The following is a 54,777-nucleotide window of genomic DNA, read 5'->3' as shown; positions in this document are numbered from 1 at the left end:
GCCTCTGTATTCCTCCACTTCCTGGTCAACTTCATAGTGCTGATGCAGTGGCGGATATTTGGAGTGGGCTGAGTCCGGGCTGATGGCTTCTTCCGGAACGCGCAAGGGGAGGCGGCACGGTGTTGCCGAGGTTCGCCATGCCTGGCTGACGGATTCGGACCTGCTGGAGCTCGCCGGGAACGAGGTCCTGGCGACCGATGGGCGGTGCTTCGCCTATGTCTTTCCGTGCCAGTGGGAGGACCATTGCAAGATCGGGTTCTCGGGCGATCCGCTGGGGCGCATCGCGGCGCTGCATCCGCGCTGGTTCGAGTTCTTCGCGCTGGAGCGGGGCGTGCTGGTCGAAGCCGAGTCGGTGCGCGACGCGCGCGACCTGGAACTGGCGCTGCGCGAAGGGTTTGGCGAGTACAACGCGCCGGCGCCGCTGGCGATCCGGGTCCCGGCTGGCGGCCATACCGAGTGGTTCCGCGCGTGGAGGCGGAGCTGGTCGAGCGGGTTGCGGCCCTGGCCCGTGCGGGATATCGGGTCCATCCGCTGCGCGACTGGCTGCGTGTGGCGCTGGAAGCGCGGTGCGACCGTCTCTACGAATGGACGCTGTCGCAGCTTTCGGCTGATGAGCTGGAGGATCGGCTGGACCGTACGCCGGCACAGCGGCGGGTCCGGGATGTGCTGGATGCCTGCGTGGCCCTGGACATCGAGCTGGCGCCGTTGCTGGCGCCGGTGGTGTTTGGCTGGTATCGGCGGGAGCCGTCCGGGGAGTGAAGCCCGGGATGTGGTCGTTTCCGATACGGGGCGCCCGCGGGTGAGGGTCGCCAAGCCCGGGCTGCACGGTAGCCCGGATAAGGCCGGGGGCCGCATCCGGGGCTTGGCTTCGTCGTGCGCCCGTCCCGGATGCGCGCGCTTATCCGGGCTACGGGGCGTGTTCGTCCAGGCTGGCGGGCGGCGGGGCCCTCTCCCCCGGCCCCTCTCCCGGGGGGAGAGGGGGGAATCCATCCAGGCGGGGCATCCGGGAGCCGGGAGCCGGAGGCCGGGAGCCGGGAGCCGGAGGGCGGGACGATGCCGGAAGCCTTGGATGAGCCCGGATGGTCGGGTGCGCAGGTCTAGCGCTTCGAAGCCGATTTCTTCGTGGTCCGGCGGGTGCTCTTGCGAGCTGTGGTACCGGTCGATTTCCTGGCCGTCCTGCTCGCGCTCTTCCGGGGCGCCGTCTTCCGTGCGGTCTTCTTCGTCGCCTTCCTGGCGGTGCTCTTCCTGGTGGCTTTCTTCGCCGTCCTGCCCGCGGTCTTCCTGGTCGTCCTGCTGGCGCTCTTCTTCGTGGCCTTCCGGGCCGTATTCTTCGCCGTCTTCGTCGCGGACTTGCTGGCGCTCTTGCGGGCCGTGCCGCCCGTGGACTTCCGCGCAGTCTTCTTCGCGGCCGTGCGCTTGGTGGCCTTCCTGGCAGTGGTCTTCTTCGTGGCTTTCCGCGCGGTCTTCTTCGTGGCCTTCTTCGCAGCCTTGCTGGCCGTCTTCTTCGTGGCCTTCCGGGCCGACTTGCTGGCGGTCTTCTTCGTCGCATTCCTGGCCGTCTTGCTGGCGGTCTTCTTCGTCGCCTTCCTGGCCGTCTTGCCGGCGGTCTTCTTCGTCGCCTTCCTGGCCGACTTGCCCGCCGTCTTCTTCGTCGCCTTCCTGGCCGACTTTCCTGCGGTCTTCTTCGCGGCCTTCTTCGCGCTCTTGCGGGTGGCCTTCTTCGCGGTCTTACGCCCGCTGCCGGAGCGCTTGCCGCCGCCATCCTGCTTGTTGACGGTGGCCCAGGCGATGCGCTCGGCGGCCTCGTCGCTGCGGCCCTGCTCCTTCTCGCTTTCCTCGATGTGCTCGGCCTGGCGTTGCTGCTTGTCGGTATAGCTGGACTTGTCACCCCGTGGCATCGGGCGGACTCCTGCGTTGGCACCCATCGTGCGAGTTGCAGATAAGCGAGTGCGCGGTAACGGGGTCGTGAAATCCGCGATGACGGCTGCAGGGTAAAATACGCAAGGCGTGTACATCGCGGCGCTGCGGTCGAAGCGCTGCAGGTGACATCCGGCGGCAGATTGCGCCGCTGTCCGTCCACCGCGACCGCCAATCCCGAGACTCGACAGGCCCTCCGCGGACCCATCCGCTGGCATGGGTCTTGCCTTCATCGGGCGCGCGTCCTGCTTTCCGGGAGACAGCTTCCCCCGCCGGAGGCGCGCCCCAGGAGATACGAATGACCTTGCCGTTTCACGACCGGCGCAGTTACCAGCCGGATCCGGACTTCGAACAGCTGATCGCAGGCCTCACCCCGGAGCAGCTGGCCACCGTCGAGACCATGCGCGAGTTCCACTGGGAGCTCCGCTTCGTGCGTCGTCCGCTGTTCAAGGCGCCGATCCCGGTGCTGTTCAACCGTCGCGGCGACCGCTACGTGGTCCTCCACGCCGACGGCCAGATCGACGAGAACCCGACCCTGAAGCTGCGCGACTGAGCGCGGCGGCCAGCGGGCGCGGGCGACGAACGCCCGGCCCCGGGATCAGGCGGAAAAACAGAAGGCCCCGCCAAAGCGGGGCCTTCCATCATCCAGGGACGGCGAGGCTCAGGCCTCGGCGTCTTCCCTATAGGCATCCACCGGGATGCAGGCGCAGAACACGTTCTTGTCGCCGTACACGTTGTCCACGCGCGACACCGGCGGCCAGTACTTCTGCAGCTTCAGCGACGGCAGCGGGAACGCGGCCAGCTCGCGCGGATAGGCACGGGTCCACTCGCTGGCCGAGACCTGCTGGGCGGTGTGCGGGGCGTGCTTGAGCGGGTTGTCCTCGCGGTCCAGGCGGCCGTCCTCGATCGCGCGGATCTCCTCGCGGATCTGGATCATCGCGTCGATGAAGCGGTCCAGCTCGTGCTTGGACTCGCTCTCGGTCGGCTCGACCATCAGCGTGCCGGCCACCGGGAAGCTCAGGGTCGGGGCGTGGAAGCCGAAGTCGACCAGGCGCTTGGCAATGTCCTCGGCGCTGACCCCGGTGGCCTTCTCCAGCGGACGCACGTCGAGGATGCACTCGTGCGCCACCAGGCCGTTGCGGCCGGTGTACAGGGTCTTGTAATGCGGGGCCAGCTTTCTGGAGATGTAGTTGGCGTTGAGCAGCGCGGCCTGGGTGGCCTTGCGCAGGCCGGCGGCGCCCATCATCGCGATGTACATCCAGCTGATCGGCAGGATCGAGGCGCTGCCGAAGCTGGCCGCGCTGACCATGCCGACCTTGCCGTCGCTGCCGAGCGTGCGCGGCAGGAACGGGGCCAGGTGCGCCTTGACCGCGCACGGGCCCACGCCCGGGCCGCCGCCGCCGTGCGGGATGCAGAAGGTCTTGTGCAGGTTCAGGTGGGACACGTCCGAACCCCACTTGCCCGGCTTGGCCAGGCCGACCAGCGCGTTCATGTTGGCGCCGTCGGTGTACACCTGGCCGCCATGGGCGTGGACGATCTCGCAGATCTCGACCACGTCCTCCTCGAACACGCCGTGGGTGGACGGGTAGGTCATCATGATCGCGGCCAGGTTGGCCGAGTGCTTCTCGGCCTTGGCGCGCAGGTCGTCGATGTCGATGTTGCCGTTGGCGTCGCAGCGGGTGACCACGACCTTCATGCCGGCCATCTGCGCCGACGCCGGGTTGGTGCCGTGCGCCGACTCGGGGATCAGGCAGATGTCGCGGTGCGACTCGCCGCGGCTGGCGTGGTAGGCACGGATCGCCAGCAGGCCGGAGTACTCGCCCTGGGCGCCGGAGTTCGGCTGCAGGCTGACCGCGTCGTAGCCGGTGCACTCGGCCAGCATCGCCTCCAGCTCGGTGATCAGCTGGGTGTAGCCCTGGGCCTGCTCGGCCGGCACCAGCGGATGGATCTGGCTGAACTCCGGCCAGGTGACCGGGATCATCTCGGCGGTGGCGTTGAGCTTCATGGTGCACGAGCCCAGCGGGATCATCGTGCGGTCCATGGCCAGGTCCTTGTCCGCCAGCGAGCGCATGTAGCGCAGCAGCTCGTGCTCGCTGTGGTGGGCGTTGAACACCGGGTGCTGCAGGAACGGGGTGGTGCGCAGCAGGTCCTGCGGCAGCGCGTCCGGGGTGGCCGCGTCCAGCGCGTCCACGTCGAGGGCGGCGCCGAACAGGCCGGCCAGGGCGACGACGTCGGCGCGCGTGGTGGTCTCGTCGAGGCTGATGCCGACGGCCTCGCTGTCGATCCGGCGCAGGTTGATGCCGGCCTGCTTCGCCTTGGCGTGGATCGCCTCGGCGTCCACGTCCTTGAGGTGCAGGGTGTCGAAGAAGCGGTCGCCGATGTTGACGCCGGCCGCGCGCAGCGCCGCGGCCAGGATCGCGGCCAGGCGATGGGTGCGGCGGGCGATGCGCTTGAGGCCTTCGGGGCCGTGGTACACGGCGTACATCGAGGCCATCACCGCCAGCAGCACCTGCGCGGTGCAGATGTTGGAGGTGGCCTTCTCGCGGCGGATGTGCTGCTCTCGGGTCTGCAGGGCCAGGCGGTAGGCGGGGTTGCCCTCGGTGTCGACCGACACGCCGATCAGGCGGCCCGGCATCGAGCGCTTGAACGCATCGCGGCAGGCCATGAACGCCGCGTGCGGGCCGCCGAAGCCGAACGGCACGCCGAAGCGCTGCGAGTTGCCGACCACGATGTCGGCGCCCCAGTCGCCGGGGGCGGCGATCAGGGTCAGGGCCAGCAGGTCGGTCGCCACCGCGACCAGGCCGCCGCGCGCGTGCACGGCCTCGGCGAGGGCGCGATGGTCGCCGATGTGGCCGAAGGTATCCGGGTACTGCAGCAGCACGCCGAAGCATTCGGCTTCCATCGCCTCGGCCGGGGTGCCCACGCGCAGGGTGATGCCCAGCGGCTCGGCGCGGGTGCGCAGCACCTCGAGGGTCTGCGGGTGCACGGCGTCGTGCACGAAGAAGGTGTCGGACTTGGACTTGCCGGCGCGCTTGGCCAGGGTCATGGCCTCTGCCGCGGCGGTGGCCTCGTCCAGCAGCGAGGCGTTGGCGATCTCCATGCCGGTCAGGTCGGCGCACATCTGCTGGAAGTTCACCAGCGCTTCCATGCGACCCTGCGAGATCTCCGCCTGGTACGGCGTGTAGGCGGTGTACCAGGCCGGGTTCTCGAGGATGTTGCGCAGGATGACCTTCGGCGTGTGGGTGCCGTAGTAGCCCTGGCCGATGAAGCTGCGGAACACCTGGTTCTTCAGCGCGATGGCGCGGATCTTCGCCAGCGCCTCTTCCTCGGTCAGGCTGCCGTCCAGGGCGAGCGGGTCGGCGGACTTGATGCTGGCCGGGACGATGGCGTCGGTCAGCGCTTCCAGCGAATCGAAGCCGACGGTCTTGAGCATGGCAGCGATCTCGGAATCATCGGGGCCGATGTGGCGGCCGACGAAGGCGTCGTGCTGCTCGAGTTCGCGCAGGGAAGGGGTGTTCTGGGACATGGAGGCGGTCCGGACTGGGGCAGGATGGCGCCGCGCACGAGCGCGGCAGGGTGCCCCTCTGTCCTTTTGCCTGAGAGTTTGGAAGTCGCGCGGACGAGGTCGCGGCTTCGTGCCCCTTCGGCGCCGGCGCTGCCCAAGACGGGCGGCCGGTCTCTCCAGAGTGTTTGCAACAGCGGTGGTATCGGGCCTGAGCGATTACGGGCGTTTGCGCCTTCGGCAGCCGGCCGGGGCCGGCTTCTCCCACCAGGTACAGCGCCGCCGATTATACCGGCCCGGGCGGGCATCCGCGGTGCGGCAACGGGCCCGGGCGCGCGGGCTGTTAGAGCGGGGTTGGGCTGCGTGTGCCGGTCGCGCGGGTGGCGAGACCGCCCGGGGGACGCGCGAAGGTCGTGGGGCCCGGCCGCCGGTCCGGTGGCAAGCCGGCGTTGAGGACGATTGCCTTAACATGGCCGGCCCTTTCCGCCGTCCCCCACCATGACGTCGACTTCCCCCGAGGCCCCTGCCGACGCCGCGTCCCGCGGCGACGAGGGCGCGCGCGGCGGCGTCCCGGCTGCCGGCCCGAACCTGGCCGGCCCGGCGCCGGTGCGCCCGTCCACCCGTCGCCTGGCCCTGCTGCTGGGCGGCCTGGCCATGTTCGGCCCGTTCTCGATCGACACCATCTTCCCGGCCTTCCCGCAGATGGCCGCGCAGTTCGCCGCCGACAAGCTGGCGATGCAGCAGACCATCAGCGTCTATCTGGGCGCCTATGCGCTGATGAGCATCGTCCACGGCCCGCTGTCGGACGCGCTGGGCCGCCGCCGGGTGATCCTGGGCGGGCTGGTGGTGTTCATCGCCGCCTCGGTCGGCTGCGCGCTGTCGCGCGACCTGGCCACGCTGCTGATGTTCCGCGCGCTGCAGGGCCTGTCGGCCGGCGTCGGCCTGATCGTCGGCCGCGCAGTGATCCGCGACGTGCTCCAGGGCAGCGACGCGCAGCGGCTGATGAGCCAGGTCTCGATGATCTTCGGCATCGCCCCGGCGATCGCGCCGATCGTCGGCGGCTGGCTGCTCGGCGCCGGGCGCTGGCCGCTGATCTTCTGGTTCCTGGCCGCGTTCTCGCTGATGCTGCTGGTCACCACCTCGGCGTGGCTGCCGGAGACCCATCCGCCGCAGGCGCGCATGCCGCTGCGCCCGGAGCGGCTGCTGCGCGACTACGTGGCCATCGCCCTGAACATGCGCTTCCAGCGCCTGGCCGCGGCCGGCGCGTTCGGTTTCGCCGGGCTATTCCTGTACATCGCCTCGGCGCCGGCGTTCGTGATGGACCTGCTGGGCCTGGGCGAGCGCGAGTTCGCCTGGCTGTTCATCCCGACCATCGGCGGCATGACCATCGGCGCCTTCGTCTCCGGGCGCGTGGCTGGGCGCTGGTCGCCGTCGCACCAGGTCGGGATCGGCTATGCCTGCATCGGCCTGGCCGCGCTGGGCAACGTGCTCTACAACGCGCTGGCGCCGCAGCTGTCGGTGCCGTGGGCGGTGCTGCCGATGTCGCTGGCGGCGTTCGGCGTGGCCCTGGTGTTCCCGGTGATCACCCTGGCGATCCTGGACATGTACCCGCGCCAGCGCGGTTCGGCCTCCTCGCTGCAGGCCTTCACCCAGCTGGTGCTCAACTCCGCCATCGCCGGCCTGCTGTCGCCGCTGCTGAGCCACCATGGGCTGCACCTGGCCCTGGGCATGGCCCTGTTCGCCGTGCTGGGCTGGGCGTTCTGGCGCTGGGAAGCCAGCGTCTCGCGCCGCTTCCCGCCCCCTTCGTCCTCGCCCACGCTGGAAGCGGGCGAGCAGCTCTGATCCCGAGGAATCCCCGATGTCCATCCAGTCCAAGGCCCGTCGCGACGCGCGCAAGCGCAAGGCGGAGAAGGAACGCAACCGCGCCCGCGCCGGCGCGCCGCAGATCGAACCGCATGCCGAGCTGCGCGACCGCGACGGCAACCTGCTGGCCGGCATCGTCCGCCGCGCCGGCGTGTGGGTGCTGGGCATGGACGGCCGCATCGCCGGCAGCAGCGACAGCGCCGCGCAGGTACTGATGCTGATCCGCCGCGCGCAGCGCCTGCACGACGACCAGGGCGTGCCGGTGAAACTGGTGTACTCCGACGCGCTGCGCGACGAGGCCGAACTGGAAGCGGCGGCGAACGGGCTGTCGCTGGCCGACTACGAGCGGCAGCTGGAGGAGGAGATGGCCGCGGCGAAGCCGGCGCAGGCCGAGGAAGGCGGGGAAGGGGAGGCGACGGTGCACTGATCGCGTGGCGATCGGGCGGTTGCCGGGGCCCGGCCCTCTCCCCCGGCCCCTCCCCCGGTGGGGGAGGGGCGCAAAAAGAAAGGCCCGCGAGGTGACTCGCGGGCCTTGTTGCATCAGCCGGCTGGGCGGCGTCAGCCCTGCTTGGCAGGAGCCGGCGCGGCGGCGGAGGCCGGGGCCTCCCAGCCGCACTGGCGGCCCTGGTTCTGCTGCTCCAGCCATTCCTGCAGCGGCGCGAAGTATTCGAGCACCGCGCCGCCGTCGATCTGCTCGCTCCCGGTCAGCTCCTTGAGCGTGGCCTGCCACGGCTGGCTGGCGCCGCGCGCGAGCATCGCCTGGAACTTCTTCCCGGCCTCGGGGTTGCCGTAGAACGTGCACTGGTACAGCGGGCCGGTGTGGCCGGCGGCCTCGCACAGCGACTTGTAGAACTGGAACTGCAGCAGGTGCGCGAGGAAGTAGCGCGTGTACGGGGTGTTGCCCGGCACGTGGTACTTGGCGCCCGGATCGAAGAACTCCTCGCCGCGCGCGCCGGCCGGGGCCACGCCCTGGTACCTGGCCTTCAGCTGCCACCAGGCGGCGTTGTAGTTGTCCGGGGTGATGGAGCCGTCGAACACGCCCCAGCGCCAGCGGTCGATCATCAGGCCGAACGGCAGGAACGCGACCTTGGCCAGGGCCATGCGCATCTGCTCGTTGATCAGCGCCTCCCGGGTCTGCTGCTGCGCGTTGACCAGGCCGATCGACTCCAGGTACTTCGGCGTCATCGCCAGCACGATGGTGTCGCCGATGGCTTCGTGGAAACCGTCGTTGGCGCCGTTCTGGAACAGCGGCGGTTGCGGGTTGTAGGCCAGGTCGTAATAGAGGTGGCCCAGCTCGTGGTAGAGCGTCGTGAACTCTTCCTCGTTCGGCTTGATGCACATCTTGATGCGCACGTCGCCTTCCATGTCCATGTCCCAGGCGCTGGCGTGGCAGACCACGTCGCGGTCCAGAGGCTTGATGAACTGGCTGCGTTCCCAGAAGGTCGGCGGCAGCTTGGGCATGCCCAGCGAGACATAGAAGTCCTGCGCACGCTCGGTCATCTTCTTCGCCACCGCCAGGCGCGCCTCGCGCTCGGCCTCGAAGCTGGCGCGGGCGTCCGGACTGGCGCCGCGCTTCTGCTGCGCCGCGCGCAGTTCCTGCTGGTACTGCTTCTCCAGGGCGGCGGTGATGTCCAGGTCGCCGGCGCCCGGGTAGGGCTGCAGCATGTCCCAGAGGTTGCCCCAGTCCTGCTGCCACATGTTGCCCATCAGGTGGGCCGGCAGCAGGCCGCCGGCGACCTGGCCCTTCTCCACGCCGTAGGTCTGCTGCAGCTTGTCGCGGGTGTAGCAGTGCAGCTGCTCGTACAGCGGCTTGACCTGTTCCCACAGGCGATCGGTCTCGGCGGCGAACGCGTCCGGATCCATGTCGTAGGCGCTGCGCCACATCGCGCCGGCGTTGGCGTAGCCCTGTTCGCGGGCGCCTTCGTTGACCAGTTCGACGAAGCGGGCGTAGTCGTTGCGCATCGAGGTGGCGATGGAGTGCCAGCCCTGCCAGGCGTCGAGCTGGGCGTCGTAGTCGCGGCTGGAGCGCAGCACGTCCTCGAGTTCGCCGAGCTGGCGGCACTTCTTCGCGTCGCCTTCGCCGGTGCAATAGGTGCCGGCGCCGTACGCGCCCTCCATCTTCGTGGCGATGGTGGTCAGTTCGCCGAGCTTGGCCGGGTCCTTCGGCGCCGGCATCGGCGTCTGCAGCTTCAGCAGGGCCAAGGTGCGGCGGCTGGCCTCGGACATCGGCTGGCCTTCGAACCTGGCGGCCTGCTCGATCCAGGAATTGAGCTTGGTCAGGGCGCGCTCGTTGGCCTTGGCGGCCACGCGCTGGCTGTCCTCGTTGATGTAGGTCTGCGAGAGCCACTGCGCGGAGGTCTGCTCCGGCATGTCGGCCTTGAACTCGGCGTTGATGCGGGCGACGAACTCGTCGGCGGTTTCGGTGCGGGCCTTGCCGGTGGCGCCGGTTTCACCCGGCGAGGCTTCCTTCTTGCAGGCGGACAGGGACAGCACGCCCGCGGCGATGGCGAGCGGCAGCAGGAGATGGCGGTGTTTCACGTGGGACTCCGGGTGGATTGCAGTCCCGGGAGGCTAGTGGCTCGGGCCCGGCCCCGCAACCTGGCGCGGCGCCGGGGCGGCCACGAGGCCTTGCGGGTCCTGCACGCACCCGGCGGACAGGTCCTGCGCGGGATCGTAGAGGGCGGTGCGGACCTGCATCAGGCCGAGCACGGTCGAGAACAGCTTGTCGTGGTCCGCCGGCCGGGCGGCGCGCTCGCGCAGGCATGCCAGATCGAGCTTGCGGTCGGCGGCGAAGCCTGCCGAGAACCACATCACCATCGGTACCCGGGTCTGCTGCTCGGGTGCGATCGCCCGCGGCATCCCGTGCAGGTACAGACCCTTCTCGCCCAGCGATTCGCCGTGGTCGGACAGATAGATCATCGCCGTGTCGTAGTCTTCCATGCTGTCGAGCGTGTCGACCAGACGGGCGAGCACGTGGTCGGCGTAGAGCACCGCGTTGTCGTAGCTGTTGACGATCTGTTCGCGGCTGCATCCCCCGAGGTCTGCGCTTTCGCAGGTTGGCGTGTAGCGACGGAACGCGGGTGGGTAGCGTTCGAAGTAACTGGGGCCGTGGTTGCCGAGCGGGTGCAGCACCACCACGCGGTCGCCGCGGCGGGCGCGGACCCGCTCGGGCAGGCGGTCGAGCAGGATCTCGTCCAGGCAGCGGCCGCCGGCGCACAGCGAAGGATCGGTGGCGTCGTCGAGGCGATCGGTTTCCAGGCCCTCGCACACGCCCTTGCAGCCGGACTGGTTGTCGCGCCACAGCGTCGCCACGCCCGCATGCTCGAGCACGTGCAGCAACGACTGGTGGCCGCGGATGCGTGCCTCGTCGTAGCCACGGCGGCCCCACGGCGAGAACATGCACGGCAGCGAGATCTCGGTGGCGGTCCCGCAGGACTGCACGTCGGGGAAGTTGAGCACGCCGATCCGCTGCAGTTCGGGGGTGGTCTGGCGCGCGTAACCATTCAGGCCCCAGTTCTCCGCACGCACGGTTTCGCCGACCACGATCACCAGCAGGCGCGGGCGCGCGCCTGCCGCGTGCGGTATGGCGCGCGCATCCAGGCCGATCGGGGACTTCGCCTCGTGCCGGACCGGACCGTCGCCCTGCAGGGCGCGCGGCAGTCCGACCAGAATGTTGGCCGGGGTGGCCAGGTAGCGCACCTCGCGGTGGCCGCGCAGCAGCGAGGACACGTCTTGCGGCGCGAGCAGGGCGCCGGCGGCGACTGCGGCCAGCGCCACCAGCAGGAAGCCGGCGCGACGCAGCAGCGCGCACGGCAGGCGGTACGCCCTCAACCGCACCCGCCACAGCAACCACAGCGCTGGTATCGCCAGCGCAGTCGGCCACAGCAGCGAGGCGGTGAGCAGTTCGCCGGACTCCTTGACGTCGGTAGCGAGCACGTTGCGCAGCATGTCCACGTCAAGGTAGATGTGGTAGCGGCCCATGTAATGCGCCGCCGCCAGCGCCATCGGCACGAGCACGGAGACCACGACGCGCGCGTTCCAGCGCCACGCCAGCAGTCCCAGCAGCAGCCCGTGGACTCCCGCCAGCAGCAGCAACAGCGCGACCGCGAAGCGCACGCTGCCCGGGTGCACGGCCAGCGCCTCGCGCCAGAACAGGCCGTTGCAGGCCACGACGAAGAAGAGGGTGGTCCAGGCCAGCAGCGCCTCGGTCGACATCGGCGGGCGCCAGTGCCGCCACGCGGTCCGGGCCGGCAGGACCGGGCGACGCAGGATCCAGGTGCTCACGCGTGCGGTACCCCTGCCTGGGCGCGCGCGGCGCAGGCGTGGAAGACGGCGAATAGGCCCAGCGAAACCAGCCAGCACACGGCCAGCGTGGCCACGTCATGCGAGGCGAAATGCGCGCCGCGCAGCTGCTGGGCCAGGCCGAACGCCAGGCCGGCCCCCAGCCCCACGGCCAGCCCGTGCCAGCGCCAGCGCGGCCGGCCCAGCAGGGCGGCGAAGTAGAGCGCGACCCAGGCGTACCCGGCGCTGGCGTGGCCCGCCGGGTAGCAACCACCATGCGCCGCGCCCGCGGTCGCGCCGTAGCGCGCGAGGTCCCAGGGGCAGTCGAGCGGGGATACCTGCTTGAGCAGGGACACCGTGCCGCTGCCAAGGGCGACGGCGATCAGCAGGTACAGAAGCGGCTGGCGCAGCGACGTCCGCCCGGGGCGGCGGCGTGCATGCAGGTACAGGCCGATCACGCCGAGCCAGGCCAGCGCGCTGGCTACCTTGCCGCCGCGGTGGATCACCTCGCTGGTCAGCCAGTGCCCGCGCAACGCCCAGTGACCGCCTTCGAGGTGGAACAGCAGGTCGGCCAGCCAGCGGTCGCCACCTTGCATCAGCAGGGCGCTGGCAAGCGCCGCGGCAAGCAGCGGCCAGGCCAGGTGGCCGAGCAGGAAGCCGCGGGGCAGCGGCGGAACACGGGGGCGATCGAGTGCGGGTGTGACGGACCAGGGACTCATGGGGGCGCTGCTGGAAAGGCGCGCCCATGCTGATGGCCGGGCTGTCGGAGAGTGGTCGGAACCAGGTTGCCCCGCGGTTAACCGCGGGGCCACGTTCATGCGGCCGACGGGAACGGTCGATGCCGCTGCCACTTCTGCGACCGGATTCCGGCATCCGCGGGTTTATCATGAGGCCTTCGCGACGCAGGATACCTGGCATGCGCCTGCTGGTGATCGAGGACAACCGGCAACTGGTGGCCAACCTGTTCGAATACTTCGAAGCGCGCGGCCATGTGCTCGACGTGGCTCCGGACGGCGCAACCGGCCTGCATCTGGCGACCAGCCAGGCCTACGACGCGCTGGTCGTGGACTGGATGCTGCCGCGCATGGACGGGGCGGAAGTGCTGCGCCGGCTGCGCCAGCAGCACCATTGCGAGACTCCCGCGATCATGCTGACCGCGCGCGACGAACTGCCGGACAAGATCGCCGGCTTCCGCGCCGGCGCCGACGACTACCTGACCAAGCCGTTCGACCTGCCGGAGCTGGAGATCCGCCTGGAGGCGCTGCTGCTGCGCGCGCATGGCCGCGCGCAGCGGAAGGTGCTGCAGGTGGAGGACCTGGTGCTGGACCTGTCCACGCTGGAGGCGCGCCGCGGCGGCCGCCTGCTGCACCTGTATCCGGCCTGCCGCAAGCTGCTGGAGACGCTGATGCGCGCGAGCCCGGCGGCGGTCAGCCGCGGCGAACTGGAGTATTCGCTGTGGGGCGACGAGCCACCCGAGGGCGACCTGCTGCGATCGCACGTGTACGAGCTGCGTCGCGTCGTCGACGGCCCGTTCGAACGCAAGCTGATCCAGACCCTGCCGCGGGTCGGCTATCGCCTCGCGGCCGTGGCCGGGGAGCAGATGGATGGTTGAAGCCGCGCGCCGGGCAAAGTCGCTGCGCCGGCGCATGGTGGCGTGGCTGCTGGCGTTCTCGGCGCTGATCTCGGTGCTGGTGTTCGCGGTGGGCACCCACGTCCACGAGCACGCCGAGCACGCGGCCTGGCGGGCGCTGCTTCGCTCGGAGCTGGCCGCGATCGAGGACCACAGCGCACGCGATCCTTCCTACCGCTGGCAGGATTCGGACACCCTGCGCCTGTTCCGCCTCGACGGCAGCCAGCCGGTGCCGGAGGGCCTGCACGGGCTGCACGATGGATTGCACGACAACGTCCGCCTCGACGGGCGGCTGAGCGTGGTGATGATCCGTCCAAGCCAGCGCTTCGGCCGGCTGGCACTGGCGCTCGACATCGAGGACTTCCACGAACTGGAATCCTTCGCCGAGCGTTCCGCGGTGCTGGCCGGAGCGGTTCTGATCGTGGTCGCCGGCCTGGCCGCCTGGCTGGGTGTGGGGCGCCTGGTCCGGCCCCTGGCCCTGTTCGCCGACGACATCGGCCGCCTGCGCGCCGGCGCGCAGGCGCAGCGGGTCGAAGTGCCGGCGGGTGGCAGTTCCGAGCTCTACGTGATCGCCGATGCGCTCAACGCCTACCTGAAGCGCAACGACCAGTTCGTGCAGCGCGAGCGCGTCTTCATCACCACCGCCAGCCACGAGCTGCGCACGCCGGTGGCGGTGATCGTCGGCGCCGCTGGCCTCGCCCTGGACAACCCGGAGCTGCCACCAATGGCGCGGCAGCAGTTGCAACGGGTCCTGCACACCGCCCAGGGCGTGGAGCAGCTGATCCAGCTGCTGCTGGTGCTGGCGCGGGACCCGGCGCGCCTGCCCGCGCTGTCCGAACGGATCGAGCTGGACCAGGTGCTGCGGCAGGTCGTGGACGACCATGCCCACCTGCTGGGCGACAAGCAGTTGGCCATCGAGTTCGGCGCGTTGTCGCCGTGCGTGATCCTCGCCCCGCCGGGGGTGGTGGAGGCGGCGATCGGCAACCTCCTGCGCAATGCGGTCGAGAACAGCGACCGCGGAGTGGTACGGGTGTCGCTGACGGCCGACGCGGTGGCGACGATCGAGGACCCGGGCCATGGCATGGCGCCTGAGGAAATCAGCACGATCCACGCCCGCTTGGCCCGGGTGGGAGGCGAGGGCCAGGCGCCCGGGATCGGGCTGGAGTTGATCGCGCGGCTGTGCGAGCACCTGGGCTGGAAGTTGGCGTTCGCGCCACGGCAGCCGCAAGGCACGGTGGCGACCCTCGACCTGGGCCGCTCGCGGCCACGCGAAGGCGCCTGAACCGGCGATTCGTTCCGTAGAGCGGGGCTTGCCCCGCTGCTTTTTCGCGCGGGGCTGGGACATGCGGCGTGGGAGTCGGGCAAGCCCGACTCTACGGTAGAGCGGGGCTTGCCCCGCTGCTTTTTCTCAGGCCGGCAGCAACCCGCGCTCGGCCAGCCACTGGCGGGCGTCGTCGGCGTCCTGCTCGAACCACGCCTTCGTCGAGCCGAGGCGGTACGTGTACCCCCACGCATCCATGTCGGCCATCAGGCGCTCGCTGCCGACGCCGGGCAGCTGGCCGGCGAGGACGATCTGCAGGTAGCAGGTGGCGTCCTCCTCGGGCACCGAGTCGGTGGCGTCGGTGTGGACCTGGGCGCGGCGTTCGGGCGGGAGCACGATCAGGTGGCAGGCCTCGTGCAGCATCGAATGCACCGGCGTGTCGCCGCGCACGTAGACGGTGCTGCCGATGATGCCGGCCTCCGGTTCGCCCCAGTAGCTGCCGGGAATCGGCGCGCCTGCGGGGACCTGCTCCAGCACCAGGTCATGGCGGGCCAGCAGGGCGGCGGCGTCGGCCACGGAGATGTCGTCCAGGCGGAGGACGGTGGAAGGATCGGGAGCGGTCATCGCTGCGTCAGGCACGGGTGCAGGGCGAACGTGGGAAGTCGCGGGCCACGCAGCACCACGCGATGCACGGCAGGCGCCTGCGCGTTCCTGCCGGCCAGGGAACGGGCGGGCACGCTGGCGCGTCCCCGCCGGGCCGGGTCAGTTGGCCGGGCCTTCCGGCAGGGCCACCGAGATGTCGAGCACGTCGTGTTCGCCGTCCTTGATCAGGTCGACCTTGACCGCGTCGACGTCGACGTTGACGTACTTCTTGATCACCTCCAGCAGTTCCCGCCGCAGCAGCGGCAGGTAGTCCGGGGCGCCGCGGCTGCTGCGCTCCTGGGCGATGATGATCTGCAGGCGGTTCTTGGCCGTCTCGGCGGTGTTCTTCTTGGACTTCAGGAAGTCGAACAGGCCCATGCTCAACCTCCGAACAACTTGCTGAAGAAGCCCTTCTTCTCCAGGGTGGTGAAGCGCATCGGACGATCCTCCCCGAGCAGGCGGCCGACCGCGTCGTCATAGGCCTGGCCGGCCTCGGATTCGGCTTCCAGGATCACCGGCTCGCCCTTGTTGGAGGCGTTGAGCACGTCGGTCGACTCGGGGATCACGCCCAGCGCCTTCAGGCCCAGCACCTCCTCGACGTCGGCGATGCTCAGCATCTCGCCGGTGGCCACGCGCGCCGGGCTGTAGCGGGTCAGCAGCAGGTGCGCCGGCAGCGGTTCGCCGTTCTCGGCGTGGCGGGTCTTGGAGTCGAGCAGGCCGATGATGCGGTCGGAGTCGCGCACCGAGGACACTTCCGGGTTGACCACGACCACCGCCTTGTCGGCGAAGTACATGGCCAGGAACGCGCCCTTCTCGATGCCGGCCGGCGAGTCGCAGACGATGTATTCGAAGCCGTCGGCGGCCAGGTCCTTGAGCACCTTCTCGACGCCTTCCCTGGTGAGGGCGTCCTTGTCGCGGGTCTGCGAGGCGGCCAGCACGTAGAGGTTGTCGAAGCGCTTGTCCTTGATCAGGGCCTGCTTCAGCGTGGCCTCGCCGTGGACGACGTTGACGAAGTCGTAAACCACGCGGCGCTCGCAGCCCATGATCAGGTCGAGGTTGCGCAGGCCGACGTCGAAGTCGATCACCGCGGTCTTGTGGCCGCGCTTGGCCAGGCCGATGGCGATGCTCGCGCTGGAGGTGGTCTTGCCGACGCCGCCTTTGCCGGAAGTGACTACGATGATTTCAGCCAATGGATGTCTCCTGCGTGCTGCGTGCGGGGTATGCGCGCCAGGCGTCGTCGCCGGCGCGCCGGGGGATGGTCAGTCGAGCGCGGCCAGCTTGAGCTGGCCGTTGTCCAGCCACACCTGCACGGCCTTGCCGCGCAGGGTTTCGGGGATATCGTCCAGCACCTTGTAGTGGCCGGCAATGGCCACCAGCTCGGCGTGGAATTCGCGGCAGAAGATCCGCGCCTCGGTGTTGCCCTGGGCGCCGGCGAGGGCGCGGCCGCGCAGGCTGCCGTAGACGTGGATCGAACCGTCGGAAATCACTTCGGCGCCGGCGCCGACCGTGGACAGCACGGTCAGGTCGCAGCCTTCGGCGTACAGCTGCTGGCCCGAACGCACCGCGGTCTTCTGCATGCGGCCCGGGGCGCGCGGCTTCTCCGGCGCCGGGGCGGGGCGGGCGGCCGCGCGCGCGGCGGGGGCCGGTTCGCGCGCGGGCGGCGGGGGCGGCGCGGCCGCGGCCGGTTCGCTGCGCTCGTACTGGGCGCGGAACTTGGCCAGCACCGGCAGGCCAAGGGCCTCGGCGAGGGCGTCGTTGTCGCGGGTGCCGTAGGCCAGCGCCACCGGCAGCACGCCGGCGCCGCGCAGCCCGTCGATCAGGGCACGGGCGGTATCCACTTCCGGGGTCTTCGCCAGGCCGCCGAAATCGACGATCACCGCGGCGCGGCCGAACAGCTTGGGCGCGCGCTCGACCCGCTCGCGCATCTCGCGCACGAGCTGGTCCACGTCGAGGTTGCGGATGCGCAGGTTGGCGATGCCGACCTGGCCGATCTTCAGTTCGCCCGCCTGTTCGTAGTCGTTCGCTGCCAGTGCCACGTCAGGTACCCGTCGCACGGCTGGCGCGCGGCTGGCGCTGGTGGCGGGGGCGGCCGACCCAGGGCAGGTCGGGGAGGTTGTCGCCGTAGGTCTCGCGGACCCACGGGTAGCTGCACAGTTCCTTGATCATCATGCTCGCGCGGACATCGACGTCGGGCATCAGGTTCTGCCCGGCCTCGTGGAAGCCGAAGCTGCCGTGGAACAGCAGCGCCGGGTCGGCGCCGTGGTCGAGGAAGACCTCGCAGCACAGCAGCGGGTAGCGCAGCTCGGCGTAGCTCTGCACGTCGGCATAGAACGCGCGGCCGACGCCGCCGCCGCGGCGGCGGCTGGCGACCACGATGCGGTCGATGTAGAAGAAGTGGGGGTAGCGCTCCCTGAACCAGGCGAAGTTGCTGCTGTCGTGGTCGCTGTCGCTGCCGAAGCCGACCAGGAAGCCCGCCAGGTTGCCGTCGCGTTCGGCCACGCGGAAGTACTCGGCCTCGTCGTAGAACCGGCGCAGCCTGGCCTGGTCCAGCGGGAGGATCGCCGAACCGGCGTTGTTGTTGAGCGCCAGGATCGAATCCAGCTCGTGTTCGCGCACGTCGCGGATGACGATGGACATGGGGTAAAGCCGACTCCAGTGGGGCGATGCGGGCCAGCGGCGCGGCCGTCCCGGATTATCGCACGAGGTTCCGGCCACGGGCAGGCCCGCGGCGGCCGGATTGCTTGACAAGGCCGGGGTTGTGGGCCACGTTCGCCGCATCCACAGGGGATGCGAGGCTCCCGGCCACGAGCGGGCCATGGCTTCCTGCACATGTGCGCCATGGCGCCAATGCACGAGCGTTCCGCAATGCTGGGAAGACTGAGCCACACCAATCTGCTGCGCTACGCCGGCCTGTACACCTGGGCCCTGGTGGGACTGCCGATCATCCTTAACATCTGGTTCCTGCCCCCGTCGCGCGGGGTGGACGGCAACGGCGTGCACGTGCCGATGACCGCGCTGACCTATTTCGGCTTCGGCGCCTGCTACTGGCTGGCGACCAGCTCGCTGGGCAGCGGCGGCCGCCGCGAGGTGGCCTGGCACGCGCTGCTGCTGCTGGCGATGAACGCCGCGGCCATCGGCGTGGGCTTCTATACCCAGACCGGCCTGGGCGCGGTGCTGCTGATGATCATGGCCGGGGTGCTGCCCTGGCTGGCCGGGATCCGGGTGGCGGTGCTGTGGCTGGTCGCCGCGCACGTGGCCCTGGTGCCATCGTTCATGGCCCGGGACGACTTCAATTTCTGGGAATCCCTGCTGCAGTCGCTGTTCTACGTGGGCTTCTCGGCCTTCGTGATGACCACGGCGTATGTGGCCCGCCAGCAGGCCCAGGCCCGCGACGAGCAGCGCCGGCTCAACGCCGAACTGCGCGCGACCCGCGCCCTGCTGGCCGAGAGCGCCCGGGTCAACGAGCGCACCCGCATCTCCCGCGAGCTGCACGACCTGCTCGGCCACCATCTGACCGCGCTGAGCCTGAACCTGGAAGTGGCCAGCCACATGACCGAGGGCCGGGCACAGGAGCACGTGCGCCAGGCCCATACCCTGGCCAAGCTGCTGCTGACCGACGTGCGCGAGGCGGTCAGCCAGCTGCGCGACGCCAGCGGCGGCATCGACCTGGCCGCGGCCCTGCAGCCGCTGGCCGACCACGTGCCCTCGCTGGACATCACCCTCGACGTGCAGTCGCCGCTGGCCGTGGACGACCCCGAGCGGGCCCACGTGATGCTGCGCTGCACCCAGGAAATCATCACCAACGCCGTGCGCCACGCCGGTGCCCGCCACCTCAGGATCCGGGTCTGGCGCGAGCCGGGCGCGCTGATGCTGGACGCCCAGGACGACGGCCAGGGTGCCGACGGCCTGGTCCCGGGCAACGGCCTGCGCGGGATGCGCGAACGCATCCGGCAGTGCGGCGGTACCCTCGAAATCCAGACCCGGCGCGGGGAAGGTTTCCGCCTGCGCCTGTCCATTCCCGTTACGACGCCGGTGCTGCCGGCCATCGAAGGAGCCTTGCCATGATCCGTGTCTGCCTGGTCGACGACCAGACCCTGGTCCGCCAGGGCATCCGTTCCCTGCTGGCCCTGGACGGGGGCATCGAAGTGGTCGCCGAGGCCGGCGACGGCCGCCAGGCGGTCGAGCTGATCCCGCAGGTGAAGCCGGACGTGGTGCTCATGGACATGCGCATGCCCGCGATGTCCGGCCTGGAGGCGCTGCAGGTGCTGTCGCGCCAGGACCAGCTGCCGCCGACCATCATCCTCACCACCTTCGACGACGACCAGCTGGTGCTGGCCGGGCTCAAGGCCGGGGCCAAGGGCTACCTGCTCAAGGACGTATCGCTGGAGCAGCTGGTCGGGGCCATCCGCACCGTGGCCGAGGGCGGCTCGCTGGTGCAGCCGGCGGTGACCCAGCGCCTGCTGTCGGGCCTGGAGCACATGCGCAACGATTTCGTCAGCCTGGACCGCCCGGACCCGCTGACCGACCGCGAGACCGAGATCCTGCGCCTGATGGCGTCCGGCTTCTCCAACAAGGAAATCGCCAATTCGCTGGGCGTGGCCGAAGGCACGATCAAGAACCACGTATCCAACATTCTCAGCAAACTCGGCGTGCGCGACCGCACCCGCGCGGTGCTGAAGGCCTTCGAGCTGCAGCTGGTCTGAGTCGTCGCGAAACTGAACCGCTGCCTCACGTCGCACGCGGAAACCCGCGTGGCTCAGGCGTTTTCGCGCCGCACGGCGGCCATGCGCTACCGTCTGGCGGCCACGCCCGCAAGCACCGGAACCGCCGTCGCGCGGTGGTGTCCACGGAGGACACCCGGCCGTTCCGGTTGTAAGAATTCCGTTCACCCCACGCCTCGGCGGCCTGCTTGGCTGCGCGCAGGCGGCGAAGCCTGCTAGGATTCGCGGCTCGCCTTGTCAATTTGCCGTGGATCGGCCCCGGAGACCCCCTGCATGACCCGCCTTATCGAGTTCCTGATCGCCCTGGGCATCGTGGCTGTTCTGGCCCTGGTGGTTGGCGTCGTTCTTCCCGACCATCGCCATATCTCCGAGAGCGTCGAGACCAACCGCAAGATGACCATCGTGTACGACACGGTGAACAACCTGCGCCGCTTCAAGGACTGGAACCCGCTGGTCCTGCGTGACCCGAAGGTCCAGCTCAACGTCTCCGGCGCCAGCGAAGGCGTGGGTGCGCGCCTCGACTACGCCTCGACCCAGGGCCAGATCGGCAAGGGCAGCTGGGAGATCGTCGAGAGCATCCCGAACGAGAAGGTCGTGATCAAGGTCGAGGACGAGCGCCGCGGCCACGACAAGACCGTGCAGTTCCTGCTGGAGCCGACCGGCAAGAACAACCGCAACGTCAAGATCACCCAGACCTACGACGTCGACTACGGCTGGGACCTGATCGGCCGCTACGCCGGCCTGTACGTCAGCCGCCACGTCGGCGACGACATCAAGCTGGGCCTGGGCCGCATGTCCACCATGCTGGCCGGCGTGCCGAACTTCGACTACCGCGCCGAGGGCGTGCCGCTGGTCGACCTGAAGCTGGTCGAGCTGCCGGCCGAGGACCTGCTGGTCGTCAACGCCGGCAACATCGACCGCAACAACGACGCCATCAAGCAGTCGATCAAGAACAACCTGGAGTGGATCAAGCGCACCATGGAGGCCAACAACCTCGAGGCCGCGGGTCCGGTGCGCATCATCACCACCGACTTCGGCGCCGAGAAGTACGCCTTCGACGTGGCCCTGCCGGTCCGTCGCAAGGGTTCGGCTCCGGCCGCGGCTGCGCCGGCCGAAGGCGAGGAAGGCAAGGAAGAGGCCGCGAAGGGTCCGGCCGCGCTGGTCGCCGCCGATGGCGAGCCGCTGACCGTCAAGATCCCGGAAGGCGCCCCGGTCGAATACGTCCGCACCCAGCCGCGCCGCGCCGCCTTCGGTTCCTACACCGGCTACATGGCCGAGCTGGACGCGGTCCGCAACTCGGTCCGCGCCTGGGCCCTGACCCACGGCTACGAGGTCACCGACCGTCCGTTCGAGATCTGGAAGGGTGGCGTGGACAAGTCGTTCACCGCCGAAGGTACCTACGACGTCTACTGGGCGATCAAGTAAGACCCGCGATCCGGCGCACGTCGCCGGACCGCAACCGGGATCCCCGGATCCCCGCGAAAGCGCCGCGCAAGCGGCGCTTTTTCGTTTAGGCTCGCTGCGGTCGCAAGTCGGGAGCATCCGGTCGTGGCGGAGCAGAGGGAACAGGCGGGAACGGGCAGCGCGGGCGCGTGGCTGGCGGCCGCCGGGGCGGTGCTGGCGGCGCTGGCGATCGGCCTGTCGGCGTATGCCGCGCACGGCGTGGCCGACGCGCACGCGCAAGGCAACCTGCAGACCGCCAGCCTCTACGCCTTCGGCCATGGTGCGGTGCTGGCCGTGCTCGGCGGCGGCGCGCGCGGGCTGCGCCTGGCCGCGCTGGCCGGATTGCTGGCCGGCACCTTGCTGTTCGCCGGCAGCGTGGCCGGTGGCGCGCTGCTGGGCTGGCCGACGCGGCTGGCGCCGTCCGGCGGCACCCTGCTGATGGCCAGCTGGCTGCTGCTGGCCGTGGCCGCGCTGCGGAGGCGCTGAAGATGCCGCGCCATGCCCGTGGATTCGACGTCGAGGCCGCGCACGCGCACCTGCTGCGGCGCGACCGCAAGCTCGGCGCGTGGATGAAGAAGCTGGGCCCGCTGCCGGCCGAGCCGCGCTGGCGCAAGCCGTTCGATCCGGTAGATGCGCTGGCGCGGGCGATCCTGTTCCAGCAGCTGTCGGGCAAGGCCGCCTCCACCATCGTCGGCCGGGTCGAGGCGGCGATCGGCAGCACGCGCCTGCACCACGACACCCTGGGACGGGTCGACGACGCGACCCTGCGCGCCTGCGGCGTGTCCGGCAACAAGACCCTGGCCCTGCGCGACCTGGCCGCGCGCGAAGCCCGCGGCGAGATCCCGGACCTGCGGCGCATGTCGACCATGCACGAGGACGAGATCGTCGCCGCGCTGGTGCCGATCCGCGGCATCGGCCGCTGGACGGTGGAGATGATGCTGATGTTCCGCCTCGGCCGTCCCGACGTGCTGCCGGTGGACGACCTGGGCATCCGCAAGGGCGCGCAGCTGGTCGACCGGCTCGAGGCCATGCCCACGCCGAAGGAACTGGTGGTCCGCGGCGGGAAGTGGGGGCCTTACCGCACCTACGCCAGCCTGTACCTGTGGCGCATCGCCGACTTCGCCACGGCGGCGAAGGCGCCGACCAACCGCTCGCAGGACTGAGCGCGGCTCAGCCGCGCAGCGACATCCGCAGCAGGGTGTCGTCGTGGCGCACGTGGTGGTGGTAGATCGCCGCCAGCGCGTGCAGGCCGACCAGCCAGTAGCCGGCGGTGGCGATGCCTTCGTGCCAGGCCTCCAGGGTTTCGGCCAGGCCCGGCTGGGCGCCGATCAGCAGCGGCAGCTGCAGCCCACCGATCGCCGGCGCGGTGCCTTCGGCGTTGAGCAGCAGGTAGCCGAGCACCGGCATCGCCAGCATCAGCCCGTACAGCGCCAGCGCCACGGCCCTGGCCAGCAGCAGCTGCCACAGCGGCGGCTCGGGCAGGATCGGCGGGGTCCTGCCGGCGATGCGCAGGGCCAGGCGCAGCCAGGTCAGGGCGAACACGCTGATGCCGAGGAAGTAGTGCGCGGTCTTCATCGCCGCGCGCTCGGCGCTGCCGCGCGGGAAGAGGCCACGCAGTTCCATCGTCGCGTAGACGGCGACCAGCAACAGCAGGGTCAGCCAGTGCAGGGCGATGACGCCGCGGGGATAGCGGCCGTGGGCGAGGGTGGACATGGCGGCACTCCGGCGGGGGCGGATGCAGGGAGTGTCCGCCTGTGCCGCGCGCTTGCCATTGATCCCGGTCAAGGCCGGGTCGCCGGCCGCCGTCAGCGGCTGAAGCGCCAGTGCCAGGGTTCGTAGACGATGCCGTGCGGGTTGTCGCGCGGGTAGCTCATCGCGAAGCCGTGCGCGGCGGCGTGTTCGCGCAGCCAGGCGAAGGCGGGCGTGGCCTCGAACGATTCCTCCGCCGGCGGCTCGCCCGGCGTGCCGATGTCCAGCGCGTCGCCGCCGTGGTGTTCGCTGTAGCCGGGCGCGGCGTTGACCTGCAGGATCTGCGCCACGGCCTGCCCGCGCGCCAGCTTCCGCGCGAAGATGCCCAGCTGGTAGTCGTGGCTGCGGTAGCCGGAGATCGCCTCGAGCGTCACGCCATCGGCTGCCGCCGCTGTGCGCAGCGCCTGCCAGGCGCGCGCGGCCGCCGGCCGCAGCCACAGCGGTCGACGGTAGCGGTCGAAGCCGGCCAGCAGCAGCCATTCCGGCTCGGCGACCAGGTCCAGCCCGGTGCGCGTGGCGTAGCCGTCGTCCAGGCCCAGCGCCTCCAGCCGCTCGCGCAGGCCGTGCAACGGCAGCTCGCCCGGCGGCGGGGGCGGCCCCCGGCGCGGGCCTTCCTGGGTCTCCAGCAGGTCCAGCGCCTCGTCGATACCCGGTTCGTCCGCCAGCCGCGGCACCAGCGGCATCAGTCCGGCGTCGAGCGCGGCCGCCAGGTAGCGGCCATCGCGCTTGCGCCGCAGCACGGTGCGGGCGCGCGCGAGCAGGCGGGCATCGCCGTTGTTGCGCGCGCGCAGCAACGGTGCCGGCCACAGTTCGATGGCCGCGGTGTTGAGCAGGCGGGCGTGCAGCGGAGCGAGGTTGGTGCGCATCAGGCCAGCTTAGCCACGCCCACCGTTGGCGGCCAGCTCGCGCAGGCGGGCGAGCACGGCATGCGGATCGCGTGGTTCCAGCAGCAGGTCGCGCCTGCCATTGCCCGGCAGCCACAGCTTGCGCCGGCCCTCGGCGATGGCGACGAAGGTGCGGCGGCGGTTGCGCAGCAGGAACCAGCCGCTGTGGAAGCCGGGGATCGAGAAGCCGTTGGTCTTCAGCGTCGGCTTGAGTTCGGTGTGTTCGTCCAGGTCGACCACCCGCGCCTGGTCCAGCTTCAGTTCCTGCAGCGGCACCTGGCAGCGGTAGAAGCTGGAGCGCACGTCGATGCCGGCCGCCGACAGCTGCAGCGACTGCCGCCGCATCATCCGCGCCAGCAGCCACCACAGGCCGCCGCAGAGCACGGCCAGGCCGCCGAGGGTGAGGACGATGGTCAGTGGCAGGCTGCCGGCGACCAGCTTCAGCTCGCCTTTGCCTTGCACCGCGAAGGCAAGCGCGATGGCGGTGATCGCCAGCGGCAGGACGAAACCCAGGAGGAACAGCCAGGTGCCGGCGCGCGCGCCGGCCGGGGCCAGTTGCAGGCGGGGATCGGTGGTCGGGGTCATGGCAGGTTCGCGGGTTGGAGCAGGGGGGCGATGACGTGCAGGACGATGTCAGCGCTGAAGTGGGCGAGCATCGCCATCTCCAGGCCGCGCTTCCAGTACAGCCAGCCGAAGGCGACGCCGGCGATGCCATTGAGCAGCAGGGTGCGCGCAATCACGATCGGCTCCAGGCCCCACACCTTCGCCGCGGCCGGCAGGTGGCCGGCGCCGAACAGTGCGGCGGCGAGCACGATCGCGACCCAGTACACCCAGGCCGGCGGCTGGCGCTTCGATACCCGCGCCACGATCCACACCAGCAGGGTCATCAGGAACAGGCGCAGCATCAGTTCCTCGGCGATGCCGCCGTAGAACGAGGCGAGGAAGCCGTTGAGCGCCGAAGCGCCGGCGCCGGCCTGCGCCGGTGGATGCAGCATCGGCGGCATGGCGCGGTCGACCAGCGGCGCCAGCACCAGGATGACGATGCCGGCGGCGATGCCGGCCAGCACCGCCAGCAGCGGCCGCAGTCGCGTCCAGTCCGGGCGCTGGCGCGCGACCAGCCAGGCGTGCATCAGCGGACTGCCGAGCCCGACGCGGTGGCCCATGCGCAGGCCCAGCCAGGCCATCACCGCGCAGAACAGCGCCGCCTGCGCGCCCTGCGCGGCGGCGACGATCCATAGCGGCAGCGGGATCTTCGCGAACGCCTCGGGCATCAGCTGCGCGGCGTAGGGGATCACCGCCGCGCCGGCCAAGCCGGCGAGCACGGCCCAGACGCCGGCGATCTTCAGGTCATCCAGCGCGCTGGCGGGCGCGGCCGCTCCGTTCCCCATCGTCGTGGCCATGGGCGCTCCTCAGCGCATGGCCAGCCAGAGGCCGGCGGCCAACGCCAGCAGCGACAACAGGCCCAGTGCGGGAACGACGAGGCGGGCGTGGCGCCCGCTGCGCCGCTCGATCATGCGGATCACGTGGAGCATGGCGCTTCCTCCGTCAGTCCCGGCGCTTGAAGATCGCGATCAGGGCCATCATCGGGCCGGGCGCCACGATGGTGACCAGTTCCCAGCCCAGCTGGCCCTGGCGGGCCAGGACTTCCTGCACCGCTTCCTGCTTGAAGGTACCCAGCATGGTCGGTTTGATCTCGACGACGTTGTACTGCCAGCGCGTGCTCATGCCCCGTTCTCCTTCTTCTCGCCCGGCTTGGGCAGCCGGCCAGCCTTGCGCAGCGCGTCGCGCAGCACGTATTCGATCTGCGCGTTGAGGCTGCGCAGCTCGTCGTCGGCCCAGCGCTGCGCCGCCGCCAGCACTTCGGCGTTGATCCGCAGCGGGTAGGCCTTCTTCCCGTTCATTGGCGCGTATCCCGGTCGCCGCGGCGCATGTGCATCACCAGCGACACCGCCAGCGCGTTGACCGCCACCACCATCGCAACGACCACGACGGTGGCCGCGGTATGGTCGTTGCCGGCGAAGTACAGCCCGATCGCGCCACCGAAGATCGCCAGCGAGGCCAGCGCCCAGCGCAGGGCGATGCCGCGCGCGTAGGGGCCGCGGGCATCGCGCGCGTACCAGGCGGCGATGCCCACCGCCGGCAGGCCGGTCAGCGCCAGCAGCAGGGGAGCCAGCGCCTCCATCAGTAGATCGACCCGGCGTTGAGGACCGGCTGCATGCCGCGGTCGCCGCACAGCACGACCAGCAGGTTGCTGACCATCTGCGCCTTGCGCTCCTCGTCCAGCTGCACGACTTCGTTCTTCTGCAGCTCCTCCAGCGCCATCTCGACCATGCCCACCGCGCCGGCGACGATCCGCGTGCGGGCGGCGATCACCGCGTTGGCCTGCTGCCGCTGCAGCATCGCCTGGGCGATCTCCGGCGCGTAGGCCAGGTGGCTGATGCGCGCCTCGATCACCTCGACGCCGGCCCGGCCGAGGCGCTCGGCGATCTGCACCTGCAGGTGTTCGGAGATCTCCTGCGGATGGCTGCGCAGCGCGACCTGGCCGTCGTCATGCTGGTCGTAGGGGTAGCTGGAGGCCATCGCCCGCAGCGCGGCTTCGGACTGGATGTGGACGAAGCTCTCGTAGTCGTCGACGTTGAACACCGCCTCGGCCGCGTCGACCACCTGCCACACGATCACCGCGGCGATCTCGATCGGGCTGCCGTCCAGGTCGTTGACCTTGAGCCGGCCGCTCTCGAAGTTGCGCACGCGCTGGCTGACCTTGCGCTTGGCGTAGACGGGGTTGTTCCAGCGCAGGCCGGCTTCCTTGACCGTGCCGACGTACTTGCCGAACAGGCTCAGCACGGCGGCCTGGTTGGGCTGGATCGAGTAGAGGCCGACGACCGTCAGTAGAACGAAGAGCGCCAGTAGGGCCGAGGCGGCGATCCTCAGCGCGGCGGTCTGTTCGATGCCGGTGAAGAACAGCCAGGCCGCGGCCACGGCGGCGAGCAGGACCGCAATGAGGACGGGGATACCGGGAAGGGAACGGATCGGAAGCTCTTTCATGGCGTGTCTCCTGGGTGCAAGACGAAGATATCAATTTGATATCAGTCGTCAAGTCCCCGGCTCCCCAGGCCTCTCTCCCGCCGGGAGAGGGGTTGCCGCGCCATCCCAAGGCACCTTGCTCCCATGCTCTGGCTGCGCCCTTCGCGGTGTATCCCCGAGGAGCAGAGCCGCCAGCTCCGGACGGGGCCGCCGCCCCAAGGGGGTATGGCGCATCGCGCGGTTCCGCGTCCTGCTCCAACGCGCGAGCGCAGCACATCCATGTGCTGCTTGCACCATACCCCCTTGGGACGACGTCCTCGGGCGGCGCTGAGGCCGGGGCTCCTATTGGCGGCGCGACAGAAAGCCCATTCCCCCGGGAAAGGGTTGGGGAGAGGGGAAACCCGGCCCCCTCTCCCCGAGGGAGAGAGGGGGTCACCAGGCACCTTGCGCCCTACAATGTCGGGCCCACTGCCTTGCGAAGCCCGCCATGGTCCGGATCGGAACCCCGCTGTCTCCCCATGCCACCCGCGTCCTGCTGCTCGGATCGGGCGAACTGGGCAAGGAAGTGGCGATCGAGCTGCAGCGCCTGGGCGTGGAAGTGGTCGCCGCCGACCGCTACGCCGATGCCCCGGCCATGCACGTGGCCCATCGCAGCCACGTCGTCGACATGCTCGACACCTTCGCCCTGCGCGAACTCATCGCCCTGGAGAACCCCGACCTGATCGTCCCGGAGATCGAGGCGATCCACACCGAGACCCTGGTCGAACTGGAGCGCGAACACGGCCAGCGCGTCATCCCGACCGCGCGTGCGGCGCGCCTGACCATGGACCGCGAAGGCATCCGCCGCCTCGCCGCCGAGACCCTGGGCCTGCCGACCTCGCCGTACCGCTTCGTCGATACCGAGGAGGAGTACCACGAAGCGATCGCCGCGATCGGGCTGCCGTGCGTGGTCAAGCCGGTGATGTCGTCCTCGGGCAAGGGCCAGAGCACCGTCCGGAGTACCGACGAGATCGACGCGGCCTGGGAATACGCCCAGACCGGCGGCCGCGCCGGCGCCGGCCGCTGCATCGTCGAGGGCTTCGTCGACTTCGACTACGAGATCACCCTGCTGACCGTGCGCCACGCCGGCGGCACCAGCTTCTGCGAACCGATCGGCCACCTGCAGCGCGACGGCGACTACCGCGAGAGCTGGCAGCCGCAGCCGATGTCGCCGCTGGCGCTGCAGCGCGCCCAGCAGATCGCCCGCGCCGTCACCGGCGACCTCGGCGGCTGGGGCGTGTTCGGCGTCGAGCTGTTCGTGAAGGGCGACGAGGTGTGGTTCTCGGAAGTGTCGCCGCGCCCGCACGACACCGGCCTGGTCACCCTGGTCTCGCAGGAACTGAGCGAGTTCGCCCTGCACGCGCGCGCCATCCTCGGCCTGCCGGTCGGCGCCGGCGAGGGCGGGGTGGTGCCGCAGAACGGCCCGTCGGCCTCGTGCGCGCTGCTGGCCTACGGCAACGGCGTGCCGGTGTTCTCCGGCGTGGATGCGGCGCTGCAGGCGCCGACGACGGAGCTGCGCCTGTTCGGCAAGCCGCGCGTGGAAGGCCATCGTCGCGTCGGCGTGACCCTGGCGCGGGCGGGCGACGTCGATGCCGCGCGGGCCATCGCCCGCGACGCGGCGGCGGCGATCCAGATCGACGTGGTGCCCTGACGGGGCAGCGGAAACAGCGCGGCCGCCCGGTGGCGGCCGCGAGGTTCACTTCGCTCCGGTCAGAGCGGCGCGGCGAAGCGTGCGCCGGCCAGCTGGATGCTCCACACCAGCTCGACCATCGCCAGGTTGTTGAGCAGCGGTTCGCCGGCGAGGATCAGCCAGTAGCCGGTGCCGTCGACCCAGAACGGCACGAACGACCAGTCCGGCAGCAGCATGTCCGGATCGCTGTGGAAGGAGACGCGGCGCGCGTCGTCCCAGCCGCGGCGCGCCTGGCGCTGCGCGAACGAGGAATAGTCGGCGGCCGCGGCGCTGAGCGTCTCGGCCTGTTCCTGCGCCAGGCCGGACTGGCCCAGGCAGAAGCCGCTGTCGGAGGCGAGCACCGCGCGGCGCTCGCCGGACAGCGGCGCGATCACGTGCTGGGCGAAGTCGCCCAGGCGCACGTCCGGGGCCGGCACCTCGCGGCGCAGCAGCTGTACCCACTGGCGTTCGCGCAGCTGCTCGAGCATGCGCCCGCCCTGGTCGTGGTTGCGGCGCCACGTCTCCAGGCCGGGTGCGGCCTGGTCGCGCAGCATCGCCTGCACCGCGCGCTGCATCGGCGTCGGATCCGGCGAGGAGAAGGCATGCAGCGCACCGCGCGGGGTCGGCAGGACCCACATGGCGGTGGAGAGGGTTTCGACGCTGTCGAGGGTCTGGGTCATTTCCGTGTCGTTGAACGGGGCGGGGTCTGCTTCTCACCCATCGCCGCGTGCTGTTCCAGCCAGGCGGCGACCTGTTCCCAGCGGTCGCCCACGGCGATCTCGTGGCGGCGCAGGTCGCGGCTGGCGAGCATGAAGGCGAACTTGTCCTGGCAGGAGACGCAGTGGTCGAGGAAGTCGCGCTCGATGCGCGCGGCCTGCAGCGGCTCGCCGTCGAGCAGGGCCTCCACCACCCGCGCCGCCAGGCGCCGCGAGTGGTCGGGGCTGGCGCGGCGGATCCGCGCCGGCACGCTGGCCGAAGGCTGGGCGAACACGCTCCAGCGCGTGGCCAGCGTGGTGACCTGGGTCAGCGCGTGGCCATGGGCGTTGCGGTCGAAGGCTTCGGCCACGTAGGGCGGAAGCCGCGGCGCCGCCAGGGCCAGCGCGGCCTGGCGGATCGCGGTCTCTTCCTTGGGTAGGGCCACGAACAGGTCCGCCAGCGCGCCCTGCAGCGGCTCCACGTCGCCCAGCTGCAGGGCCGTCTGCAGGCGCGCCAGGTGTGCGCTGGCGTCCTGCGGGGCGCGCAGCACCGCGCAGGTGCGGGTGCGGAACTGGCGGCGTGCGTTGAGCGAGGCGGCGGTCCCGGGCATGGTCAATCCAGCAGGGTGTCCATCAGGTCGATCATGAACTCGGCGTCTTCCTGTTCCATGGCCTCGAAGCCGTTGGCCAGGCCGAGCGCCTTGAGCACTTCCAGGTCGCCCGGGTCGGCCGGGTTCACGCCCAGCAGGGCCTCGGCCAGCTTCGGCAGGTCCTCGCTCATGCGCGGATGGGCCAGCAGCACGTGGGTGATGTCGCGCAGCTTGCTTTCCACCAGCACCTTCAGCCGTTCGCGGGTGATGCGCGCCAGCGAGTGGTAGGCCGAGGCGAGGAAGAAGCCGGCGTCGACCTGGCCGTTGAGGGTCATGCGCGCGGCGGCCTGGTAGCTGTTGGCCAGTTCCCAGCGGATGTCCTGTTCGGTGAGGTCGGCCGGTTCGAGCAGGCGCAGGCCGATCAGCTTGACGTCGCGGTTGTCGGTGAGGGCGATGCTGCAGTCCGGCTGCAGGTCCTCGACGCAGTTGAGCGGCGAGGTCGCGGCGGTGGCGATCACCATCTCGTCCGAGTGCCCGGCCGGGCGCGCGAACGGGATGTAGCCTTCGCTGCGGATCAGCGAGGTGGCATCGAAGGGGTTGGCGTAGACCAGGTCGACGCCGCCGTCGGCGAGCATGCGCGCCTGTTCGTGCGCGTCGCTGGGCATCAGCAGGTGCAGGCGCAGGCCGGAGCGGCCCTGCAGCAGGGTGCTGAGCATGTACCAGCCGGGGAAGTTCTCGGGCGCGAAGTCCGGCGCCACCAGCATGTTCAGCGTCATGCGCCCACTCCTGCGATCTCCTCCTCAAGCCACTTCCGGTAGAGCGGCACCAGTTCCTCGATGCGCTTGCGCGAAGGCTTGCGGCGCACCGAGGTGTAGCCGACGACCTCGCCGTTGCGCACGTTCGGCAGGGCGGTGGCGTAGACCCAGTAGTGGGCGCCGTCCTTGCGCAGGTTCTTGACGTAGCCGTGCCACTTGCGGCCCTGCTTGAGGGTGTCCCACAGGTCCTTGAAGGCGACCTTGGGCATGTCCGGGTGGCGCAGGATGTGGTGCGGGGCGCCGATCAGTTCCTCGCGGCTGTAGCCGCTGATCTCGACGAACGCCGCGTTGGCGTGGGTGATGATGCCGTCCAGGTCGGTCCTGGAGACGATGAGACGGCCGTCGGGGAAGGGCACCTCGCGTTCGCTCCAGTGGATGACGCGGGAAGTGCCGTCCTGGTAGATGGCTTTGGCGGAGCGGTGCGGCTCCGCCGGCGGGTTCATGTCGGGGAGCACGTGCACGGTCAGACGATCCTGCCGAGGACCTGCGCGGCCCGCTTGATGTCGAGGAAGGCCAGGCCCAGCTTCACCTCGGCCTTGGTCAGCACGGTCAGCACGGCCTCTTCGCCGGCGGCGGTCATGATCACGTAGCCGTGCTCGCCCTGGACCAGGACGCGCTCGAGGCGGCCGCGGCCCAGTTCGCGCGCGGTGCGCTCGCCGAGCGAGAGCAGCGCCGCCGACATGGCGCCGATGCGGTCTTCGTCCATGCCGTGGGGCATGACCGCATCGATCAGCAGGCCGTCGATCGAGATCAAAGCCGAGGCTTCGATGTCGGCGCTGGAGGTGTTGAGGTCCGCCAGCGTCTGATGGATCTGCTGGGCCCTTTGGTTCTGCTGGAGGGGGATCGCGTTCATGTATTCATTGCATCACGCCATCCCGAAGGGGGGATTGATTGAAATCAATCTCCCCATGCCGCTTTCCAGGACCCCCGGCGCCGTTCAGTCGGCGGCAAGCTCGACCCACACCAGGTGGTGGTCGCTGGCATCGGCGATCGCCGCGGCCGGATCGTCCGACGCCGGCCAGAACACGCCGCTGCCGCGCAGGGCGAAGCCGGTGGACGGCAGCACGTAGTCCAGGCGCATCGCGCCCGAGCGCGGGCCGAAATCGCCGGTCACGTGTGCGGGCGCGCCGCGGTGCTGCAGTCCCGCTGCCGCGTATGCGCTGGCCTTTTCCGCACCACCGGTCGAGGTCGGCGTGGGCATGCGCAGCACCCGCGGATGTTCGAGCAGGCCGAGGATGGCTTCGCTGTGGCCGTCGCCGTCGACCGGATCGTTGTTGAGGTCGCCGGCGATGACGAAGCGCGCGTCCTGGGCGAGGCCACCGCAGCGGCCGGCGTCGTCGCACAGCCACGGGCGTTCGCCCGGCGAGATGTATTCCTGCCACAGCCGGATCTCGTCGGCGTTGCGCGCGCCGTTGCGGTCCTCCGGACCGTCGAACACCGGCGGGGTCGGATGCGAGACCAGGAAGTGCACCGTGCCCAGCGGCGTGCGCACCGGCACGTCCCAGTGCGACTTGGAGGACAGGCGCAGCTGCCGCCACACCTCGTCCTTGTGCCAGGGCTGGCCGGTGGCCGGATCGACCGGGCGGCGAGCACCAGGCATGTCGGCCCAGCGCAGCAGGCGGAAGCTGCGCACCTGCGCCGCGTCGATCGGGTGCATCGACAGCACCAGCATCCCGTACTGGCCCGGGTGCAGGCCGTAGCCCCAGGCGTCGTTGCCGCGGGCGCGGCCTTCGCCGCCGACCTCGCCGTTGTTGTCCAGGTCCAGGCCGCTGGGCACGCCGGTGTTGACCTCGGCCAGGTAGCGGTACGGATAGCGCAGCGGCTCGCCGCCGCCGGCCTGCGGCTGTTCCAGGTACTGGCGCTGGAACAGGTCGGCGGCGCGGCCCTCCGGGTCGTAGTCGAACTCGTTGAGCAGGACCAGGTCCGGGCGTACCTGCTGCAGCACCGCGGCGATCTTGCGCGCGCCCTCGTCGCCGGCTTCCAGGCGGCGGACCAGGCCGCCGTCCGCGTCGTCGTACAGCGAGGTGTTGTAGGTGGCCACGCGCAGCGTCGGCGGCGCGGCCGGCCCCGGGGGGGTGGCGCAGGCGGTGGTCATCAGCAGGAGGACGGCGGGCAGGAAGCGGAAGAGGGCGTGCATGCACCGATTCTCTCACGCGCCGCCGCGCGCACGGCCGCGCTCAGGGTTCGAAGCGGCGCCAGCGGCGTCCGTCGAAGGCTTCCAGCGGGCGGAAGCGGCGCTTGTAGTCCATCTTCGCGTGGCCGTCGATCCAGTAGCCCAGGTAGAGGTGGGCCAGGCCCTCGCGCCGCGCCCATTCGATCTGGCGCAGGATCGCCAGCGTGCCCAGCCCGCGCTGCGGCAGGTCCGGTTCGTAGAAGGTGTAGACCGCCGACAGCCCGTGCGGTGCGCGGTCGGTCACCGCCACCGCCAGCAGCCGTCCCGGCGAACCGTCGCCCGGCTCGCGCATTTCCAGGAAGCGGGTGTCCGACCAGCTGCCGACCAGGAACTGGTCGAACTCGGCGGTGCCGTGCCCGTCCATGCCGCCGTCGCGGTGGCGGCTGCCGAGGTAGCGCTGGTACAGCTCGAAGTGCTCGGCGGTGCGTCGTGCCGGCACGATCCGCGATTCGATATCGGCATTGCGCGCCAGGCAGCGGCGCTGGCTGCGGTCGGCGACGAAGTCGGCCACCGGGATGCGCACGGCGATGCAGGCGCGGCAGTGCGCGCAGTGCGGCCGGTAGACCAGGTCGCCGGAGCGGCGGAAGCCCCATTCCAGCGCCTGCGGGTAGATCGCCGCCAGGCGCGGGTCGCGCGGATCCAGAACCAGGTCGCGCGCGCTGCGTTCCGGCCAGTAGCCACAGGGGTGGCCGCCGGTCTGGAACAGGCGCAGGTCGTCGGTCGGGGAGGAGTCGTTGCCCATCGGATGCGGACCGCGGCGGATGCCCGCAGCATAGCGCCGGCCGGTCGCGGACGCTGCGACGCCTTACCCGGACGCTGGCTGAACGGATCCGGCGGACGGTCAACCGGTCCGGTGCTGGGCCGTTTTCCTTCGCGTGGCCACCGGGTCACCTTGACTGGAGAACACCATGAAGAAGACCCCCTCCCTGATCGCCGCCGCCCTGCTGGCCATGACCGCCGGCGTCGCCATGGCGCAGACCACCACCCCGGCCGCCGCGCCTGCAAAGGCGGAGCGCAAGGCGCTCGATGCCAATGGCGACGGCGTGGTCGATCGCAGCGAGGCGGCCGCGTTCCCCCGCCTGGCCGCGCGTTTCGAGGAACTGGACCGCGACAAGGACGGCAAGCTGAAGGCCGGCGAGCTGCCGCGCCACGGCAAGGGCCACCACGGCCGCTTCGGCCACAACCCGAAGGGCGACGGCTACCTGGCCCTGGATACCGACAAGGACGGCCGCATCAGCAAGGCCGAGGCCGCTGCGAAGCCGCGCTTCGCCGGGCGTTTCGCCAAGCTCGACGTGAACGGCGACGGCTTCCTCGACAAGGCCGACCGCGAGCTGGCGATGAAGAAGCGCAACGACGCCTGGTTCGCCGAGGCCGATACCGACAAGGACGGCAAGCTCAGCAGGGCCGAGTTCGACGCCGCCCATGCCAAGCGCATGGCCGAGCGTGGCCAGCACCGCGCGAAGGGTGGTTCGGCGCCGAAGGCGGCCCCGGCGCAGAAGTAAGCCTGCGCTGGAGCTGCGGCTCCGCGGAGGCCTGAAGCAAGGAGGCCCGGCGATGCGTCGCCGGGCCTCTTCTTTTTTCCGTTGCCGGATGCGCGCCGCGCGCTCAGTTCTCCGGCGCGGGCGGCGGCGGGGCGATGCGGACGCGGAATTCCTCGTCGTCGTCCTCGGCTGGTGCCGGCTGCGGGGCGGCGGGCTGCTCGGTGGTGACGGGCACCGGCGCGGCCGCGGGCGCCTTGTGGCGGCCCATCCACACCAGCACCGCCACCGCGGCGATCACCAGCAGCAGGGCCAGGCGGATGCGCCAGGCCCAGCGGCTGCCGCTGTTCTCCTCGAAGCGCGAGGGCAGCGCTTCGGTCGCCACCTGCGGCAGGCCGGAGTAGGAGCGCGTGGTCGCCAGCAGGCCGGTCTGGCGCAGCAGTTCGCGCGCGCGCGGCTGGTCCTCGGGCAGGCGCACCCACACCGCCGGCTGCTGGTTCTGCGGCACCGGTTCGGAATAGCTGAACTGGCCGCGGCGGCGTCCGCGGTAGGAACGCGGCTGGCTGACGTGGACCGGGATCCCGGCCTCTTCCAGCATCTTCGCCACGCCTTCGACGGTTTCCAGGCGCTGGCTGGTGAATACCTGGCGCACGCTTATTCCTTCGCCGGCACGGCCCGCGCGGCGGCGCGGTCCGGGACGACGCGGATCAGGCCTTCCTGGGCGGTGCTGGCGACCAGCCGGCCCTGGCGGTCGAAGATCTGGCCGCGGGCCAGTCCGCGCGAGCCCTGGGTGGAGGGGCTGTCGATCGAGTACAGCAGCCACTCGTCGATGCGGAACGGGCGGTGGAACCACAGGGCGTGGTCGAGCGAGGCCATCTGCACGTTCGGGGTGTAGTAGCTGATGCCGTGCGGGAAGGTCGCGGTGCCCAGCAGGTGGAAGTCGGAGGCGTAGGCGAGCATGGCCTGGTGCATTTCCACCGGGACGTCGCCGACGCTTTCGCGCAGGCGGAACCAGACCTGCTGGTAGGGCGGGCGCTTGGGCGGGTTGAGTTCGTCGCGCGGATAGACGTGGCGGAACTCGAACGGGCCGCCGCGCGAGAGCCAGCGCTGCACCTTGGTCGGCAGCGAGGCCATCACGTCCGGCGGCACCGGCGGGGCGGGCTGGACGTCTTCCGGCTGCGGCACCTCGGGCATGCCGAGCTGGTGTTCGGCGCCGGGTTCGTCGTCCTGGAAGGAGGCGGCGCAGAAGAAGATCACCTTGCCGTGCTGGATCGCGGTGATGCGGCGCACGGAGAAGCTGCCGCCGTCGCGGGTCTGGTCGACGTCGTAGACGATCGGGTGGTCGATGTCGCCGGCGCGCAGGAAGTAGGCGTGCAGGGAGTGGACGTGGCGGCCGTTGTCCAGGGTGGCCTGGGCGGCGGCCAGGGCCTGGCCGAGCACCTGTCCGCCGAACACGTAGCGGGTGCCGATGTCGCGGCTCTGGCCGCGGAAGAGGTTGTCTTCCAGCCGCTCCAGGGTGAGCAGGTCGATCAGTTCGGAGGCCACGGGGCCGAGGGCGGGAGGCAAGGGGGGACCCGTCGTCGCTAAGGGGGAAGCCGATTATACCGGGGGGCGTTGCCCCCCCTCTCCCACGGGAGAGGGGCTGGGGGAGAGGGTCGGGAGCCGGCAAGTGCTCCCGTTCGCGGTGGCAGTCGCCTCCCGGCGTTCCCGCTTGAGCCGGATCCCCGCTCGAGGGGCAGCAACAGCAACAGCGTGGGTTGCTTCGGCTCCGGACGGAGCCGCGGCAGCACGGGGGTATGGCGCATCGCGCGGTTCCGCCATCCCTGGCTCCAACGCGCGAACGCAGCACATCCATGTGCTGCTTGCGCCATACCCCCGCGCTACCGCGTCTTTCGGCGCGTTGGGGTTGTGGCTTCGTTCTCTCCCCTCTCCCACCGGGAGAGGGGCAGGGGGTGAGGGTCGGGAGCCGGCAGTCCTCCCGTTCGCAGTGGCGGTGGCCTCGCGGCGTTCCGCTCGAGCCTGATCCCCGCGCGGGGTCGGACAGCAACAGCAACAGCAACAGCAACAGCGTGGTTGCGTCGGCTTTGGACAGAGCTGCGGCAGCACGGGCGTATGGCGCATCGCGCGGTTCCGCGTCCGCGCCGGGACTGAACACAGGCGCTAGCGAGGACTGGCGCGTCGCCACGCGCAAGCAGGCTCACCGCTCGTACTGCGTTCGCGAACGCAGCACATCCATGTGCCGCTTGCGCCATACCCCCGCGCTACCGCGTCTTCGGGCGCTTTGGATCGTGCCTTCTGTTCCCCTCTCCCCCCGGGAGAGGGGCCAAGGGTGAGGGGCGGGAGCCCAGCGGCGTCGGACTACCGACCCTCTCCCCCAACCCCTCTCCCGGGGGGGAGAAGGGCCAGGAGCCGTAGCCCGGATAAGCGAAGCGCATCCGGGGATCAGGGGGCGGCAGGCGTGTGGTCGAGGTGGCGGGCGCGTTGTCCCGGATGCGGCCTGCGGCCTTGTCCGGGCTACCCCGCTGTTCCTTCACCCGGGGTGAGACTGCCTACAGCAGCCGCTGCAACGGTACTTGCGCGAGGACGCGCTCCCACGGGAACCGCGGGCCCGGGTCGAGCTTGCGGTGCACCAGCACTGCCGGGTCGTCGCTCGCCGGCACGCGCTCGCGATCCAGGTCCTCGTGCCCGGCGATATGCCGCAGCGTGGGCAGTCGCGCGGCCAGGTCCTGCAGCAGGGCCACCAGCGATTCGACCTGCGCGTCGGTATACGCCTCGTCCATCGCCTGGTGGCGCGAGTCCAGCCAGTGCGGGTAGCGGCCGGTGTTGACCAGTTCGATGCCGAGGGATCGCGGGTTCTGGCCGCGCACGTGGTGGGCGATGCGCTCTTCGGGCACGTAGCGCAGCACCGTGCCGTCGCGGTCGATGTAGTAGTGGCCGCTGTTGCCGGTGCCGCTGTCGTAGCGCACGCGCTCGCCGTATTCGCGGGCGGTGGCCAGGTCCGGCAGTTCGGTGCAGTGGATGACCACCAGCTCGATGTCCGCCAGCGAACGTTCGCCGAGCCGGTCCACGTAGGGCAGCGGCTGGTCGACGACGCGGAGGTTTGGCGGGGTGGGCATGGAGCCGGATGCTAGCATTCGCGCCATGGCGACCCGCACTCCAGTTCCTTCCCCCGACAGTCCGCTCGGCCGGCTCATGACGACCCTTCCGCATGGCGGCAAGGTCGAATGGATCGGCCTGCGCCCGGCCCGCAACAGGGACATGGTCGAGGTCGAAACGGTCGAAGCCACCACCGGCGCCGGTCTCACCGGGGACCGTTACAACGGCGGCAGCGGCAAGCGCGGCGTCACCCTGATCCAGGCCGAGCACCTGCCGGTGATCGCGGCGCTGGCCGGGCACGACCACATCGCGCCGGGGACCCTGCGCCGCAACCTGGTGGTTTCCGGAATCCCGCTGGTGGCGCTGAAGGGCCGCCGCTTCCGCGTGGGCGAGGTGGTGCTGGAAGGCACCGACGCATGCGATCCGTGCTCGCGCATGGAGGATGCGCTCGGCCCCGGCGGTTTCAACGCCATGCGCGGCCATGGCGGGCTGTGCGCGCACATCGTCGAAGGCGGCACCCTGCGCGTCGGCGACGTGGTGGAGGCGCTGTGAGCCGCGGCCACTGCATTCTTTCGCACGGTTTCGAGAGCGGTCCGGATGCGACCAAGGTCACCGCGCTGGCGCAGGCGGCCGAGGCGCTGGGCTGGACCACCGAACGCCCGGACTACACCGACCTGGACGCGCGCAGCGAGGTCAGCCGCGTCGGCGACGTGCCGGCGCGCCTGCAGCGCCTGCTGCGCATCGCCGGCGAGGCGGTGGAGCGGGGTGGGCCGGTGGTGCTGGGCGGCTCGAGCCTGGGCGCCTACATCTCGGCGATCGCCTCGCTGCAGGTGCCCACCCGCGGCCTGTTCCTGATGGTGCCGCCACTGCAGATGGGCCCGATGCCGGCGCTGGACGCCGCGCCGGTGCCGACCTCGGTGGTCCATGCCTGGCACGACGAGATCATCCCGGCGGCAGGGGTCATCGAGTGGGCGCGTGCGCGTTCGGCGCGCCTGCTGGTGCTGGACGACAGCCACCGCCTGTCCGCGCACGTGGACGCCACCGCCCGCGCCTTCGCCGAACTGCTCGAATCGCTCTGAGCCGGCTTCGGGCGCCCGGCGCACGCTGAACGCCGCCGCGCCCGCCGGGCTGGCGCCGCCACGCCCGATGGCCGACCATTCCCGTCCATGCCGATGCCCGGCAGCCGCCCCGCGGCCCGGCGGCCCCGAACGCGAGCCTGTTTCCCGATGAAGTTCTTCGTTTCCTGCGCCAAGGGCCTGGAATACCTGCTGGCCGACGAACTGGTGGCGCTGGGCGCCGCGAAGGCCACCGCCACGGTCGCCGGCGCCAACGCCGAAGGCACACTCGCCGATGCCCAGCGCGCCGTGCTGTGGTCGCGCCTGGCCAGCCGCGTGCTGTGGCCGCTGGCCAGCTTCGATTGCCCGGACGAGCAGGCGCTGTACGACGGCGCCGCCGCGGTGCCGTGGCACGAGCACCTGCGCGAGGGCGACACCCTGGCGGTGGACGCGCATGTCTCCGGCGAGGCGATCACCCACGCGCGCTTCGCCGCGCAGCGGGTCAAGGACGCGGTGGTCGACGTGTTCCGCGCGCAGGGCCTGGAGCGGCCCTCGGTCGACGTCGATGCGCCGGGCCTGCGCCTGAACCTGTCGCTGCGCAAGGGCAGGGCGACGCTGTCGATCGACCTGGGCGGCGGCCCGCTGCACCGCCGCGGCTGGCGCGCCGAACAGCGCGAGGCGCCGTTGAAGGAGAACCTCGCCGCGGCGGTATTGCTGCGCGGCGGCTGGCCGGCGCTGTACGCCGAAGGCGGCGCGCTGCTCGACCCGATGTGCGGCAGCGGCACGCTGCTGATCGAAGGCGCGCTGATGGCCGCGGACGTGGCCCCGGGGCTGGGCCGGATCGACGCGCGCAGCGCCGGCGATCCGGCGCCGGAGGAACTGGCGGCCTCGCCGCTGGAAGGCTCGGCGCAGAACCCGTGGTCGGCGGCGCTGGCGAAGGTCGCGCCGGCCGATGCCAGCGCGCCTGCCGCCGCCGCGGACATCGATGCGCCGGCGCCCACGCGCTGGACCGGTTTCGATGTCGAAGGCTGGAAAGCGCTGGTCGCCGAAGCGCGCTCGCGCGCCGAGGCCGGCCTGGCCGCGCTGCGCCCGGTGTTCCATGGCAGCGACCTGGATCCGCACGCGATCGCCGCCGCGCGCAGCAATGCGCAGGCTGCCGGCGTCGCAGGTGTCATCAGCTTCGAGGTCCGCGATATCGACGCGCTGCCGGAAGCGCCGCAGCCGCGCGGCCTGGTGGTGTGCAATCCGCCGTACGACCGCCGCCTGGCTGCCGATGGCCTGCTGTACCGGCGGCTGGGCCAGGCGCTGCAGCGGGCGGTGCCGGAATGGCGCGCCAGCCTGCTGTGCGGCGACGCCGACCTGGCCCAGGCCACCGGCCTGCGCGCGGCGAAGAAGTACCAGCTGTTCAACGGCGCGCTGGAGTGCGCGCTGATCGTCTGCGATCCGCTGCGCCCGCCGCAGCGCGATGCCGCGCCGCGCGAGCTGTCGGAAGGGGCGAAGATGGTCGCCAACCGCCTGCAGCGCAACCTGCGCAAGCTGAAGAACTGGCGCAGCGGCGAGGGCGTGACCTGCTTCCGCGCCTACGACGCGGACATCCCCGAGTACGCGGCGGCGATCGACGTCTATGCGGAGGACGAAGGCGGGCAGCGCACCTTCCTGCACGTGCAGGAGTACGCGCCGCCGGCGGAGATCCCCGAGGCCGACGTGCGCCGTCGCCGCAACGAGCTGCTGGCCGCGGCGCGCGAGACGTTCGACGTGCCGGCGGACCGGGTGGCGCTGAAGACCCGCGAGCGCGGCAAGGGCGGCAGCAAGTACGGGCGCTTCCAGCAGGCCGGCGAGCGCTTCGTGGTGCGCGAGAACGGTGCGAAGCTGTGGGTGAACCTGTTCGATTACCTCGACACCGGCCTGTTCCTCGACCACCGTCCGCTGCGCCGGCGCATGGCGAAGGAGGCCAAGGGGCGCCGCTTCCTCAACCTGTTCTGCTACACCGGCGTGGCCAGCGTGCAGGCGGCGGTGGCCGGGGCGGCGTCGACGACCAGCGTCGACCTGTCGGCAACCTACCTGCAGTGGTGCGCGGACAACCTGGCCCTCAACGGCATGGGCGGCGCCGCGCACCGGCTGGTGCAGGCCGATGCGGTGACCTGGCTGGAAGCCGAGCGTGGCAAGTACGACGTGATCTTCTGCGATCCGCCGACGTTCTCGAACTCGGCGCGCGCGGACGACTTCGACGTGCAGCGCGAGCACGTGCGCCTGCTGCGCGCCGCCTGCGCGCGCCTGGCGCAGGGCGGGGTGCTGTACTTCTCCAACAACTTCCGCCGTTTCCGCCTGGACGAAGAGGCGGTGTCGCAGTTCGCCCACTGCGAGGACATCAGCCCGTCCACCATCCCTCCCGACTTCGAACGCAACCCCCGCATCCACCGCGCCTGGCGCCTGACGGTGTAGGGCCCAGGCTATGTACCCCTCCCCCTCCGGGGGAGGGGGAGGGGAGAGGTCGGGCGCCCGCCAACGGCGAAGATCGCGACCGCACCAGGAACCCGACGTCGAGTCAGCTCCGCACGGAGCCGCGGCAGCGCGGGGGTATGGCGCATCGCGCGGTTCCGCCATCCATGGCTCCAACGCGCGAACGCAGGCCATCCATGGCCTGCTTGCGCCATACCCCCGCGCTACCGCGTCTTCGGGCGGTTTGGGGTCGCGGCTTCGTTCTTGCACTCCTCTCCCACCGGGAGAGGGGCTATGGCCTTGTAGCCCGGATAAGCGAAGCGCATCCGGGAAGGGATGAGGGAGGCATTGGAGCGGCGTGGCGGCCGCTTCATCCCCGGATGCGGCCTTCGGCCTTGTCCGGGCTACGCACACGCAACCGCGTCTTCGGGTGCGTTGGGGTCGTGGCGTCGCGCTTGTTCCCCTCTCCCACCGGGAGAGGGGCAGGGGTGAGGGTCGGGAGCTCTGGCGACGCTGGGACGACGACCCTCTCCCCAACCCCCGCTCCGCGCCCCGGCCCGCGTCCACGGGACGCGGGCGTTCGACGGCATGCGCGCCAGTGGCGCGCCGACATGCCGTCTCACCCCGGAGGGAGAGGGGCTCCAGGCGGCTCAATGCGCCCAGGGGCGGGCGATGGCGACCTTCACCGCGCGCACGCCCGGCTGCGCGCGCAGCGCATCCAGCAGCGGCGGGCCGACGCGCACGGAGTTGGCGCCGTTGAGGTCGAGGACGCCGGTGGCGGCGTTGGCGCCGCGGCCGACCTGCAGATGCAGGCGCAGCGGGGTGGGGCCGGGGCGATGGCGGGCCAGGACTTCGTCGATGCGGTTCCACACGCTGGAATCGCGCAGGTCGACGCGCAGCGACAGGCGCTGGGCGTGGCTGGCGCATAGCTGTTCGAAGTCCCAGGCCTGCTTCAGGCGCAGGCTCCAGCCGCCGTTGAATTCGTCCTCGCGCAGGCCGCCCTGCACGACCAGCACGCGGTCGCGCACCAGCAGGCTCGAAAGCTCGGCGGCGGCCTCGGCGAACACGCCGCATTCAAGGCGGCCGCGGCCGTCCTCCAGTTGCACGAACACCTGGCTGTCGCCCTTGCGACGGATGCCGACGACCATGCCGGCCACCACCACCTGCACTTCCGGGCGCCAGCCGCGCTTCTCGCCCTGCGAGGCGGCGCCCCACAGGCGGTCGAGTTCGCCCAGGTCGCTGCCGACCAGTTGCCGCACTTCGTCGCGGTACGGGTCGAACGGGTGGCCGCTGAGGTAGTGGCCGAGGGTTTCGCGTTCGCCGTCCAGCAGCTGGCGCAGCGGCCATTCGTCGGATTCGGGCAGGTCCAGCGCCAGCGCCGGGCCGGCGTCGGCCGAGGGCATGCCGAACAGCGAGACCTGTCCGGCCGCGGCTTCCCTGGCCATCTGGTCGGTGGCCTTCATCACTTCCGGCAGCTGCAGCATCAAGGTGGCGCGGTTGCGGCCCAGCGCGTCGAGCGCACCGGCATTGACCATCGCTTCCAGCGCGCGGCGGTTGAGCTTGGTCGAGTCGACGCGGCGGCAGAAGTCGAGCAGGTCGCGGTAGTCGCCGCCGCGCTGGCGCTCGGCGACGATCGCCTCGCACAGGCCGCGGCCGACGCCCTTGATCGCGCCCAGGCCGTAGCGGATGGTGTCGGCGGTCACCGCCTCGAACATGTAGTCGGAGTCGTTCACCGCCGGCGGCAGCACCTGCAGGCCGAGGCCGCGGGCCTCGTTGAGGAAGCCGACCACCTTGTCGGTGTTGTCCATGTCCGAGGACAGGGTCGCGGCCATGAACTCGGCCGGGTAGTGGCGCTTGAGCCAGGCGGTCTGGTAGGAGACCAGCGCGTACGCGGCGGCGTGCGACTTGTTGAAGCCGTAGCCGGCGAACTTCTCCATCAGGTCGAAGATTTCGTCGGCCTTCTTCTCGTCGACGCCGCCCTTGGCCGCACCCTCGCGGAACATCTCGCGGTGCTTGGCCATCTCCGCCGGGATCTTCTTGCCCATCGCGCGGCGCAGCAGGTCGGCGCCGCCCAGCGAGTAGCCGCCGACGATCTGCGCCATCTGCATGACCTGCTCCTGGTACACCATGATGCCGTAGGTGTCCTTCAGGATGGCCTCGGTGCGCGGATCCGGATAGACGATCTCCTCCTGGCCGTGCTTTCGCGCGTTGAACGAGGGGATCAGGTCCATCGGGCCGGGCCGGTACAGCGACACCAGCGCGATCAGGTCCTCGAAGCGGTCCGGGCGCGCGTCCTTCAGGAGGCGGCGCATGCCCGAGGATTCGAACTGGAACACCGCGCCGGTATTGCCGCTGGCGAAGATGTCCCTGTAGGTGGCCACGTCGTCCAGCGGCAGCGCGGCGATGTCCAGCGGCGGGATGCCGGCGCGCTCGTGGCGGCGGTTGATGGCCTTCACCGCCCAGTCGATGATCGTCAGCGTGCGCAGGCCGAGGAAGTCGAACTTCACCAGGCCCACTTCCTCGACGTCGTTCTTGTCGAACTGGGTCACCGGGTTCTTGCCCAGTCCGTCGTGGTCGTGTTCGGCGAACAGCGGGCAGAACGTGTACAGCGGCGCCGGCGCGATCACCACGCCGCCGGCATGCTTGCCGGCGTTGCGGGTCAGGTCCTCCAGCTGGCGCGCCAGGTCGATCAGGTCGCGCACGTCCTCTTCGGACTGGTAGCGCTGGATCAGCTCGGGCGAGGCCATTTCCTCGTCCTTGCCTTCGCCCATCGCGTCCTTCAGCGAGATGCCGAGGATGTTCGGGATCAGCTTGGCCACGCCGTCGACGAAACCGTACGGGAAGCCCAGCACGCGGCCGGTGTCGCGCACCACCGCCTTGGCCGCCATGGTGCCGTAGGTGATGATCTGGCTGACCCGCTCGCGCCCGTACTTGCGGGCGACGTAGTCGATGACCTCGTCGCGCCGGTCCATGCAGAAGTCGATGTCGAAGTCGGGCATCGACACGCGTTCCGGGTTGAGGAAGCGCTCGAACAGCAGGTTGTAGGGCAGCGGGTCCAGGTCGGTGATCTTCAGCGCCCACGCCACCAGCGAGCCGGCGCCGGAACCGCGGCCCGGGCCGATCGGGATGCCCTGGTTCTTGCCCCACTGGATGAAGTCGGCAACGATCAGGAAGTAGCCGGGGAAGCCCATCTTGATGATGGTGTCCAGCTCGAAGTCCAGGCGCGCGAAATAGTCCTCGCGGGTCTTGCCCGGCGCCAGCGGGTTCTTCGCCAGGCGCTCTTCCAGGCCTTCGTGGGACTGCTTGCGGATCCAGCTGTCCAGGGTCTCGTCGGACGGCACCGGGTAGTCCGGCAGCGCGTACTTGCCCAGGGTCAGCTCGAGGTTGCAGCGGCGCGCCAGCTCGACGGTGTTGGAGATCGCGTCGGGGATGTCGGCGAACAGCGCGGCCATCTCCGCCGGCGACTTCAGGTACTGCTCGGGGCTGTAGTCGCGCGGGCGCTTGGGATCGTCCAGCACCCGGCCGGAAGCAATACACACGCGCGCCTCGTGCGCGTCGAAGCCGGCGCGGTCGAGGAAGCGCACGTCGTTGGACGCCACCACCGGGATGCCGCGCGCGGCGGAGGCGTGCAGGGCGAAACTGTTGAACGCCTCCTCGCCGTCGCGACCGGTGCGGGTCAGCTCCAGGCACAGGTTGCCGTCGAAGTCGCGCTGCCAGTCGGCCAGCTGCTGCTGGGCCAGGTCGTGGCGGTTCTCCGCGGCCAGGCGCCCGGCCAGGCTCTCGCGGCCGGCCAGCAGGATCAGTCCGCTGCCGCACTCGCGCACCCATTCCGGGCGCACGGCCACGCCGCCTTCGGCACGGTGTCCTTCCATCCAGGCGCGGGTCAGCAGGCGCGACAGGTTCAGGTAGCCGCCGTGGTCGCGGACCAGGGCGGTGAGCCGCCACGGCGCCTCGCCGGGCCCGGCGGCCACGGCCAGGTCGGCGCCGGCGATCGGCTTGATGCCCACCGCCTCGGCCGCCTTGTAGAACTTGATCAGGGCGAAGAGGTTGTTGAGGTCGGTGACCGCCAGCGCGGGCAGCCCCAGTTCCACCGCGCGGCTGAGCAGGTTGGCCTGCTTGGCCTTGGCCGGGTCGGCCTGGTCCGGTTTTTCGGGCACGCGGATGGTCGAGTCCGCGAGCGAAAACTCGGTGTGCAGGTGGAGGTGGACGAAGCCGGACATGAGCCGAGCAGGGTACCGGCGGGGGGAGGGGGGAACAAGGCTTGACGGGCGGCCGGGGCGACACTTCCGCGGCCGGATCGGCCATCATCCGCCGGTCCTCCAAGAGTCTTGCCGATGACCGAGACCGCCCTGCAGCCCGTTGCTCCCGCCGAACGCCTGTCCCACCTGGACGCCCTGCGCGGGTTCGCCCTGCTGGGCATCCTGCTGATGAACATGGAGGCCTTCGTCGGCCCGACCCTGGCTTCGGGCAGCGGCCTGGACCCGGCGCTGACCGGCGCCGACCGGATCGCCGATGGCCTGGTCTACTTCTTCGTGCAGGGCAAGTTCTTCACCCTGTTCTCGCTGCTGTTCGGCATGGGCTTCGCGGTGATGTCGCAGCGCGCCGAGGTGGCCGGCCGCGACTTCGCCGGGATCTACTGGCGCCGCGGCCTGGTGCTGCTGGCGATCGGCCTGATGCACGGGGTGCTGGTCTGGTCCGGCGACATCCTCACCATGTACGCGCTGCTGTCGTTCCTGCTGCTGGCGTTCCGGCCGCTGGGCGCGCGCTGGCTGGGCTGGATCGGCGCGCTGGTCTACCTGGGTGGCCCGGGGCTGGTGTTCGCCCTGGCCCTGCTGAGCTGGGTGGTGTCGCTGACGCCGGACGGCGGCGAGGCCTGGAACCGGGCCATCGCCCAGGGCGGCGGGCAGATGCTGGCCCTGGTCGACGACGCGCGCCGGGTCTACGCCTCCGGCAGCTACGGCGAGGCGGTGGGGCAGCGGCTGCGCGAGATGGGCGCGGCGCTGGGCAACATCACCGTGTTCGGGCCGCTGGTGTTCGGCATGTTCCTGCTCGGCGCGGCCTTCGTGCGCAGCGGCGCGATGGCCGAACCGGCGCGGCATGCGCGCCTGTTCGCGCTGCTGCGCTGGGTGGCGCTGCCGCTGGGCCTGCTGGCGATGGGCGCATCGTTCGCCCTGGCCTCGTACTTCCCGATGGACCGCTTCGACCTGCGCAGCGGTACCGCCCAGGCGCTGGGCCTGGTCGCCAACGGCCTGATGTGCCTGGGTTACATGGCCTGGCTGCTGCGCGCGTTCGCCAGCCGCGCCGGCGCGCGCGTCGCCGGCTGGCTGGCGCCGGCCGGGCGCATGGCGCTGAGCAACTACCTGATGCAGTCGGTGGTGTGCACGCTGGTGTTCTACGGTTACGGGCTGGGGTGGTTCGGGCAGATGCCGCGCGCCTGGCAGGTGGTGTTCGCGCTGGGCCTGTTCGCGCTGCAGATGCTGCTGAGCCGCCTGTGGCTGCGCCGTTTCCGCTTCGGACCCGCCGAGTGGCTGTGGCGTTCGCTGACCTACTGGAAGGCGCAGCCGATGCGCGTGGTTGCGGCCTGAGGACACCCTGCGTAGCCCGGACAAGGTCGAAGGCCGCATCCGGGGAACCGGGTGCCGTCGTCACCGAGGGACTCTTGCCACGCCACCGACGGTGAATCCCGGATGCGCTTCGCTTATCCGGGCTACGAGCGTGGTTGCGTTGGCAACGACGTGCCGCGTGCGGCAGGCGGGCGGGTAGACTTGCGGGCGTGAACCCCCACCAAGACGACGTCCTCATCCTCGGCGGCGGCGCGATCGGCCTGGCCACGGCGCTGGCCCTCCTCGAAAGCGGCCGCGGCGTGCGGGTGCTGGAAGCAGGCCGCGTCGGCGGCGCGACCTCGCACGGCAACTGCGGCACCATCACCCCCAGCCATGCGCCGCCGCTGGCCGCGCCCGGGGTGCCGCTGCGCGCGCTGAAGTGGATGCTGACCCCCGACGCGCCGCTGTACCTCAAGCCGCGTGTCGACCCGGTGCTGTGGCGCTGGCTGCTGCGCTTCGCCGCCCGCTGCAATCCGCGCGACTGGCTCGACAGCGCCCGCGGCCGCGCCGCGATCCTCAACGATTCGCGCGCGCGGCTGAAGGACTGGATCGGCCGCTACGGCCTCGAGTGCGAGTTCGGCGAGACCGGCCTGGACTACGTGTTCCGCGACCGCCGCAACTTCGAATACCACGTGGCCGAGTGCGAGCCGCTCGACCGCATGGGTATCGCGACCGAAGTGATTGACGGCGACGCCTACCTGCGCGACGAGCCGGCGCTGCGCGAAGGTGTGGTCGGTGCGATCCGCTTCCCCGACGACGCGCACCTGCGTCCGGACCGTTACGTGGCCGAACTGGCGCGGGTGGTGCGCGAGCGCGGCGGCCTGATCGAGGAGGGCTGTCGGGTCGAGGCGCTGCTGCCGGAAACCGACGGCGTGCGCGTGCGGATCGCCGATGGCGGCGAGCGCCGCGGCCGCGACGCGGTGGTGGCGATGGCCGCATGGACGCCGGCATTGATCCGCCCGCTGGGCCTGCGCCTGCCGATCCAGCCCGGCAAGGGCTATTCGATCACCTATCCGAAGCTGGACCTGGCGCCACGCCGGCCGCTGGTGCTCAAGGACCGCTCGGTCTGCGTCACCGCCTGGGGCAGCGGCTTCCGCCTCGGCAGCACGATGGAATTCTCCGGCCAGGACAGCAGCCTCAACGCGGTGCGCCTGGCCGCCCTGGAGCGTGCCGCGCGTGAATACCTGCGCGCGCCCCCGCCGGCGGATGCGGCGCTGGAGAAGTGGTACGGCTGGCGGCCGATGACCTTCGACGACCTGCCCGCGCTGGGCCGTTCGCCACGCCATCCTCACGTCTGGTTGGCGGCCGGCCACGGCATGCTCGGCATCAGCATGAGCACGGCGACCGGCCAGCTGGTCGCCGACCTGATGACCGGGCGCGACCCGGCGATCGATCCCGCACCGTACCGCGTCGAGCGGTTCCAGTAGGAGGCAGCATGGCCAGCACGACGCCGCAGATGGACTTCGACCTGGTGGTCGTCGGCGGCGGCTCGGGCGGGCTGGCCGGGGCGTTCCGCGCCGCCGCGCACGGCGCGCGGGTGGCGCTGCTGGAGCCGCGCGAGTTCGGCGGCACCTGCGTCAACCTCGGCTGCGTGCCGAAGAAGGCGATGTGGCTGGCCGCCGACCTGGCCATGCGCATGTCGCTGGCGGCCGACCTCGGTTTCGACCTGGAACCCCCTGCGCTGGACTGGAAGGCGCTGGTCGCCCACCGCCAGCAGTACATCGCCGGCATCCACGCCAGCTACCGCCGCCGCCTGGACGAAGCCGGCGTGGTCGCGATCCCGCAGCGCGGGCGCCTGCTCGATGCGCATACCGTGGAAACCGGCGATGGCATGCGCCTGCGCGCCGGGCGCATCCTGCTGGCCACCGGCGGGCGTCCCTTGCGGCCGGACATTCCCGGCGCGGAACTTGGCGGCGTCTCCGACGATTTCTTCGAACTGTGCGGGGCGCCGGCGCGGGTCGGCATCGTCGGCGGCGGCTACATCGCGGTGGAGCTGGCCGGCGTGCTGCAGGCGCTCGGCAGCCGCGTCGAAGTGTTCGTGCGCGGCCCGCGCCTGCTGTCGACGATGGACGCCGAGGTGGTGCTGCAGCTGCAGGAGGACATGCGCTGGCATGGCGTGCGCCTGCACCTGGACGCGCCGGTGCACGCGCTGGAGGCCGACGGCGACCGCGTGCGCGTGCTGCACAAGGGCGGCGACAGCGCCCAGCCGGAGGCCTTCGACAGCGTGCTGTTCGCCACCGGCCGCCAGCCCAACACCGAGGGCCTCGGCCTGGAGCAGGTGGGCGTCGCGCTCGACAGGGCCGGGCACGTCGTGGTCGACGAATGGGAGAACACCACGGTGGAGCACATCCACGCCATCGGCGACGTCACCGGCAAGCTGGCCCTGACCCCGGTGGCGATCGCCGCCGCGCGCCGGCTGATGGATCGGGTCTTCGGCGGCCAGGCCGACGCGCGCCTCGACTATGACAACGTGGCCACGGTGGTGTTCTCGCATCCGCCGCTGGGCAGCGCGGGACTCAGCGAGGAAGCCGCGCGCGAGCGCCATGGCGACGCCGTGCGCACCTGCACCACCGGGTTCCGGCCGATGCTGCACGCCCTGGCCGAATCGCCGCAGCGCAGCCTGTTCAAGCTGGTCTGCGTGGGCGAGGAGGAGCGGGTGGTCGGCATCCACCTGCTGGGCGAGGGCGCCGACGAGATCCTGCAGGGCTTCGCCGTGGCGCTGAAGATGGGCGTGACCCACCGGCAGCTGCTGGACACGGTGGCCATCCACCCGACCTCGGCCGAGGAAGTCGTGCTGATGCGCTGAAGCGCGCCGTCGGCGATGCGCCACGGGCACTCCCCGGGCCACCGCTTCGGACCGGTCGAACCTGCGACCAAAGGACGGGGCCGGATCAATGCGACCGGCCGGCGGCCGTTGCTATATTCGGGCCGTTGACCAGGGCGGGGGCACGAAGTGGTCGCAGCATCGATCGGAACGTCGTTGAAGGAACAGCACGGGCTGTCCGCACCGCCACCGCCTGCGAAACCACGAACACCGGATCCCTCCGGCCCGCCGCAGGCCCTGGTCGCCGTCGACCGCGTGCTGGTCCGCCATGGCCTGGTCCACCTGCTGCATGCCGAGCGCCTGGCCCGGGTGAGCGTGCCCTCCAGCGCCCGCCAGGCGCGCAACTGGCTGCGGCGCCGCCCGTTCGACGTGGTCCTGGTCGATGCGGCGCAGGCCGAGGCGCTCGGCGAGGCGGTGCTGCAATGCGAATCCCGCCGCACCGTGCTGGTCACCCCGCGCGACCACGCCGGCGGGACGCCGCTGCCGGCCAGCGCCTGCGCCTGCGCATGCTCAGCGAGACCCGCGACGAGGCGGCCACCATCGAGCTGCTGCGCTCGGTGGCGCGCTGCGCCCAGGCCGGTTTCCAGTCCGAACGCTGCGGCGAGTGCACGTTGCGCCGTACCTGGCGGCGTCCGCCGCTGCCGCTGTCGCCGCGCGAGACCGAGATCTTCGTGCGCATCGGCGCCGGCGAAGGCCCGCAGCGCATCGCCAGCGAGTTCGGCCTGTCGGTGAAGACGGTCGAGTGCCACCGCGAGAAGATCAAGCACAAGCTCGGCCTGCAGGACGGCGAGGCCCTGCGCGTGGCGGCGCTGCGCTGGCGCGAGGGCTACAGGCTGGCCTGAGCCGGTTCCGGCTGGACCGCTTCGCTGCGCGCCAGCCAGCGGGCGGCGAAGCGCGACGCCGGCAACGCCGGATCGAACAGGAAGCCCTGCGCGCGCCAGCACCCCAAGTTGAGCAGCGCGTCGGCCTGCGCGCGCGTCTCCACGCCTTCGGCGATCAGTTCCAGGTCCAGGCTGCTGGCCATGGCCAGGGTCGCGACCACGATGGCGTAGTCGTGGCGGTGCTCGAGCATGCCGCGGACGAAGGTGCGGTCCAGCTTGAGCCGGTCCAGCGGGAAGCCCTTGAGCTGGGCCAGCGACGATCGCGAGCCTGCGTGGAATAGCCCATGCCGAAGTCGTCCAGCGACAGGCTGAAGCCGGCCTCGCGCAGCGTGCCGAGGGTGGCCAGCGATTCGTCCGGGTCGGCCATCAGCCCGCTTTCGGTGAGCTCCAGGTCCAGCCGCTGCGGACTGAGGCCGCAGGCTTCGAGCTGCCCGACCAGGCGGCGGGCAAAGCCGCGGTCGTCGAACTGGCGCGGCGAGATGTTGATCGCCAGCCGCCCGGGCAGGCGCAGGCCGTCGCGTTCCCATTCGTGCAGCTGCGTGCACGCGCGGCCGATCACCCATTGGCCGAGCTGGCCGATCAGGCCGCGGTGTTCGGCCACCGGCACGAACTCGTCCGGCGCAACCGGGCCGAGCACCTCGTCGTTCCAGCGCAGCAGGGCCTCGGCGCCGAGCAGCCGGCCATCCTCCATCGCCACCTGCGGCTGGAAGTACAGCTCCAGGCTGTCCTCCTCGAGCGCGCGCTCGAGGCGGTCGGCCAGCTGCACGCGCCGCGCCAGGCGTGCGCTCATGCTCGGGTGGTAGACGTCGATGCCGTTGCGCGAGCGCTTGGCCGCGTACATGGCGGTGTCGGCGTTGCGCACCAGCAGCTCGCTGCTGCCGCCATCGCTGGGGAACACCGAGATGCCGATGCTGGCGCGCGCGCTGAGCACGTGTCCGCCGATCGACATCGGTCGTGCCATCGCCTCGACCAGGCGGCCGGCGATGGTGCGGGCGATCGCGGCGTCGGCGCCGGAGGCCAGCACCACGAACTCGTCGCCGCCCAGGCGCGCGACCAGCTCGCGGGCGCGGGTGTTCTCGCGCAGGCGCCGCGCCACCTCGACCAGCACCGCGTCGCCGACGCTGTGGCCCTTGGTGTCGTTGATTTCCTTGAACTCGTCCAGGTCGATGAACAGCACCGCGAACACGCGCCCGCTGGCGCTGGCCTCGGCGATCTGCCGCTCCAGTTCGGCGTAGAAACCGGCGCGGTTGGGCAGCTTCGTCAGGTCGTCGAACAGCGCCAGCTGCTCGATCCGCGACATCTGCGAGGCCTGCAGCGAGATGTCCTGCACGGTGCCGACCACGCGGGTGCGGTTGCCGTCGGCATCGTTGAGCGCACGGCCGCGTTCGCGCAGCATCCGCGGCGGGTGGCCGGGGCGTTCGACCCGGTAGCGGATGTCGTAGGCGGTGTCCCTGGCCAGCGCGGCGTGGAAGGCGGCGTCGACGTCGGGACGGTCCAGCGGATGCACCCAGCGGCGCAGGTGGTCGTAGCCGCCGCAGCCGACGCTGGGCTCGGTGTAGAGCATCTCCCGGGCGCGTTCGCAGCAGGCCAGCGCGCCGTTGGGCAGCTGCAGCTCCCGGCGCCCCGGCTGGGCCAGGTCGTGTGCCTCGCTGAGCAGGGCCTGGCTCTCGCGCAATGAGGCCATGGAGGCGTTGAGCGCGTCGCGGTCGGCGGCGACGTAGGCGTTCATGGCCAGGCCGATGTCCAGGAACATCCGCCGCACCAGCGACTTCAGGGCGATGGTATGGGCGTCCGGATCCTCGTGCGCCAGCGGCTGCAGGGTGTCCATCAGCGTGGTCAGCAGCTTGGCGCAGGAGGCCACGTACCAATGCGGTTCCAGGCCGATGCGGTGGTGGATCGCGCCGATCTGCAGGCGGTTCTCCACGTAGCGGGCGTCGCACGGCATGGTGAACAGGTCGCGCGCGTAGTCCTGCTGGGTGCGATGCAGGCGCTCGCGCCGGGTGCCTTCGCCGATCAGCTCGCCCAGCCCGGCGAAGCTGCCGACGTGGTCGTAGAAGCTGCGGACGTTGCCTTCCCCGCGCGGGGCCACGAACTCCCACAAGCGGCGCAGGCGGGCCTCGTCCTCCTCGTCCAGTTCGAGGAAGGCCAGGCGTTTGCGCAGGTCGTCCCCGTCGATCGCGGACGGGAAGGCGGCGATCGGAGGGCAGTGGCTGTCCATCCGCGACCCCGGGGCCTTCATGGCGACTGCGGCTGGTCGATGGGCCTGTCGCAGGCCGAGGCGTCCGGGTCGAGGTCGGCGCCCGCGATGACCGCGGCCTGGGCCAGCAGGTGCACGCCGTCCAGCTGCGGCAGGTCGGGAATGCAGGTCCCCGGCGCCCACGCCAGGCCTCCGCCGTCAGGCGATGTCGCTACGTGGTGCCAGCACGGCCGCGATGGTGCGTCCATAGATCCCCCCCCGGGTACGGCCAGCGTAGGCAAAGCGTGATCGCTGTACATCGGGGGAACCCCGGCTCGATTGGTAGGGCAGGGCGCGGCGCGGGCCTACAATGCGGGCATGGAAAACTTCCGCCTCCACCAGGGCAGCGCGCCGCTGCTCATCAGCCTGCCGCACGACGGCAGCGGACTGCCCGACGACATCGCCGCGCGCCTCACCGACGGCGCGCGCCGCGTGCCGGATACCGACTGGCACGTCTCGCGCCTGTACGACTTCGCCCGCGAGCTGGGCGCCTCGATCCTGGTGCCGCGCTGGTCGCGCTATGTCGTGGACCTCAACCGGCCGCCGGATGACACCTCGCTGTACCCGGGCCAGAACACCACTGGTCTGTGCCCGGTGGTCCAGTTCAGCGGCGAGCCGGTGTACCTGCCCGGCGCCGAGCCGGACGCGGCGGAGATCGCCGCGCGGGTGGACAGCTACTGGCGTCCGTACCACGAGACCCTCGACGCGGAGCTGCAGCGCATCCGCGGCGAGCATGGCCGCGCGGTGCTGTGGGAAGGCCATTCGATCCGCGGCACGCTGCCGTTCCTGTTCGAAGGCGATCTGCCGGACCTCAACCTCGGCACCGCCGGAGGCGCCAGCTGCACCCCGGCGCTGCAGCGCCGCCTGGAAGCGGTGCTGGACGCGCAGGAGCAGTACAGCCACGTGGTCAACGGGCGCTTCAAGGGCGGCTACATCACCCGCCACTACGGCGTGCCGGAAACCGGCGTGGAAGCGGTGCAGCTGGAACTGGCGCAACGCACCTACATGGACGAGGACAGCTTCGACTACCTGCCGGAGCGCGCCGCACGCCTGCAGGAGGTGTTGCGCGCGCTGCTGCAGGCGACGCTGGCATGAGCCTGGAGGACCAGGCACTCCGCGAAGCCGGCAGCGCGACAGCGGGACAGGGGGAAACGGCAGAGCCCCCGCCATCGGCGACCGCGGCGCACACCGCCGTCGAGGCCGAGGCACGGCATGCGCGCCGCCAGCGCCGGCTCGGCCTGCTGTACGCCGCGCTGGGCGCGATCCTGTTCTCCGGCAAGGCGATCATCGTCAAGCTCGGCTTCCGCTACGGCGCCGATGCGGTGACCCTGCTGGCTTTGCGCATGGTGGTGGCGCTGCCGTTCTTCCTGCTGATGGGCGTGTGGGCGGCGCGGCGCGCGACGATGCACCTGCACCGCCGCCACTACCTGCGGATCCTGGTGCTGGGTTCGCTGGGCTACTACCTGGCCAGCTTCCTCGACTTCGCCGGCCTGGCCTACATCACCGCCACCCTCGAGCGGCTGATCCTGTACCTCACCCCGACCCTGGTGCTGCTGATCGGCTGGCTGGCGTTCGGGCGCCGCCCGGCGCGGCGGCAGTGGATCGCGCTGCTGGTCAGCTACCTCGGCGTCGGCCTGGCCTTCGGCCACGACCTGCTGGTGGGCGGCGAAGGCATCGTGCTGGGCGGCGTGCTGGTGTTCGGCAGCGCGCTGGCCTATGCGCTGTACCTGGCCGGCAGCGGCGAGATGGTGGGGAAGGTGGGCGCGGTGCGCCTGACCTCGCTGTGCACCTCGGTGGCCTGCGTGCTGTGCATCGGCCAGTTCCTGCTGCTGCGCCCGCTGTCGGCGCTGGACCTGCCGGCGGAGGTGTACTGGCTGTCGCTGGCCAACGGCACCTTGTGCACGGTGGCGCCGGTGCTGCTGGTGATGTTCGGCATCGCCAGGCTCGGCTCCGGGACGGCTTCGCAGATCGGCATGCTCGGGCCGGTGTCGACGATCATCCTGAGCCTGCTGGTGCTGGGAGAGCCCATGGGCGCCTGGCAGGTGGCTGGCACCGTGCTGGTGCTGGGCGGCGTGCTGCTGGTCTCCCGCGCCCCGGCCATCGCCCGCCGTGCGTAACCCGTCCCCCTGTAGAGCGGGGCTTGCCCCGCTGCCTTTCGCCACGTCGTGTTCCCCAGGCGCAGGAGTCGGGCAAGCCCGACTCTACAAAGGCCCCGTAGAGCGGGGCTTGCCCCGCTGCTTCTCGCCACATCGTTTTCGCCAGGCGCA

55 protein-coding genes, 1 pseudogene and 1 riboswitch (1 of these 57 only partly in view) are annotated in these 54,777 nt (G+C 71.0%); of the genes and pseudogenes, 24 read left to right on the top strand and 32 right to left on the bottom strand.

Annotation, left to right across the window (positions count from 1 at the left end; translation table 11 throughout):
• The 4 genes and pseudogenes from M503_RS0107955 to M503_RS0107940 all read left to right on the top strand — a co-directional run.
• Window positions 1-72, top strand: the 3' end of a protein-coding gene (locus tag M503_RS0107955) for a hypothetical protein (RefSeq protein WP_028928188.1). The gene continues 456 nt to the left of window position 1, outside the view; the window shows 72 of its 528 coding nt (coding positions 457-528); its start codon lies off the left edge, out of view; its stop codon occupies window positions 70-72.
• A gap of 88 nt (window positions 73-160) precedes the next feature.
• Window positions 161-759: pseudogene (locus M503_RS15970) on the top strand (GIY-YIG nuclease family protein).
• 390 nt (window positions 760-1,149) lie between these two features.
• Entirely contained in the window at window positions 1,150-1,875 is a 726-nt protein-coding gene (locus M503_RS17945) for a hypothetical protein (protein ID WP_197017196.1), read from the top strand.
• A gap of 340 nt (window positions 1,876-2,215) precedes the next feature.
• Window positions 2,216-2,470, top strand: coding sequence for a hypothetical protein (locus M503_RS0107940; protein ID WP_028928187.1), 255 nt, complete (start codon window positions 2,216-2,218; stop codon window positions 2,468-2,470).
• A 108-nt stretch (window positions 2,471-2,578) separates the two neighbouring features.
• Here the strand turns inward: M503_RS0107940 and gcvP are convergent, their stop codons facing one another.
• Entirely contained in the window at window positions 2,579-5,443 is a 2,865-nt protein-coding gene (gcvP, locus tag M503_RS0107935; protein WP_028928186.1) for an aminomethyl-transferring glycine dehydrogenase, read from the bottom strand.
• A 48-nt stretch (window positions 5,444-5,491) separates the two neighbouring features.
• Window positions 5,492-5,612, bottom strand: a riboswitch (glycine riboswitch).
• Between the two features lie 434 nt (window positions 5,613-6,046).
• On the opposite strand from gcvP, the gene M503_RS0107930 reads away from it, so the two are divergent.
• Window positions 6,047-7,261, top strand: coding sequence for a multidrug effflux MFS transporter (locus tag M503_RS0107930; RefSeq protein ID WP_028928185.1), 1,215 nt, complete (start codon window positions 6,047-6,049; stop codon window positions 7,259-7,261).
• A gap of 16 nt (window positions 7,262-7,277) precedes the next feature.
• On the top strand, window positions 7,278-7,709 hold the full coding sequence (locus tag M503_RS0107925; RefSeq protein WP_028920539.1) for a hypothetical protein: 432 nt from the start codon (window positions 7,278-7,280) through the stop codon (window positions 7,707-7,709).
• Window positions 7,710-7,840: 131 nt separating this feature from the next.
• Here the strand turns inward: M503_RS0107925 and M503_RS0107920 are convergent, their stop codons facing one another.
• From M503_RS0107920 to M503_RS15955, 3 genes are read right to left on the bottom strand one after another with little or no spacing between them, the layout of a single operon-like run.
• Window positions 7,841-9,820, bottom strand: coding sequence for a M2 family metallopeptidase (locus tag M503_RS0107920; RefSeq protein ID WP_028920540.1), 1,980 nt, complete (start codon window positions 9,818-9,820; stop codon window positions 7,841-7,843).
• 33 nt (window positions 9,821-9,853) lie between these two features.
• A complete protein-coding gene (locus tag M503_RS15960; protein WP_081720982.1) occupies window positions 9,854-11,566 on the bottom strand; it encodes a phosphoethanolamine transferase in 1,713 nt (570 codons plus the stop codon).
• On the bottom strand, window positions 11,563-12,282 hold the full coding sequence (locus M503_RS15955) for a phosphatase PAP2 family protein (protein ID WP_051414393.1): 720 nt from the start codon (window positions 12,280-12,282) through the stop codon (window positions 11,563-11,565). Before M503_RS15955 ends, M503_RS15960 begins: the two co-directional genes overlap by 4 nt.
• A 197-nt stretch (window positions 12,283-12,479) precedes the next feature.
• On the opposite strand from M503_RS15955, the gene M503_RS0107905 reads away from it, so the two are divergent.
• Window positions 12,480-13,175 (top strand): response regulator transcription factor, encoded by a 696-nt coding sequence (locus tag M503_RS0107905; RefSeq protein ID WP_028920542.1) that lies wholly within the window; start codon window positions 12,480-12,482, stop codon window positions 13,173-13,175.
• Window positions 13,168-14,475 carry a sensor histidine kinase gene (locus M503_RS0107900; protein WP_028920543.1) on the top strand — a complete coding sequence of 436 codons (1,308 nt, stop codon included), beginning with the start codon at window positions 13,168-13,170 and terminating at the stop codon, window positions 14,473-14,475. The genes M503_RS0107905 and M503_RS0107900 overlap by 8 nt, the downstream gene beginning before the upstream one ends.
• 126 nt (window positions 14,476-14,601) lie before the next feature.
• Here M503_RS0107900 and M503_RS0107895 read toward each other — a convergent pair whose 3' ends face one another.
• The 5 genes from M503_RS0107895 to M503_RS0107875 all read right to left on the bottom strand — a co-directional run bounded on the left by M503_RS0107895 (window position 14,602) and on the right by M503_RS0107875 (window position 17,733).
• A complete protein-coding gene (locus tag M503_RS0107895; RefSeq protein WP_028920544.1) occupies window positions 14,602-15,078 on the bottom strand; it encodes a hypothetical protein in 477 nt (158 codons plus the stop codon).
• 138 nt (window positions 15,079-15,216) lie between these two features.
• On the bottom strand, window positions 15,217-15,474 hold the full coding sequence (minE, locus tag M503_RS0107890; protein WP_024870112.1) for a cell division topological specificity factor MinE: 258 nt from the start codon (window positions 15,472-15,474) through the stop codon (window positions 15,217-15,219).
• Window positions 15,475-15,476: 2 nt separating this feature from the next.
• Complete coding sequence (gene minD / locus M503_RS0107885) at window positions 15,477-16,286, bottom strand: septum site-determining protein MinD (RefSeq protein WP_028920545.1); 810 nt, start codon at window positions 16,284-16,286, stop codon at window positions 15,477-15,479.
• Window positions 16,287-16,355: 69 nt separating this feature from the next.
• Complete coding sequence (minC, locus tag M503_RS0107880) at window positions 16,356-17,126, bottom strand: septum site-determining protein MinC (protein ID WP_028920546.1); 771 nt, start codon at window positions 17,124-17,126, stop codon at window positions 16,356-16,358.
• A gap of 7 nt (window positions 17,127-17,133) precedes the next feature.
• Complete coding sequence (locus tag M503_RS0107875; protein ID WP_028920547.1) at window positions 17,134-17,733, bottom strand: GNAT family N-acetyltransferase; 600 nt, start codon at window positions 17,731-17,733, stop codon at window positions 17,134-17,136.
• Between the two features lie 228 nt (window positions 17,734-17,961).
• Here M503_RS0107875 and M503_RS0107870 point away from each other — a divergent pair, with 228 nt between their 5' ends.
• The 5 genes from M503_RS0107870 (at window position 17,962) to M503_RS0107850 (ending at window position 22,423) form a co-directional block, all read left to right on the top strand.
• Entirely contained in the window at window positions 17,962-19,161 is a 1,200-nt protein-coding gene (locus M503_RS0107870) for a sensor histidine kinase (RefSeq protein WP_028920548.1), read from the top strand.
• Window positions 19,158-19,799 (top strand): response regulator, encoded by a 642-nt coding sequence (locus M503_RS0107865; protein WP_028920549.1) that lies wholly within the window; start codon window positions 19,158-19,160, stop codon window positions 19,797-19,799. Before M503_RS0107870 ends, M503_RS0107865 begins: the two co-directional genes overlap by 4 nt.
• Before the next feature lie 291 nt (window positions 19,800-20,090).
• Entirely contained in the window at window positions 20,091-21,242 is a 1,152-nt protein-coding gene (locus M503_RS0107860) for a polyketide cyclase (protein ID WP_028920550.1), read from the top strand.
• A 123-nt stretch (window positions 21,243-21,365) separates the two neighbouring features.
• Complete coding sequence (locus M503_RS0107855; protein WP_028920551.1) at window positions 21,366-21,746, top strand: DUF423 domain-containing protein; 381 nt, start codon at window positions 21,366-21,368, stop codon at window positions 21,744-21,746.
• Between the two features lie 2 nt (window positions 21,747-21,748).
• Window positions 21,749-22,423, top strand: coding sequence for a DNA-3-methyladenine glycosylase family protein (locus M503_RS0107850; protein WP_028920552.1), 675 nt, complete (start codon window positions 21,749-21,751; stop codon window positions 22,421-22,423).
• Between the two features lie 7 nt (window positions 22,424-22,430).
• Here the strand turns inward: M503_RS0107850 and M503_RS0107845 are convergent, their stop codons facing one another.
• From M503_RS0107845 to M503_RS0107805, 9 genes are all read right to left on the bottom strand, one after another.
• Window positions 22,431-22,973: a cytochrome b gene (locus tag M503_RS0107845; RefSeq protein WP_028920553.1), complete on the bottom strand. Its 543-nt coding sequence runs from the start codon at window positions 22,971-22,973 to the stop codon at window positions 22,431-22,433.
• 92 nt (window positions 22,974-23,065) lie between these two features.
• The gene (locus tag M503_RS0107840; protein WP_028920554.1) at window positions 23,066-23,875 is read right to left on the bottom strand and encodes a M15 family metallopeptidase; all 810 of its coding nucleotides are present in this window, start codon (window positions 23,873-23,875) and stop codon (window positions 23,066-23,068) included.
• Window positions 23,876-23,884: 9 nt separating this feature from the next.
• Window positions 23,885-24,478, bottom strand: a complete 594-nt coding sequence (locus tag M503_RS15950) for a hypothetical protein (RefSeq protein ID WP_051414391.1) — start codon at window positions 24,476-24,478, stop codon at window positions 23,885-23,887.
• Window positions 24,475-25,293: a CPBP family intramembrane glutamic endopeptidase gene (locus M503_RS0107830; RefSeq protein WP_051414389.1), complete on the bottom strand. Its 819-nt coding sequence runs from the start codon at window positions 25,291-25,293 to the stop codon at window positions 24,475-24,477. The genes M503_RS15950 and M503_RS0107830 overlap by 4 nt, the downstream gene beginning before the upstream one ends.
• A 9-nt stretch (window positions 25,294-25,302) precedes the next feature.
• Window positions 25,303-25,425 (bottom strand): hypothetical protein, encoded by a 123-nt coding sequence (locus M503_RS17905; protein WP_269319407.1) that lies wholly within the window; start codon window positions 25,423-25,425, stop codon window positions 25,303-25,305.
• Between the two features lie 13 nt (window positions 25,426-25,438).
• Entirely contained in the window at window positions 25,439-25,618 is a 180-nt protein-coding gene (locus M503_RS0107820) for a DUF4177 domain-containing protein (protein WP_028920556.1), read from the bottom strand.
• Window positions 25,615-25,794, bottom strand: a complete 180-nt coding sequence (locus tag M503_RS0107815) for a hypothetical protein (RefSeq protein ID WP_028920557.1) — start codon at window positions 25,792-25,794, stop codon at window positions 25,615-25,617. The genes M503_RS0107820 and M503_RS0107815 overlap by 4 nt, the downstream gene beginning before the upstream one ends.
• Entirely contained in the window at window positions 25,791-26,075 is a 285-nt protein-coding gene (locus M503_RS0107810) for a hypothetical protein (protein ID WP_028920558.1), read from the bottom strand. Before M503_RS0107810 ends, M503_RS0107815 begins: the two co-directional genes overlap by 4 nt.
• Entirely contained in the window at window positions 26,075-26,938 is an 864-nt protein-coding gene (locus M503_RS0107805; protein WP_028920559.1) for an SPFH domain-containing protein, read from the bottom strand. The genes M503_RS0107810 and M503_RS0107805 overlap by 1 nt, the downstream gene beginning before the upstream one ends.
• Before the next feature lie 466 nt (window positions 26,939-27,404).
• On the opposite strand from M503_RS0107805, the gene purT reads away from it, so the two are divergent.
• A complete protein-coding gene (gene purT, locus M503_RS0107800) occupies window positions 27,405-28,607 on the top strand; it encodes a formate-dependent phosphoribosylglycinamide formyltransferase (RefSeq protein ID WP_028920721.1) in 1,203 nt (400 codons plus the stop codon).
• A gap of 59 nt (window positions 28,608-28,666) precedes the next feature.
• On the opposite strand, the gene M503_RS0107795 is transcribed toward purT, so the two are convergent.
• From M503_RS0107795 to M503_RS0107765, 7 genes are all read right to left on the bottom strand, one after another.
• On the bottom strand, window positions 28,667-29,305 hold the full coding sequence (locus M503_RS0107795) for a hypothetical protein (RefSeq protein WP_081720981.1): 639 nt from the start codon (window positions 29,303-29,305) through the stop codon (window positions 28,667-28,669).
• The gene (locus tag M503_RS0107790) at window positions 29,302-29,931 is read right to left on the bottom strand and encodes a hypothetical protein (protein WP_028920719.1); all 630 of its coding nucleotides are present in this window, start codon (window positions 29,929-29,931) and stop codon (window positions 29,302-29,304) included. The genes M503_RS0107795 and M503_RS0107790 overlap by 4 nt, the downstream gene beginning before the upstream one ends.
• A gap of 2 nt (window positions 29,932-29,933) precedes the next feature.
• A complete protein-coding gene (locus tag M503_RS0107785; protein WP_024870092.1) occupies window positions 29,934-30,686 on the bottom strand; it encodes a phosphate/phosphite/phosphonate ABC transporter substrate-binding protein in 753 nt (250 codons plus the stop codon).
• Window positions 30,683-31,186 carry a PAS domain-containing protein gene (locus M503_RS0107780; protein ID WP_231472342.1) on the bottom strand — a complete coding sequence of 168 codons (504 nt, stop codon included), beginning with the start codon at window positions 31,184-31,186 and terminating at the stop codon, window positions 30,683-30,685. The genes M503_RS0107785 and M503_RS0107780 overlap by 4 nt, the downstream gene beginning before the upstream one ends.
• Before the next feature lie 2 nt (window positions 31,187-31,188).
• Complete coding sequence (locus M503_RS0107775) at window positions 31,189-31,578, bottom strand: roadblock/LC7 domain-containing protein (protein WP_024870090.1); 390 nt, start codon at window positions 31,576-31,578, stop codon at window positions 31,189-31,191.
• An 84-nt stretch (window positions 31,579-31,662) separates the two neighbouring features.
• A complete protein-coding gene (locus M503_RS0107770) occupies window positions 31,663-32,862 on the bottom strand; it encodes an endonuclease/exonuclease/phosphatase family protein (protein WP_028920716.1) in 1,200 nt (399 codons plus the stop codon).
• A gap of 40 nt (window positions 32,863-32,902) precedes the next feature.
• The gene (locus tag M503_RS0107765) at window positions 32,903-33,640 is read right to left on the bottom strand and encodes an arginyltransferase (protein WP_028920715.1); all 738 of its coding nucleotides are present in this window, start codon (window positions 33,638-33,640) and stop codon (window positions 32,903-32,905) included.
• Between the two features lie 166 nt (window positions 33,641-33,806).
• Between M503_RS0107765 and M503_RS0107760 the strand changes: the two genes are divergently transcribed.
• On the top strand, window positions 33,807-34,400 hold the full coding sequence (locus tag M503_RS0107760) for an EF-hand domain-containing protein (protein ID WP_028920714.1): 594 nt from the start codon (window positions 33,807-33,809) through the stop codon (window positions 34,398-34,400).
• 103 nt (window positions 34,401-34,503) lie between these two features.
• On the opposite strand, the gene M503_RS0107755 is transcribed toward M503_RS0107760, so the two are convergent.
• From M503_RS0107755 to M503_RS0107745, 3 genes are all read right to left on the bottom strand, one after another.
• On the bottom strand, window positions 34,504-35,028 hold the full coding sequence (locus M503_RS0107755) for a hypothetical protein (RefSeq protein WP_028920713.1): 525 nt from the start codon (window positions 35,026-35,028) through the stop codon (window positions 34,504-34,506).
• Window positions 35,029-35,030: 2 nt separating this feature from the next.
• Window positions 35,031-35,942, bottom strand: a complete 912-nt coding sequence (gene tesB / locus M503_RS0107750) for an acyl-CoA thioesterase II (RefSeq protein ID WP_028920712.1) — start codon at window positions 35,940-35,942, stop codon at window positions 35,031-35,033.
• Between the two features lie 983 nt (window positions 35,943-36,925).
• Window positions 36,926-37,492 carry an N-acetylmuramoyl-L-alanine amidase gene (locus M503_RS0107745; protein ID WP_028920735.1) on the bottom strand — a complete coding sequence of 189 codons (567 nt, stop codon included), beginning with the start codon at window positions 37,490-37,492 and terminating at the stop codon, window positions 36,926-36,928.
• A gap of 25 nt (window positions 37,493-37,517) precedes the next feature.
• Here M503_RS0107745 and M503_RS0107740 point away from each other — a divergent pair, with 25 nt between their 5' ends.
• From M503_RS0107740 to rlmKL, 3 genes are all read left to right on the top strand, one after another.
• A complete protein-coding gene (locus M503_RS0107740; RefSeq protein ID WP_037060882.1) occupies window positions 37,518-38,024 on the top strand; it encodes an MOSC domain-containing protein in 507 nt (168 codons plus the stop codon).
• Window positions 38,021-38,551, top strand: a complete 531-nt coding sequence (locus M503_RS0107735) for an alpha/beta hydrolase (protein ID WP_028920737.1) — start codon at window positions 38,021-38,023, stop codon at window positions 38,549-38,551. Before M503_RS0107740 ends, M503_RS0107735 begins: the two co-directional genes overlap by 4 nt.
• A gap of 147 nt (window positions 38,552-38,698) precedes the next feature.
• Window positions 38,699-40,969 carry a bifunctional 23S rRNA (guanine(2069)-N(7))-methyltransferase RlmK/23S rRNA (guanine(2445)-N(2))-methyltransferase RlmL gene (gene rlmKL, locus M503_RS0107730; protein ID WP_028920738.1) on the top strand — a complete coding sequence of 757 codons (2,271 nt, stop codon included), beginning with the start codon at window positions 38,699-38,701 and terminating at the stop codon, window positions 40,967-40,969.
• Between the two features lie 647 nt (window positions 40,970-41,616).
• Here rlmKL and dnaE read toward each other — a convergent pair.
• Window positions 41,617-45,186: a DNA polymerase III subunit alpha gene (gene dnaE, locus M503_RS0107725; RefSeq protein ID WP_028920667.1), complete on the bottom strand. Its 3,570-nt coding sequence runs from the start codon at window positions 45,184-45,186 to the stop codon at window positions 41,617-41,619.
• 114 nt (window positions 45,187-45,300) lie between these two features.
• On the opposite strand from dnaE, the gene M503_RS0107720 reads away from it, so the two are divergent.
• The 4 genes from M503_RS0107720 (at window position 45,301) to M503_RS0107700 (ending at window position 50,235) form a co-directional block, all read left to right on the top strand.
• Entirely contained in the window at window positions 45,301-46,551 is a 1,251-nt protein-coding gene (locus tag M503_RS0107720; RefSeq protein ID WP_028920668.1) for a DUF418 domain-containing protein, read from the top strand.
• Window positions 46,552-46,739: 188 nt separating this feature from the next.
• The gene (locus tag M503_RS0107715; protein WP_028920669.1) at window positions 46,740-47,996 is read left to right on the top strand and encodes an NAD(P)/FAD-dependent oxidoreductase; all 1,257 of its coding nucleotides are present in this window, start codon (window positions 46,740-46,742) and stop codon (window positions 47,994-47,996) included.
• An 8-nt stretch (window positions 47,997-48,004) separates the two neighbouring features.
• A complete protein-coding gene (gene gorA / locus M503_RS0107710) occupies window positions 48,005-49,375 on the top strand; it encodes a glutathione-disulfide reductase (protein ID WP_028920670.1) in 1,371 nt (456 codons plus the stop codon).
• 524 nt (window positions 49,376-49,899) lie between these two features.
• Window positions 49,900-50,235 carry a response regulator transcription factor gene (locus M503_RS0107700; protein ID WP_028920672.1) on the top strand — a complete coding sequence of 112 codons (336 nt, stop codon included), beginning with the start codon at window positions 49,900-49,902 and terminating at the stop codon, window positions 50,233-50,235.
• On the opposite strand, the gene M503_RS17900 is transcribed toward M503_RS0107700, so the two are convergent.
• From M503_RS17900 to M503_RS17375, 3 genes are read right to left on the bottom strand one after another with little or no spacing between them, the layout of a single operon-like run.
• Window positions 50,220-50,489, bottom strand: coding sequence for an EAL domain-containing protein (locus M503_RS17900; protein ID WP_269319849.1), 270 nt, complete (start codon window positions 50,487-50,489; stop codon window positions 50,220-50,222). The two genes, M503_RS0107700 and M503_RS17900, sit on opposite strands and share 16 nt — an antisense overlap.
• Window positions 50,390-52,513, bottom strand: coding sequence for a diguanylate cyclase domain-containing protein (locus M503_RS15945; RefSeq protein ID WP_051440388.1), 2,124 nt, complete (start codon window positions 52,511-52,513; stop codon window positions 50,390-50,392). Before M503_RS15945 ends, M503_RS17900 begins: the two co-directional genes overlap by 100 nt.
• Window positions 52,510-52,719 (bottom strand): hypothetical protein, encoded by a 210-nt coding sequence (locus M503_RS17375; protein ID WP_155951999.1) that lies wholly within the window; start codon window positions 52,717-52,719, stop codon window positions 52,510-52,512. Before M503_RS17375 ends, M503_RS15945 begins: the two co-directional genes overlap by 4 nt.
• Window positions 52,720-52,828: 109 nt before the next feature.
• On the opposite strand from M503_RS17375, the gene hutG reads away from it, so the two are divergent.
• Window positions 52,829-53,605, top strand: a complete 777-nt coding sequence (gene hutG, locus M503_RS0107685; protein WP_028920673.1) for an N-formylglutamate deformylase — start codon at window positions 52,829-52,831, stop codon at window positions 53,603-53,605.
• Window positions 53,602-54,627, top strand: a complete 1,026-nt coding sequence (locus M503_RS0107680) for a DMT family transporter (RefSeq protein ID WP_028920674.1) — start codon at window positions 53,602-53,604, stop codon at window positions 54,625-54,627. Before hutG ends, M503_RS0107680 begins: the two co-directional genes overlap by 4 nt.
• Window positions 54,628-54,777 lie beyond the last annotated feature (150 nt).

It is taken from the genome of Pseudoxanthomonas suwonensis J47 (assembly GCF_000513955.1).
Taxonomy (GTDB): domain Bacteria; phylum Pseudomonadota; class Gammaproteobacteria; order Xanthomonadales; family Xanthomonadaceae; genus Pseudoxanthomonas; species Pseudoxanthomonas suwonensis_C.
The sequence above is the reverse complement of the archived record's forward strand: the minus strand, read 5'-3'. Positions and strand labels throughout refer to the sequence as shown.

Bases quoted from the DNA above. Each gene is read 5' to 3' on its own strand.
- M503_RS0107785 (WP_024870092.1), bottom strand. From the start codon at position 30,686: ATGACGCTGAACATGCTGGTGGCGCCGGACTTCGCGCCCGAGAACTTC.
- M503_RS0107760 (WP_028920714.1), top strand. From the start codon at position 33,807: ATGAAGAAGACCCCCTCCCTGATCGCCGCCGCCCTGCTGGCCATGACC.
- M503_RS0107940 (WP_028928187.1), top strand. From the start codon at position 2,216: ATGACCTTGCCGTTTCACGACCGGCGCAGTTACCAGCCGGATCCGGAC.
- M503_RS15950 (WP_051414391.1), bottom strand. From the start codon at position 24,478: ATGACCCCGACCACCGATCCCCGCCTGCAACTGGCCCCGGCCGGCGCG.
- M503_RS0107805 (WP_028920559.1), bottom strand. From the start codon at position 26,938: ATGAAAGAGCTTCCGATCCGTTCCCTTCCCGGTATCCCCGTCCTCATT.
- M503_RS0107840 (WP_028920554.1), bottom strand. From the start codon at position 23,875: ATGCGCACCAACCTCGCTCCGCTGCACGCCCGCCTGCTCAACACCGCG.
- minE (WP_024870112.1), bottom strand. From the start codon at position 15,474: ATGGGCCTGTTCGACTTCCTGAAGTCCAAGAAGAACACCGCCGAGACG.
- M503_RS0107765 (WP_028920715.1), bottom strand. From the start codon at position 33,640: ATGGGCAACGACTCCTCCCCGACCGACGACCTGCGCCTGTTCCAGACC.
- M503_RS17375 (WP_155951999.1), bottom strand. From the start codon at position 52,719: ATGGACGCACCATCGCGGCCGTGCTGGCACCACGTAGCGACATCGCCT.
- M503_RS0107845 (WP_028920553.1), bottom strand. From the start codon at position 22,973: ATGTCCACCCTCGCCCACGGCCGCTATCCCCGCGGCGTCATCGCCCTG.
- M503_RS0107700 (WP_028920672.1), top strand. From the start codon at position 49,900: ATGCTCAGCGAGACCCGCGACGAGGCGGCCACCATCGAGCTGCTGCGC.
- M503_RS0107795 (WP_081720981.1), bottom strand. From the start codon at position 29,305: ATGACCCAGACCCTCGACAGCGTCGAAACCCTCTCCACCGCCATGTGG.
- M503_RS0107820 (WP_028920556.1), bottom strand. From the start codon at position 25,618: ATGAGCACGCGCTGGCAGTACAACGTCGTCGAGATCAAACCGACCATG.
- M503_RS0107740 (WP_037060882.1), top strand. From the start codon at position 37,518: ATGGCGACCCGCACTCCAGTTCCTTCCCCCGACAGTCCGCTCGGCCGG.
- M503_RS0107810 (WP_028920558.1), bottom strand. From the start codon at position 26,075: ATGGAGGCGCTGGCTCCCCTGCTGCTGGCGCTGACCGGCCTGCCGGCG.
- M503_RS0107870 (WP_028920548.1), top strand. From the start codon at position 17,962: ATGCTGGGAAGACTGAGCCACACCAATCTGCTGCGCTACGCCGGCCTG.
- M503_RS0107895 (WP_028920544.1), bottom strand. From the start codon at position 15,078: ATGACCGCTCCCGATCCTTCCACCGTCCTCCGCCTGGACGACATCTCC.
- M503_RS0107770 (WP_028920716.1), bottom strand. From the start codon at position 32,862: ATGCACGCCCTCTTCCGCTTCCTGCCCGCCGTCCTCCTGCTGATGACC.
- M503_RS0107850 (WP_028920552.1), top strand. From the start codon at position 21,749: ATGCCGCGCCATGCCCGTGGATTCGACGTCGAGGCCGCGCACGCGCAC.
- M503_RS0107720 (WP_028920668.1), top strand. From the start codon at position 45,301: ATGACCGAGACCGCCCTGCAGCCCGTTGCTCCCGCCGAACGCCTGTCC.
- M503_RS0107875 (WP_028920547.1), bottom strand. From the start codon at position 17,733: ATGTCCATCGTCATCCGCGACGTGCGCGAACACGAGCTGGATTCGATC.
- gcvP (WP_028928186.1), bottom strand. From the start codon at position 5,443: ATGTCCCAGAACACCCCTTCCCTGCGCGAACTCGAGCAGCACGACGCC.
- M503_RS0107860 (WP_028920550.1), top strand. From the start codon at position 20,091: ATGACCCGCCTTATCGAGTTCCTGATCGCCCTGGGCATCGTGGCTGTT.
- rlmKL (WP_028920738.1), top strand. From the start codon at position 38,699: ATGAAGTTCTTCGTTTCCTGCGCCAAGGGCCTGGAATACCTGCTGGCC.
- M503_RS0107680 (WP_028920674.1), top strand. From the start codon at position 53,602: ATGAGCCTGGAGGACCAGGCACTCCGCGAAGCCGGCAGCGCGACAGCG.
- M503_RS0107745 (WP_028920735.1), bottom strand. From the start codon at position 37,492: ATGCCCACCCCGCCAAACCTCCGCGTCGTCGACCAGCCGCTGCCCTAC.
- hutG (WP_028920673.1), top strand. From the start codon at position 52,829: ATGGAAAACTTCCGCCTCCACCAGGGCAGCGCGCCGCTGCTCATCAGC.
- dnaE (WP_028920667.1), bottom strand. From the start codon at position 45,186: ATGTCCGGCTTCGTCCACCTCCACCTGCACACCGAGTTTTCGCTCGCG.
- gorA (WP_028920670.1), top strand. From the start codon at position 48,005: ATGGCCAGCACGACGCCGCAGATGGACTTCGACCTGGTGGTCGTCGGC.
- M503_RS0107775 (WP_024870090.1), bottom strand. From the start codon at position 31,578: ATGAACGCGATCCCCCTCCAGCAGAACCAAAGGGCCCAGCAGATCCAT.
- M503_RS15945 (WP_051440388.1), bottom strand. From the start codon at position 52,513: ATGAAGGCCCCGGGGTCGCGGATGGACAGCCACTGCCCTCCGATCGCC.
- M503_RS0107905 (WP_028920542.1), top strand. From the start codon at position 12,480: ATGCGCCTGCTGGTGATCGAGGACAACCGGCAACTGGTGGCCAACCTG.
- M503_RS17905 (WP_269319407.1), bottom strand. From the start codon at position 25,425: ATGCTCCACGTGATCCGCATGATCGAGCGGCGCAGCGGGCGCCACGCC.
- M503_RS0107925 (WP_028920539.1), top strand. From the start codon at position 7,278: ATGTCCATCCAGTCCAAGGCCCGTCGCGACGCGCGCAAGCGCAAGGCG.
- M503_RS0107830 (WP_051414389.1), bottom strand. From the start codon at position 25,293: ATGGCCACGACGATGGGGAACGGAGCGGCCGCGCCCGCCAGCGCGCTG.
- M503_RS0107790 (WP_028920719.1), bottom strand. From the start codon at position 29,931: ATGCCCGGGACCGCCGCCTCGCTCAACGCACGCCGCCAGTTCCGCACC.
- M503_RS0107900 (WP_028920543.1), top strand. From the start codon at position 13,168: ATGGTTGAAGCCGCGCGCCGGGCAAAGTCGCTGCGCCGGCGCATGGTG.
- M503_RS0107865 (WP_028920549.1), top strand. From the start codon at position 19,158: ATGATCCGTGTCTGCCTGGTCGACGACCAGACCCTGGTCCGCCAGGGC.
- M503_RS0107815 (WP_028920557.1), bottom strand. From the start codon at position 25,794: ATGAACGGGAAGAAGGCCTACCCGCTGCGGATCAACGCCGAAGTGCTG.
- M503_RS15955 (WP_051414393.1), bottom strand. From the start codon at position 12,282: ATGAGTCCCTGGTCCGTCACACCCGCACTCGATCGCCCCCGTGTTCCG.
- purT (WP_028920721.1), top strand. From the start codon at position 27,405: ATGGTCCGGATCGGAACCCCGCTGTCTCCCCATGCCACCCGCGTCCTG.